The following is a 57671-nucleotide window of genomic DNA, read 5'->3' as shown; positions in this document are numbered from 1 at the left end:
GATGCGTCTCGCGATGCGTCCGTGGCCTGCGTTTTTCTTGGATTCCGAGCAGTCTGCGGAATCCGTTTGCTCTGTCGGCACCTATCCTGTCGGCGTGCGTCGCGCGCCGCGCCTTATGCCTGCTATGCGCTGCGCTCATATTCGTCGCTTCTTCCGTCGATCGCAAGAATGTAGTTGCGCGCCTGTGGCGCGTTGCGAATATGCTTCGTCTCCTGCATGATTTGCATGCAATCGTTGGAGCGGAAATGAAATTCCTGCATGAGCATGCAGATGATTTCGGAAACCAACGATTCGCTTTCGGGGGTGCAGTTCAATGCGAGATCGCATGCGGTGCGAACAGGCGTGGTCACGATGATCGGACCGACTTTGATGGTGTGTTCGTTTGGTGCGAGACGGTTGAAAACGTTGATTTTACGGCCGTAACGTAGCGCTCGATAGTGGGCTTTCGCGATAATGTCGATGGATTCGGGGAAGGTGCCGCCTAGCCAAACCCATGCGGCGGTGCGTGAACATGCCACGGACCGGCTCGGCAGCAATGTCGCGATGATGCAGGACCGCCCGTACAACGTGTCCGAATCGTGGCATGAATAGGCGTTCGCGCTGTCGAGCTTGCACAGCGCGCCGGATGAGGCCAGCAGGTTCAGGCACATCGGGCCCGGAAGGTCATCGTTGCCCAGAAGGGGTGGTGGAGTGTCCATGACGGTACCGTAGCGGATTCGAATTCCGTTGCGCCACCAGCCCCCGAAAATCTGTGGATATGTGGAAAATGATTGTTACGTAATGCAACAATGTGGATAGATCGGCAGATATGCAAATTATGATGCAAACTATTTCAAACGATTGAAATCGATGATCGCACGTCCATCCTCCAATAAAAATCCAACTACCGAAATACATGGAAAATGCGGGATATGGCGCTTTGTATAATCGGGCACCATGAGTCATATTTTGGTGAATGTTGCTTGGCCGTATGCTAACGGCCCCCGTCATATCGGTCACGTCGCCGGATTCGGCGTGCCCTCCGACGTATACGCGCGCTACGAGCGCATGAAGGGCAATGACGTGCTGATGGTGTCTGGCACCGACGAGCACGGCACCCCGATCCTGGTGGAAGCCGACAAGGAAGGCGTCAGCGCACAGGAGCTCGCCAACCGTTACAACCGTGTGATCGCCAAGGATCTGTGCGATCTCGGCCTGAGCTACGACCTGTTCACCCGCACCACCACCGGCAATCACGAGCAGGTGGTGCAGGAACTGTTCAAGCAGTGCCTCGCCAACGGCTACATTTATAAGGGCACCCAGAAGGTCGCCATCTCGCCGTCCACCGGCCGCACCCTGCCTGACCGTTACATCGAAGGCACCTGCCCGATCTGCGGTGCCGACGGTGCCCGCGGCGACCAGTGCGACGCCTGCGGCAACGAACTCGACCCGGACGAGCTCATCAATCCCGTTTCCAAAATCAACGGCGAAACCCCGCGCTTTGAGGAAACCGAACACTTCTTCCTCGACCTGCCGGCGCTCGCCGAAGCCAATCTCGCATGGCTGAAGACCCGCGAAGGCTGGCGTACCAACGTCATCAACTTCTCCATCGGCCTGTTCAAGGAAGTCAAGCCGCGTGCCATCACGCGTGACATCGACTGGGGCATTCCCGTTCCGGTTGCCGGCTGGATCGACAATCCGAACAAGAAGCTGTACGTGTGGTTCGACGCGGTGATCGGCTACTTGTCGGCATCCATCGAATGGGCTCGCCGCAAGGGCGATCCGGAAGCATGGCGCGCATGGTGGAATGATCCGGAAACCCCGGGCTACTACTTCATGGGCAAAGACAACATCACGTTCCACTCCCAGATCTGGCCGTCCGAAATGCTCGGCTACAACGGTCAGGGCTCCAAGGGCGGCGAAACCGGCAAGCTCGGTCCGCTGAACATGCCGGAGCAGGTCGTGGCTTCCGAATTCATGACCATGGAAGGCAAGAAGTTCTCGTCTTCGCGTGGCATCGTCATTTATGTGAAGGACATTCTCGCCCGCTACCCTGTGGACGCCGTGCGCTACTACATTTCCGTGGCCGGTCCGGAAAGCTCCGATTCCGACTTCACGTGGGCTGAGTTCGTGCGTCACAACAACGAGGAGCTCGCCGCTTCCTGGGGCAACCTCGTCAACCGTGTGGCCAATCTGATGAACAAGAACTTCGGTGAGATTCCGGCGCTCGACGAGAACGAAATGACCGACGAGGATCGCGCGTTGCTGAGCGAAACCAAGGCCGCGTTCGACACGGTCGGTTCGCTGATCGAGAACCATCGCCAGAAGAACGCGCTGAGCGAAGCCATGCGCGTGGTCGGCGACATCAACAAGTACATTTCCGCCACCGAACCGTGGAAGATCAAGGACAATCCGGCTCGCCTCGGCACCGTGCTGCACGTTGCCGCCCAGGCCGTGTCCGACGCGAACCACCTGCTGGCCCCGTTCCTGCCGCATTCCGCGCAGAAGGTGTGGGAGGCTCTCGGCGGCACAGGCACGTTCTCGCCGTTGCCGCGCTTGGAAGAGGTCGAGGATCTCGACAAGCCGGGCTTCATGTATCCGATCATTACCGGCGACTACAAGCTGGGCGAAACCGTGCATCCGTGGGCTTCCGAACCGATCGTGGCCGGCACTGCAGTGCCGAAGCCGCATCCGATTTTCGCGAAGATTCCGCCGGAGGCCGTCGAAGAGGAGCTCGCTCGCTTCGATTCGGAGCTGAAGGCTCGTCGTGAGGCCGAGGCGGCCCGTCTTGCCGCCGAAAAGGCCAAGCTGGAAGGCTGATTCGCTGATTCACCTGAGGATTCGGCTTGATTTGGCCTGATTTGCCGCTAAGGTGAGTTGTTCTGATTGCCGGTGCAAGGAATTACGAAGTTCTTGCACCGGCTTTTTATATCTGATTTTGCAAATCCGACTTGTAAATCTAATGCGCAATATTCGACTTTCTGTATACGATTTTACAAATCTATAGTGCAGTCCGGATTGAATCGATTTCAAAATCCGTAACAATCGCTATTTCTCTTCGCCATTCCTCTCGTTACAATGGGGAAGTTGAGGGAAATGCGATGCTGCAGGGAGGCTCTTATGTTGGACGTCAAGCGAGTGCTGAAAGCCGCGCCTACGAAAATGCGTTCCCAAGAGCCGCTGCAGCAGTTGTGGACGCCCTGGGGCGAACAGATCGCCGGCGAATGGTTGTCTTCCAACGACGCCCACAAGGCGTTCTGCCCTGCAAAAGACGGCGAACGCAAACTGGAAAACGGCCGCACGCCAATCCTGAACGAGCATCCGCGCCCAACCATGGTGCGCGGCAATCACACCATGCTCAACGGATTCTGGGATTACGCGATCGTGTCCATTCCCGAAAGCGGCAACGGTTCGAAATGGCGCAAATCCGCGGCTGTGCTCACCCGTGACGAAGCGGTGCAGGCAGTGAAGGAAGCGGCCATCCCCGAAACGTTCGACGGCAAGATTTTGGTGCCGTTCTCCCCGGAATCCGCGCTTTCCGGCGTGCATCAGACGATTTACCCAGACAATATGATCTGGTATCGCACGGTGGTGCATCCCGTGACGCTTGGGGGAGGGGAAGCGGTTCGGCAGATCGGCGATGCGAACCGCTTGGTTCTGCATTTCGAAGCGGTCGATTACGTGTGCGCCTGCTTTATCAACGGGCAGTTTGCAGGGATGCATGTCGGGGGATATTTGCCGTTTGACGTCGATATTTCGGCATTCGTCGATCCCGATGATGCTTTCGAGATTGCGTTGTGCGTGTACGATCCGAACGATTCGGGCACGCAAATGCGCGGCAAGCAGAAAATCGAGCGCGAGGGGATTTGGTACACCGCGCAAAGCGGCATTTGGCAGAGCGTGTGGATGGAGATCGTGCCGGAAGCGTACGTGCAGACGCTTACGCTGAAGGGCGCCGCCGACGGCAGATTGTTTATTCGCGCGGAAATCGGCGGAGACAAGCCGAATGCCAAACTGCATATCGTCGTAGCCGATCCCGCGGACGGCACGATCGTCGCGGACGAACTGCTGCCGGCTGGCATGCGCAAGGTGCGCACGGAAATCGCAACGCGGGCCGAACACTTGTGGTCGCCAAACGATCCGTATTTGTATGACGTGACGGCGACGCTGGAATTTGGTGCGGCGAAATCGCAGGGAAAGCAGGAAAAGCTGCAGCAGGAATCGCAGGAAATTCAAGAGAAACCCGCGAAATCGCAGGAAAAGCAAGATATTGTGCGCTCGTATTGCGCGTTCCGCACGGTTGAGATTAAGCCTGATTTGAAGGGTGTCGCGCGCTTCCATCTCAATGGCAAGCCGGTGTTCCTCAAGGGTGTGCTCGACCAGGGCTATTGGCCGGACGGCCTGCTGACCGCGCCGAGTGATGAAGCGCTGGTGCATGACATAACCGCCATGAAGGAATCCGGCTTTACTATGCTGCGCAAGCATATCAAAATCGAGTCGGCGCGCTGGTACTACCATTGTGACCGCCTCGGCATGCTGGTATGGCAGGACGCGGTGTCGGGTGGCGGCGAATACAACGCGTGGGTCACCAACCGCAAGCCGACGCTCATGCGTGCCACATGGAACAAGTACCGCGACGACACGGCGAAGCATTTCGCGGCGCTCGGTGCCGACGATTCGACGTACCGCCGCGACTGGTCGCGCACCTGCGATGCCATGGTGCACATGCTTGCCGGCCACCCGTCGATCGTCACGTGGGTGCTGTTCAACGAAGGGTGGGGGCAGTTCGACGCGTGCGATGCGGCGGAACGCATTCATGCGCTTGACCCGACGCGCCCGATCGACGCCACGAGTGGCTGGTACGACCAGCGTTGCGGCGATTTTCACAGCGTGCACAACTACTTCCGTCCGCTGGAAATCTACCCGGATAAGGGGCCATTGCGTGGGTATGTGGCCGAATATGAAAAGCGGCATAAGCGGCGTCGTCGTGCCGCGCATTACGCGGTGTTGCCGGTTGCGCAGCATGGCGTTCGTGCGTTCGTGATTTCGGAATTCGGAGGATTGGCGCAGTTGGTTGCCGATCATGCTGCGGTTTCGCGCGCGTACGGCTACGGTGAATACGATTCGATTGAGGATTGGCGCACTGCCGTCCGTTCCGTGCTTGATTCGGCGGAATCGTTGGAATCACGCGGATTGGCGGGCTACGTGTATACGCAGGTTTCCGACGTCGAAGAAGAGCTCAACGGCCTCATGACCTACGATCGCCGCCTCAACAAATTCGCGCAATGATTCGCCGAGATTGAGTGCGGTCATGGCTGTCATGGAAGCGTTCTGCTTCTTGCGTTTCGGTGGCGCGTTCGGTACGTTGGGAACGGCGGCTATTATGGCGCCATCACAGCGAGCCACGGCGGAACGGAGCGAGGAGATGTGCGTTGCGTTTGCATTGGCCGCATTAACCGAGGGGGGTCTTGTGACCATGAATCATGTTCCGGAAGCGCCGCAGTCCGCAAGCGGCGATTATGCGTGGTTGGGAGCCGAGCCGGGTTCCGTAGCCGATCAGCTGTATATGTCGGCGGCCGACGAATGGAATCAGGCAATCAATTCGCGTTTTGTGAATGAATTGCTGGATGATACACTTCCAGAATCGATTTTGAAGTCTTATTTAATTCAGGATTTCAAGTTCTTTAATCAGGGCATCATGGCACATGCGATTGAACTTGCGCCGCGTCAGGAAACCAAAGATATGCTGGCGAAACAATCGCAATGGTTTGCTGACAATGAAGCAACATATTTTACCGGATTCCTTAAGGAATACGGAATTACTGACGAAGAATACAATAATTCCGAGCAGACTCCGGCAAATCGTGAATATTGCGAATATCTGACCAAGCTGGTTCAGGGAACTTGGGAAGAACTCATTACTGCGCTGTGCTGCATGGAATGGATTTATCTTGCCTGGGCCAAGCGCACCATCGACGCTGGCGTCGTTCAGCAGATTCCGGCGCACAAGGGTTGGGTTGATTTGCATGAGGGCGATTATTTCCGCGCCTGGACGGGCCGCCTGATCGCGCTCGTCAACGAGTATGCGTCGGTGGATGGCTCGGAGGCCGACGTGTTCCGCACCATCGTGCATCTCGAGCGTCGCTTCTTTGAGGATTCCTATCCGCAGCGGTGAGCGGTGAGCATGATATGAGGCAATGAGCGCCAATGCAAATTGGCGGTAACGCGGTAACGCAATAACGCAAGCAGGGGGAGATCCGCAGAATACGCGGATCCCCCCTGTAATTGTTGGGGCAACCGGCATGCCCCAACGTGTCAGATCAGCTCGATATCCACATCCAAGTGGAGCGGCTTATCGGCTGGAATGTGGTACTGCGGGTGCACCGGGCTCATCCAGGAATCGTCGCCGCCGACGCCCATTTGCGCGGCGAGCACGCGCAGGAACATGTGCTTCGGAGCGGGCAGTTCGTCCTGATGCTGGGCTTCTTCCAACATGAATGCGCTGTACGGCTGCAGGCTGAGCGCGAACGCTGATTCGCCGTGACGGCTCACACGTATGCCATGACCGGCATCATCCGTGATCTCAGCCCAACGCACATCCTCATGGTTGCCGGTTTCCTGCGGCATGAGGTACGGCGCATGATCGTCGTAAGCGTTGGTGTTCCAAATGCCCAGCTTGGCATGCTTGCGGTCGGCGTAGGTTTCGTCGGGTCCGGGGCCGTAGAAGCGCAGGTTGGAGTATTCGACCGGCAGCGTCCATTCCAAACCGAAAGCCGGAATGGTCGGGGCTTCCTGAGTTTCGCCCGGATAGTCGACGCTCAAGTGCAGCTTGCCGGTGGTATCTGCCACATACGTGATGGTGACGTGCGTGCGCTGCGGAGTGGCGAGCTCGTACTCGTATACGGCTTTCAGCGTATCGTCATTGACCTGTTCGATGGTGTTGTTGACGCACTTGGCGTAACGGCCTGCGCCGACCCACTGCGCGCGGTCGTAACCGTGGCCTGCACCGCGATCGTTGTCGGTCAGCGCGCGGAACGTGGTGAGCGTGGGCCTGCGCAGCACGAATTCACGGCCGTCAAGCGTGTACGAAACAATGCCGCCCTGCGTACGCGACAGCAGAATCTCACGACCGGATCCCTGCACGCCAGCATTCCAACGGCCAACGGTCACGATGCCGTCAACAGGCTTCGTCTCGCTGGCAGCAACCGGCTTGGAGCCTGCAACCACGGTCTGGCCGAACGACAGCTCGTAGCCCTTCGACGCCCACTCTTCCGCGGCGGCAAGGCGTTGGCTCACTTCGAGCGTGAGCTCGTTGGCTTGGCCTCGGTAGGCCTCCAACGGCCATTCAATATCGAAGTGCTTGGTTTCGCCAGCCGGCACATCAAAACGCTGTTCGGCCTGCCATACCGGCTCGCCATCCGCAAGCACGCGCGTAACGAACACATAGTCGGCGGTGGAAACGAACAGATTGTCATTCGCGATCTCAACGCCGGTTTCACCCGGCACAATGCGCACGTTGGCATACAGCTGCTTGACGTCTTGCGCCTTTGGCGACGGCGTGCGATCGGCGAACACAATACCGTCTCCGGCAAACTCGTAATCGCTCGGACGATCGCCGAAATCGCCGCCGTAGCAGAGACGTTCATCGCCATCGGGCAAGCGCACAAGAATCGCCTGATCAATGAAATCCCAAATAAATCCGCCCTGATATTGCGGGTAGCGTTCCAGCGCAACATATTCGTCCATATTTCCGACGGAATTGCCCATGGCGTGCATGTATTCGCAGGAAATATACGGCTTCTTCGGATCGGACTTGAGATATTCCTCGATTTCGTCGGCGTGCGCGTACATGCGGCTTTCGATGTCGGTCACGTCGTCATACTTGCGATTGTGGGTCACGCCCTCGTAGTGCACTGGTCGGTTCGGGTCGAGTTCGTGCACGTGGACGCTCATCGCGCGGAACACGTCTCCCGCATACGATTCGTTGCCAAGCGACCAGATGACTACGGAAGCATGGTTGTAGTCGCGCTTCATCATGCTGTTCACACGGTCCACGCACGCGCCCTCCCATTCGGGCTTGCTGCCCGGAACGGCGGAATCCTCGGTGACCACGTCTCCCGGCAGGCACCAGCTGCCGTGCGTTTCAAGATTGGTTTCGTCGATCAGGTAGATGCCGTATTCGTCGCACAGGTCGTACCAGTATTCCTGGTTGGGGTAGTGCGAGGTGCGGATGGCGTTGATGTTGTGCCTCTTGCAGAACGTGATGTCGTCGATCATGTCTTGCCTGGTGATGGCGCGGCCGCGCTTCGCGTCGAATTCGTGGCGGTCGGCGCCCTTGAAGACCACGCGCTTGCCGTTGAGCTTCATGATGCCGTCTTCGATGCGGAAGCGACGGAAGCCGACGCGCTGCGTTGCGGTTTCAACGATCGCGCCATCATGGCCGATCACCACAACTTGCAGTTCGTACAGTGCCGGGCTCTCGGCGCTCCACGGCTTGACGTCCAACGAGCCGGAAACGATGCCGGTTTCGTCGGATGCGGCCAATGCGGTTTCCCACACCACATTGCCACTCAAATCCTTCAGCGTCGCCGACACGGTGGCGGCATTCTTCGCATTGCGCACCGCGAGTAGCGCGTCGAGCGAACCGGTGGCGGTTTCCGGATTCCAATCCGCTTCGACCTTCATATCTTCAATGTGCACATGCGGCTGTGCGGCGAGTTCCACGGAACGGAACAGGCCGTGCAAACGCCAGTAATCCTGATCTTCCAGCCAGGATGCGCTTGCGTATTCGTAGCAGGCGACGGCCACGACGTTGTCGCCGTCGTGCAACGCTTCGGTGATGTCGAATTCGTTCGGGGTGTAGCCGTCTTCGCCGTAGCCGACGAACACGCCGTTGACCCACACGTAGATCGCGGTGGCCATGCCGTGGAACGTGATGCTGACGGTGCCGCCATTTTGACGGGCCGCATCAAGACGCTCGGCGACGGTGAACGTGCGGCGATACAGTGCCACATGGTTGGTTTCGGGAACGTTCGGCTCCTGCGGATTCTCATGGCCGTCCCACGGGTACTGAATATTCACGTACTTATGGTTCATGTATCCCGCGTTCTGCAGGTGGGAGGGCACGTCGATGCGGCCGAAAGCGGAATCGTCGAAATCCTCGGCTGCGAACGGCTCTTCCTCAAGATCGATGTCGGAGGCCTGCACCATTTCCACGCGCCATTCGCCGTCGAGGCTTTGCTTCAAATCGCTCGGCTCGCCGATCGCGGGAATGTGAGAAAAGGTTACGTGATTGGAATGTGCCGGCGTGCGATTCACTGCGAACACCGTGGGGTCGGTGAGCCACGCGGCGGATGCGGTGGTGATCTTATCTGCCATGATTTCCTCGTTTCCGAAACATAACTTCGTTGTTGATGTAGGTTTAGTTGGTGTGTACTTTTGTGTACTCAGAGTAATAAACTCTTTTACTAGCATGGTAAACGTTGTTTACTTAAATTGCAAATCTGCGTGTTGCTTTATTTGCAACTGAATTTACTTATATGGCGATAGGTGACGGCAAATGGCGGTAGTAATCATGATTGCAGATGTCAGTATTTGATAATCGTAAGAACTGCGATTGCGACACGCCGTTTGGGGGCTTTGTTTACTAAGGAATTTTACTTTTGATAGTAAACAACGTATACTCAATTTTCGAGGTCAACGGGTGATCTCATCAAAATCTTCTAAGGAGAAGAGATAATGAGCAATACGACCACTACTGCGAACGGCACGGCTCGTTGCGGAAAGCTCGGCCAGCGCGTAGCGTACGCGTGCGGCAACCTTGGCCAGTCCGCGTTCTATAACGCACTGAGCACCTACTTCGTCGTCTATGTGACGAGCTCCTTGTTCGCTGGTGTCGATAAAGGCGTCGCCACCAAGCTGATCGGCATCATCACCGGCCTGGTCGTGGTGATCCGTATCGCGGAGATCTTCATCGACCCGCTGCTGGGCAACATCATCGACAACACCACCACCAAGTGGGGCCGTTTCCGCCCATGGCAGTTCCTCGCCGGCGCGATTTCGTCCGTGCTGATCGTGCTAGTGTACACCGGCCTGTTCGGCTTGGTGAACGTGAACACCACGTGGTTCATCGTACTGTTCGTCATCACCTTCGTCGTGCTCGACGTGTTCTACTCGCTGCGTGACATTTCCTACTGGGGTATGATCCCTGCATTGAGTTCCGACTCCCACGAGCGCTCCACCTACACCGCACTCGGCTCCTTCACCGGCTCCATCGGCTACAACGGCATCACCGTCGTGGTCATCCCGATCGTCACCTACTTCAGCTGGGTGTTCACCGGCAAGTACGTCGAAAGCCAGTCCGGCTGGACCTGCTTCGGTATTATCGTCGGCCTGCTCGGCCTCTTGACCGCATGGACCGTTGCCTTCGGCACCAAGGAGAACGAGAGCGCCCTGCGCTCCAAGGCCCAGAAGAACGGCAACCCGATCGAAGCCTTCAAGGCCATCTTCCAGAACGACCAGCTGCTGTGGGTTGCCTTGAGCTACCTGCTGTACGCCATCGCCAACGTGGCCACCACCGGCGTGCTGATCTTCCTGTTCAAGTTCATCCTCGACAACCAGGCCGCATACTCCCTCACCGGCGTGATCGCACTGGTCGCAGGCTTGGTTATGGCTCCGCTGTACCCGATCCTGAACAAGCGCATTCCGCGCCGTTACCTGTACATCGGTGGCATGATCTCCATGATCGCCGGCTATGTGATGCTCGGCATCTTCTCCGACAACATCATCATGGTGTTCGTGGCTCTGGTGCTTTTCTACGTGCCGGGTACCCTCATTCAGATGACCGCCATCCTGTCGCTGACCGACTCCATCGAATACGGCCAGCTCAAGAACGGCAAGCGCAACGAGGCCGTCACCCTGTCCGTCCGCCCGATGCTCGACAAGATCGGTGGCGCCATGTCCAACGGCATCGTCGGCATCATCGCCGTGGCCGCTGGCATGACCGGCAATGCGACCGCAGCCGACATGACCGCATCCAACATCCACATCTTCAAGATCTGCGCCTTCTACATTCCGCTCGTGCTCATCATCCTGAGCCTGATCGTGTTTCTGTTCAAGGTGAAGATCACTGAGAAGATGCACGATGAGATCGTCAAGGAGCTCGAAGTGAAGCTCGCCAACGGTGAGATCGAAGCCGACGACGCTCAGACCGTGGAAGCCGTCGAGGCGGTTGCCGTGGCTGAAACCGCTGGAACTGCTGGAACCGCGACTCCGGCGGGCCAACCTGAATCCCGATAACTGAAATTCCCCTTCCTTTCCGACAACCAGGGCCGCCTGAAGCACTCCATCCGCTGCAGGCGGCCTTTCATTCTTTTCGTCTCCATGCCTCTCATCCCGTCCGGGTTTCTCCACTCACTGGAACAATCTGGACGATAAAAGGCCTGTCAGCGGGAGGATTCCTCCGCTCACTGGAGGTTTTTGGACAGTACGGGGGTATTTTGCGGTCCGGATTCTTCCAGCGACTGGAGGAATATGGATGCTTGGAGAGTTGCAGACGGGGCGATTCTTCCGGTGGCTGGAGGTTTTTGGACGTTAGCAGGTCTGTTAGCGGGTAGCTTCCTCCACCGACTGGAGGTTTTTGGACGTTAGCAGGTCTGTTAGCGGGTAGCTTCCTCCACCGACTGGAGGTTTTTGGACGTTAGCAGGTCTGTTAGCGGGTAGCTTCCTCCACCGACTGGAGGTTTTTGGACGTTAGCAGGTCTGTTAGCGGGTAGCTTCCTCCACCGACTGGAGGTTTTGGGTCGCGCTAAGGCGTCCGGAGCTATGCTTCGCCGATGAGGGAGCCGCGTTCGTGGATCGTCGGTACCAGTGTGCGGATCACGATGGTGGCCTGTCCGCGCAGGGTGAGATCCTCGCCTTGCCTGCAACGGTGAATTTGCGGCGCCTCCTGATAATCCGTGGTCACGGTGCGGCTGATTTCGTTTTCCATCGCGTCGATGAATTGAGTATTGACGATTTCCGGCGCACCATATACCGAAATGTCGCGCAGATCCAACAATCCTGCCGGTATGGCCATGACGCGCCCGAGCAACGCGCCCGCTTCGGTGAGAATATGCGTACGCGCGGCGGGATCCTGCGAGATGCGTTGCTGCAACCTGTCACCGGAAACGAATGATTCGAGACATCCCTGTTTGCCGCATTCGCAGATTGGCCCGTTCGGGTCGACCACCACGTGTGCGATTTCTCCGGCAGTGAAGGAACTTCCTTCGATGATGACGTCGTTGAGGCATAATGCCGCGCCGACGCCCCGCCCGATGGAGATGAGCATGGAATTGGGGGAGCAGTCGCCGAAGAATCGTTCCGCCACAAGTGCCGCATTGGTGTCGTTGCCTACGATCACGGGCACTCCGGTGGCGTTTTCCACTTCGGTTTTCAGCGGCAGTTCGCTCCACCCCAAGTGCACGGATTTGCGCACCACGCCGTTGGGTTCCACAATGCCGGTCACCGCGATGCCGATGCCAAGGGTCGGCAGTGGCGTTGAGCTGATGAGCTGCCTGCAGAGGTCGATCACGTCATTGACGCTGCAGCCATGGTCGACGGGAAGCTCGGTGCGGTCCACGATTCTGCCGGAAAGATCCGCCAGCGCTCCTTTGACGAGCATCGGATTCGACAGGTCGACGGAGACGATTCGCCAGAAATCGGTGTCGATGGCGAGCACTTGTGAACGTTTACCGCGCCCTTCGCGATTGTCGGGGCCGAGTTCGCGCAGAATGCGATTGTCGACCATTTCGCCGGTCACTTCGCTGGTGGTGAAGCGCGAAAGTCCGATGAGTTTGCCGATATTGGCTCGCGACATTTGCGTTGCGGGGAAAAGCTGCTCGAATGCGGCGGTGATATTGCTGATTCGAATGTCGGAAGGTGATGCCTTTGCTTGGGTACCGCTCACGATGTCCTCGCTTTCTTGTGTGGAGCCGATACATATTGTAGTTTGTGGCGATACAAGTGCGTTATGTAATTTTTATTGGCAATAAAGAGTACTAAACAAGAGTATACGGCATTTTTCCTCGAATTGCGATTGCTTTATGATTGTCACTAAATGGCGGAATTTCAGCTTTTTTGTGGAATAGCAATCGCGTGCCGGATTTAAATGTAAGGAAACTTGACAAAAAAGGATTACGTAGGTATGCTGTGACTATCCGGTGCAAGGAGGTGCCGGAATAATCTCACGAAGGAGAGAGATATGCGATCCCACACTCAGCGTTTGATGGTTTGCGCAGCTTCTTTCGCGGCTCTGTGCATGGGTCTTGCAGGATGCGGTTCCAATACGGCCAGCACCGGCGGGGATTCCGGGGAGGTCGTCAACCTCACGTACATGCACCGTCTTCCGGATTCCGAAGGCATGACCTTGGTCAAAGACATTGTTGCCAAGTGGAACAAGGATCATCCGAACATTCAGGTCAAGGCCACCAAGTTCGATGGTGCCGCACAAGATATGATCAAGAAGCTGGAAACCGACGTCAAGGCCGGCAATGCTCCGGATCTTGCACAGGTCGGCTACGCCGAAGTGCCTGAGGTGTTCACCAAGGGCTTGCTCGAAGACGTGACCGAAGAGGCCGCGAAGTACAAGAGCGACTTCGCCGAAGGCCCATATTCCATGATGCAGGTTGATGGCAAGACCTACGGCCTGCCGCAAGATACCGGCCCGCTTGTGTACTTCTACAACCAGAAGGCTTTCGATGAGCTGGGCATCAAGGTTCCCAAAACCAAGGATGAGCTGATCGAAGCGGCAAAGACCGCGGCCGCGTCCGGCAAGTACATCATGGATTACGAAGCCGATGAGGCCGGCAACATCTTCGCAGGTTTGGCAAATGCTTCCGACCCGTGGTACACCGTCAAGAACGACGCTTGGGTGGTCAACACCAACGGCAGCGGTTCGCAGGCTTTTGCTGAAACCTTCCAGGAACTGATCGACAACAAGGCCACGCTGACCAACCCGCGTTGGGTGCCGTCGTTCGACGCATCCCTGCAGGATGGCACGCTGATCGGCAACATCGGCGCCGCTTGGGAGGCTCCGCTATTCAAGGACTCCGCAGGAGACACCGGCAAGGGTGACTGGCGTGTCACCCAGATCGGTGACTGGTTCGGCAATGGCACCAGCACCGGTCCTGACGGTGGTTCCGGCGTCGCAGTGCTCAAGGGTTGTGAGCACAAGGCCGAAGCCATGGAATTCCTCGACTGGTTCAACACTCAGGTTGAGGATCTGACCTCCCAAGGTCTGATTGTGGCCGCCAGCACCGAAACCGCGAAGACCCCTGAATCCTGGAACGAATTCTACGGCGGCCAAGACGTGATGAAGGAATTCGCTACTGCCAACGACAACATGGTCGCATTCAACTACATGCCGGGCTACTCCGCGGTCTCCGCAGCTATGCAGGAAGCCGCCGACAAGGCAGCCGACGGTTCCGGCAAGGTGGCGGACGTGTTCCCTGTGGCACAGCAGACCTCCATCGACACCCTCAAGAACTACGGCCTGTCCGTAGCGAAGTGATCGACGTATGGAACCAGGGATCACCCGCTCTGATTCCATAACCCCTCCAACGACGGTGTGGAGCCAACGCAACACACGGCTCCACACCGTTCCTTATGAAAATATTCCTTGTGAATATTCCCTATGAATCGATCTAGCTGATTCGACGGAGCGGCTGAAACCGGCACTCCTCTCCCGTGATGACGATTTGGATACGGCGATTCGAACTGTGAAAGATGCCATCAACGATGAATGGCATCCGATGCGAAAGATAGGTACATCATGACTGCAACAACGCATGCGGCGAAACCAAAGCGCACTGATGCGCAACGCCGCGAGAATCGAACAGGATGGGCGTTCATGGCGCCATTCGGCATACTGTTCGCCATCGTATTCATCATTCCGATTTTCTATGCCATCTATTCCAGTTTCTTCCGTCAGGTCACCGAGGGCGGCGGCGCGTACGGCGGCGGCGAATTGGTGAATAAATTCGTAGGATTCCAGAATTTCGAGTACGTGCTTACGTCCGGCAATTTCTGGTCCGGTGTGGGCAGGGTGCTGATTTACACCCTCATTCAGGTGCCGCTGATGATCATCATCGCATTGGCTTTGGCGATGGTCATCGATTCGTTCGTGGTCAAGCACATCACGGGTTTCCGTCTCGGCTACTTCCTGCCGTACGCCATTCCAGGTGTGGTCGCATCCATCATTTGGGTGTACCTGTATAACGGTCAGATTTCGCCGATCGTCAAAGGTCTTGCGGCCATCGGAATAAACGTTGATTTCTTCAGCAAGAACGTTGTGCTCGCTTCCATGGCAAACATCACCACATGGACGTTCACCGGCTACAACATGCTGATTTTCTTGGCCGCACTGCAGGCGATTCCGCACGAACTGTACGAAGCCGCACGCATTGATGGCGCAAGTGGATGGCAGATCTCCATGCGCATCAAACTGCCGAACGTGCGTTCCGCGGCGCTGCTGTCCATGTTGCTGTCCATCGTCGGCACAATCCAGCTATTCAACGAACCGCAGATCATGCAGACCGCCGATCCGGGCATCTCCAAAACCTATACGCCAATGATGATGGCCATGAACACATCCCAAGGCACACTGACTCCGGGCGGCGACGGACCCGCATCGGCGGTCGCCATCGTCATGGCACTGATCGCAGGCATTCTCGCCATGATCTACGCACTGGTCGAGAGGAAGGCGAACGAACAATGAGCAACGCAGTCGCAACAAGAAAAGACGAACGCGCCCGCAGAAAAGCGGAACGCATGATGGAAAAGCAACGCGAAGCGGCCGAACACGATCTGCCGCGCTCCATGCGCCCATCGCCGATCACCAAAACCATTACCGTGATCGTGCTCGTCGTAGCGCTGATCTACTTCCTCTTCCCAATCTATTGGGCCATCATCGCATCCACCAAAACACCATCGCAGCTGACCAGCAGCAACGGATTGTGGTTCGCCGTCGGACTTGACCAGATTCCCGACGCCATCGCAACCAACTATTCGAAGCTTATGGGGTGGACCCGTGGCCAATTCTGGCGTTGGGTGCTGAATTCCCTGATCTACTCCGGGGTTTCCGCACTGATCGGCACCATCATTTCGGTGATGGCAGGCTATGCCACCGCAAAATTCAACTTCCGTGGCAAGGCCATCGCCATCGGCGTGGTCATGGGATGCATGCTGATGCCGGTCGCACTGCTCACCATTCCGCAGTACTCCATCTTCCACGCACTGCACCTGACCAACACCATGCTGGCGATCATCATCCCGTGCTGCGTTTCGCCATTCGGCTTCTTCCTCGGACGCGTGTACGCGCAAACCTCCGTACCGAACGAACTGCTGGAAGCGGCCCGCATCGACGGCGCCGGTGAAGCGAGAATCTTCTTCACCATCGTGCTCCGACTGCTCGCCCCAGCCATGGTGACCATCTTCCTGTTCCTCTTCGTGGGAACGTGGAACAACTTCCTGCTGCCGTTGATGATGGTTTCCTCCGACACCCTCAAGCCGGTCACGCTCGGCCTGTATGGCATGGTATCGCTCGCAACCTTCAACGATCGTGGATCGCTGATGATGGGCGCACTGCTCGGCGTACTGCCGGTGATCGTGCTCTTCCTCGGCTTGCAGCGCTACTGGCAGGCCGGCCTCGCGGCAGGCGCAGTCAAGGGTTGACGGGCATCCATCCAACTCCATGCGTGGCATGCAAACGCCACGCATGGAGTTGGATCAACAGAACAACCGTAATCCGGGCCCCACTATTTCAGGCAGGTACATGCAATGAACGCAAGACTGCACCATAACGGCCGTTCGCAAGGATGCGTCGGCATCGACATCGGCGGAACGAAAATCGAAGGCGTGCTGCTCGACGCAACAGACCGCGTCATCGACGTCTGCCGTATGCCATCGCACTCCGGTGAAAGCAATGTCGTAACCGACATCGTGCGCGTCGCCCGCATACTGTCCAACGAAGCGCTGCCCATCGGCATTGGCATTCCAGGGCAGGTGAACTGCGCGACCGGGCAAGTGAGCAACGTCGTCAATCTTGATATTGAAACGTTGGAACTTGGCGAACGCGTCAGCGCAATCATGCACGCTCCGGTGCACGTGGAAAACGATGTGAACGCGGCTGCGGTCGGAGCCGCGGAATTCGTGGAACAAGTCGACGGCAACGCAACCGTCGTATTCCTCAACTTCGGCACGGGACTGGCCGCAGGACTCGTGCGCGGCGGGCAAGCCGAACACGGGTACAGCGGATCCATCGGCGAAATCGGGCACCTACCCATCGACCCCAACGGATTCGAATGCCCATGCGGGCAGCGTGGATGCTTGGAAACCGTGGCATCCGGCGGGGCCGTGGCAAAACTTTGGCCCTCCGCAAACCCGCCCATGCCTGATCTCATCCGCAAAGCGCGGCAAGGAGACGGGCATGCCAACGACGTGCTCGCCATGGTGGCCCACGCCATGGGCGACACCATCCAAATCGTCGCGCAAGCCTACGATCCGCAACGCATCATCATTGGCGGAGGCATGGCGAAAACCGGTGACGCACTCATCGAAGTCATCCAAGCCGAACTGAGCCGCAGAGCCGAAGGATGCCGATTCCTGACCACACTCGACATCGCATCGAACATCAGAATCGCAGCCATGGACCAACCAATCGGCGCAATCGGCGCGGCGCTCGCGGCAAAACGAGCGCAACCGCAATCGTGAATGCGTGATACTTCAGGCAGACTGGAACAAGCGCAACAATTCCGGAAATCCAGATCCGGCAATCCCGGCAATCCCGGCAATCCGAGAATCACAATCGAGAATTGAAATCGATAATCGACAATCGAAAGGCGAATCGATGGCAAGCGAGAACACCCGCAAATGGGCGATCATTCCCGAACCGAACAGCATGACGGTCGGCGAAGGCACGGTGCTGTTGCCCTATGCGGGGCGCGTGAACGAATCCATTGCGATTGGCGATGGCGATTTCCTGCTTGCGCATCAGCTTGTTGCCGACATACGTTCCGCGACAGGCACTGATTGGGATATTGCGACGGGCGATATGTGGTCGGGCTTCATCAGATTGCGTATTGCGGATTCGCGGGATTTCGATTCGCAGGATGGCGGTACCGCCGGCGCATACACGCTGACTATCAACACTGACGGCATTACGATTACCGGTTGCGATTTCGAGGGTGTGCGCAACGGCGTGCAGACCCTGCGTCAACTCATACGGCAAAACGGTGCCGTACTGCCGGAACTGCAGATTGCAGATGCCCCCGCATGCCAAATCAGGGGATATTATTTGGACGCGACGCGCGGCCGCGTGCCAACGCTCGCATGGCTCAAACAGTGGGCCGACAAACTCTGCCTCTACAAATACAACCAATTGCAGCTGTACATCGAGCATACGTTCGCATTCGACGGTATGAGCGAAACATGGCGCGGATCAAGCCCGCTCACGCCGGCAGACACACTCGAATTCGACCAATACTGCGCGAACCTTGGCATCGAACTCGTGCCGTCAGTCTCCACATTCGGACACCAATATGTGGCGATGCGCACGCAGGAACTGCGCGAACTCGGCGAATTCCCCGAAGACGCAGACCGGCCGTTCAGCTTCATCGAACGCATGAGGCACCACACGCTCAACGTCGCCGACGATCGAGCCTTCGCATTCTCTGCGCAACTGGTCGACTCGTATCTGCAACTTTTCCGTTCGAAGCGATTCAACATCTGCGCCGACGAAACCTTCGACCTCGGCAAAGGCAAGTCGAAGCAGGAAGCGCAACGCGTGGGCGTCGCAGCGCTGTACGCAACATATGTGGGCAAACTCTGCGAACACCTGTCCCAGCAAGGCCGCGAACCCATGTTCTGGGGAGACATCGCCATCGAAATGCCGGAAATCCTCGAAACCCTGCCGAACAATGTCACCCTGCTGAACTGGCAGTACGAACCGGAAGCGACCGACGAAAAAATCCAACTCGTGGCGCAAGCCGGAGCCAAACAAATCGTATGCCCGGCCGTATGGGGGTGGAATGCGCTGCTGCCGCGCATCGACGATGCGTGGAACAACATCGCACGCATCGCGCGCTACGGCATCGACTGCGGTGCGGAAGGCATGCTCGTCACCGATTGGGGCGATTTTGGGCATGTCAACGATCCGCGCATGGCCGTGCCCGGCATGATATTCGGTGCGCAATATGCGTGGAATCCTGCCGGAGATACTGCCGAAAATGATTTGCTTGAGCGTATTTCGCGCGTCGAATATGGCGATTGCAGCGCACGATTCGTTGCATTGCTTCGTAACGCTTCCGCGCAAGCCGTATTCACTTGGCGTGAGCTTGTGGAATATCTCGAATTGGATGACGGCACGGGAAACTGCAATACCGATGTTGCGCAAACCATTCCCTGCCTGGCCGATCGCTTGGTTGATCATTTATCTGACTGTGGAAACGCAATGACTGTGCGTGAAGCACGCAATCGCATGATGCGCAATATGGCAACGACAATCGAACGAATTCCGCAAGCCAATCGTGCATTGCAACAATGCATGGTCGACATCGCGCCGATTGCGGCACATATGGGAAATCCGGGCATTACTGCTGCCGTACGCATCGCCATGGAAGGGCAGCTGCTGCTCAATCGAGTGGGATTCGCGCTCGCCGAAGCACATGACGTGCGTGATGCGCATGACGCTGGCGATTGGCGGCCTTCCGATTATCGTGCGCTGGCGCGCGAGCTCGAATGCTGGTGCGAGGCCTATGCGAAGGAATGGAACGCGACAAGCCAACCGTCGGAACTGCATCGCATTCAGGAAACCGTGTGGAAAGCAGCCGACGAGCTTCGCCGAATCAGCAAATAAATCATCAAACAAATCCTCAAGAAATCAGCAAAACGAAAAACGTCAATCCAATGCCAATGAAAGGAACATCATGACCGAAGTCATCATCGTGAAAAACGAGCGCGAAGCAGGCGATATTTACGGCCGTTCAGTCGCCGATCTCATCAAAACCAAGCCGAATGCGGTGCTGGGACTGGCAACCGGATCCAGTCCGCTCGCCGCATACCAGTCGCTCGCACGCATTGTGCACAGCGAGCATATTGACGTATCGCAGGTGCGTGGTTTCGCATTGGACGAATATTTGGGATTGCCGCTTGATCACCCGCAGTCATATCATTCCACCATTCACCGCACGGTCGTGGAACCGCTTGGACTGAACCCTGATTTGGTGCACGTGCCTGGTGACGTGCTCGACGGGGCGCCGCTGAGCGACGGCGAACGCATTGCGGCTGCCGGCCCTGCCTACGATAAGGCAATCGAAGAGGCCGGTGGCATAGATGTGCAGATTCTGGGCATTGGCACGGATGGGCATGTGGGCTTCAATGAGCCGGGATCGTCGCTTGCTTCCGGCACGCGCGTCAAAACGTTGGTTGAGCAGACGCGCATCGATAACGCCCGATTCTTTGACGACGACATCGACAAGGTGCCTACGCATTGCATCACGCAGGGTATCGGCACGATTCTCAAAGCCCGCCACTTGGTGCTGCTTGCCTTCGGTTCGGGCAAGGCCGAGGCTGTGGCCGAAACGGTGGAGGGCGGTGTGAGTGCGTTCTGCCCGGCGTCCGCGCTGCAAATGCATCCGCACGCCACCATCATTGTGGACGAGGAGGCCGCGAGCCGCCTGCGTCACAAGGACTACTACCGTTACGCCTACGCCCACAAGCCCGCCTGGCAGCGCATCTGATTGCTGCTCCGCAGTCGGTGTCCGCTAGCGTCCGGATTCTTCCACTCGCTGGAACATTCTGGACGTTTTTCGGCCTTCCAGCGGGAGGATTCCTCCACTCGCTGGAAGGTTTTGGGCAGTACGGGGGTGTTTGGCAGTCCAGATTCCTCCACTGACTGGAGGAATTGGGACTCTGAGGTGGCTGTTAGCGGGAGGATTTCTCCACTGACTGGAAGGATTGGGTTGCTGATGGGCTTGTCAGCGGGGTAATTCTTCCACTGAATGGAAGAATTGGATGCTAATTGAGGAATATGGCTGGGAGTGAATTGGAAGGTATGAAGATGGAACAGTCTCGTGAGCGGTTTGCGAATGAGGTGGACGTTGCGTTAGCGCAGTCGGCCCGTCCGTTTGCGATTCATAATGCGCGCAAAGTCGATGCGCGAGGTGTTGCGGAACATTATTGGCTGGTTTCCGATGGTAGCGCGATTATTGCGACTGGGAATCGGGACGCTGATTTTGCTGCGGCTTGCGCAAGCGTCGGTTTGGATGCCGATGCTGATTCCGATTCGGTCAGTTCGGCTGATTCCGGCAATGCCATGACCGGTTCGGCCGGTTCCGTAACCGACGCTGCAGGTCGCATGATGACTCCCGGTTATGTCGACATTCATGCGCACGGTTCGTGGGGCAGTTCCTTCGATGATGGCGTGCAGGGCATACGTTTGGCTCGCGCGGGTCACATGATGCACGGCACCACCCGCCAAGTGCTCAGTTTGATCACCAATCCGCTTGACGTGATGTGCGCCAATCTCGAAACCGTGCACGGCATGATGAGCGCCCGCCCTGACATTCTCGGCGCGCATCTGGAAGGACCGTTCCTTGCGCTGTCTCGCAAGGGTGCGCATGATCCGGAATGTTTGAAGGATCCGGTTCCCGAATATGTTGATCGGCTTTTGCAAGCGGCAGGCGGCTGTCTGCGTCAGATCACCATCGCCCCCGAATTGCCGCACGGCATTGATGCGATTCGTCGCTTCGCGGCGGCCGGAGTGGTTCCTGCGGTAGGACATTGCGATGCCGATTATGCGACCGCTCGCAAGGGTTTCGACGCGGGCGCGGGCATTATGACGCACATGTTCAATGCGATGAATGGCTTGCATCATCGCGAGCCTGGTCCAATTCCGGCTGCTGTTGAGGATCCACGCGTCACTATCGAGTTGATCAATGATGGTTTTCATGTGCAGAATCCGATGGTGCGTTTGGGATTTGGTTTCGCACCGCATCGCACGGCATTCGTGACTGATGCCATGGCTGCTACCGACTGCCCGGACGGTCATTATCTGCTGGGTGCGTTGGATGTGGATGTGATCGATGGTCACGCTCGGCTCGTGTCGAATGGTGCGATTGCCGGTTCCACGCTGACGTTGGAAAAGGCTGTTCAGCGTGCGGTGCTCGAATTGGGATTCACGCCCGCCGACGCGGTGGAGGCCGCCACGTTGACTCCGGCCAAAGCATTCGGTTTCGACCGCGCGAACCCGGTCACCAAGCAACCTCTCGGTCTGCTTGCTCCCGGCTACGCTGCCGACGTGCTTCTGCTCGATCCCGTCACCTGGTCCGTCACCCACGTCTGGTGTGACGTTCGCCCTCTCCGCTAAGGTGAGATTACTGAAGCGAGATTACTGAAGCACAATTGCAGGGCCGGCTCCGCAATAGGATGCCGGCCCTTGCCGTATCTCAAGTTTTTATATTTAGTCTTGCGGGGTGAAGCTGTCGCGTGCGACGAGACTGGTGGAGATTCGCATATGCTGGCTGATTTTGCGGTCGGCGGTCAGCGCTTCGGCAAGCATAAGCACCGCGGCTTTCGCAAGCTCGTCCTGGCTAATGTCGTACGACGACAATGCGGGAGACGTGTATTTTGCGATCTCCTGATTGTTGATGCTGATCACTTTGATATCTCGCGGCACCATCACATTTTCGGTGGCAAATGCCTGCAGCACGCCAACCGCCAACGGATCGGCTGCGACGATTACCGCGTCGGGCAGATCGTCCGCATGATCCTGCACCAACTGACGCCCCTGCAAACGGCCGTTTTCCACAGTGAACGGGCCGTCCGCATACACCAATCCTTGCGCATCCAATCCCAAGCGCAACGCCCAATTGCGGAATGCGAACGTACGAATATCTTCCGGATATTCATGCTTGCCCATAATGTTGCCCAAGCCGCCAATGAAGCCGATCCGAGAGCAACCCGACCCCATAAGCGCGTCGATCGCATCCAATATGGTTTGTTCCAAATCCGGCTGTACCGAATCGAACAATGCCGGCGCAGGATTGATGTCGATGAATACGCCGTGGGGGAGCTTCTTATGCAAGCGGTGAAGCGTCTTGTGATTTAGTGGGGACGGGCCGATCGAAATAAATCCCGCGTATTTATCGGCATCGGCGATCAGCGAATCCACGTCCTCGTGCATGGTCACGTTCATACGCTGCTCTTCGGCATGCTTGACGAGCACTTCGCGCAGCTCGTCGAAATACGCGTCCTGCAAGCCCTTGTCGGGTACGACATTGTCGAGAATCGCAACATCCTGCGGAATGGTGATGCGCTGGTATTGCGGTACGTTCTTGTATCCCATTTCCAGACTGGCGTTTAGAATCTTCTCGCGGGTGGAATCCTTCACCGAAAAAGTGGGATCGTCCTTCAAAACCCTGGAAACAGTGGCTTGGGAGAAACCTACCCGTTTCGCTATCTCTCTGATAGTGGCCATGTGAATCCTCCTCAAAGCCATCGTTGGCTAAACACGTTTACTAATTAATTTAGCACACATGCTCCCATCTCGCCATATTTCCTCCAAGCGTTTCACGAGATGAAGCAATCGTGCGACAAACGAGACTCCTCTTTACTCAGCTTGCCTCGGGGTGGCTTCGGGCAATGAAGTGCCCATGGTTTCGAGGCGCATGAGGAACTCGTTGGCGCTCATGGCGTTGCTCAACAGCGTGCCCTCGGCGAGCGTGCCTCCGATGGAACGGATGAACTCAACCTGGTCCAGGGACTCCACGCCATCGAACACCACATGGAACGCATCGTTATCGCGCGAAATCTCGAGCGTGCGCTGCATGATCTGCTTTGCGCGAGGCGTACGGAAATCGCGAACCACCGTCTTGTCGAATCGTGCGAAATCCAATGGCAGATGCGCGAACGCGGCAACCTCCGAATACGTGGTGCCAGCATTGGTCAAACCCAACTCGACGTTCGGCAAAGCGGCAAGAGCGGCAACCTCATCATCAACTTCATCATGCACCACATGAATGGCATGCGATCCCAACTGCAGGCCGAAACGCAGCTGTGGCTGCTCATGAGTCAACTGCTCCAAGCGCTCGTGGAAGATGGACGCGCCTAATTCCGAACCATTCATGCAAATGTCCACAATATCCAATTCGGGTGCCACCTTGCGGAATGCGGTCATGTCTTTCACGCAGGTTTCCAGCACGTCGAGCGTCAGCTGCACGCTCATGTTGAGACGATGCGCTTCAGCCGTTACGAAATACGGTGCCAGCGTACGGCCCTTCGCGTCATGCACGCGCACAATCGTATCCAGCGAAGTGATACGTTTCGTATTCACATCGAAAATCGGCTGGTAGAGCACGGAAATCGTATTGTCTTCGATCGCATGGCGAAGCACGTCGGAAGCGTTGAAATAGTCTCCCGAACCATTCTGCGCGGCGAGCGTGGACGTCATGCCGTCGACCACGGGCAGATTGGAGCTCTCCGACTCGTAGATGTGCGCGCTCGCATCGGCGAGGAGCACGGAGAAGCCGTCTGTCGCATTCGAGAACGAAATGCTGCTCGATACGTCCACGGAAACCTCGCCTTCTTCGGTGTATACCGGCATGACGGCAAGATTGCGCATGCGCGTGGCCAACTCCTCCACATCGCTGGTTGACGTCACATCGGTTACGATCATGGCGAATTCCGCGCCGTTCACGCGCGAAAGCGTGGCGTTTCCCGGCAGCAGCTGGCTTAAACGCATGCCCACGGATCGCAGCACGGCATTGCCGATTTTGCGTCCATAATGTTCGTTGACGGTGCGCAAATGCTCCACGCCGAAATACACCACGGCAACCAGATTATGCACATTCTCGGTCTGCAGACTCTTCAAATGTCCGATGAACGCACGATACGTGAGTGCGCCGGTCAGCGTATCCGTTTCCGATTCGGTGCGTAGCAGCGTCACTTCCTTGTTCACGCGTAACGATTCGGTAAGCACTTCGCCGCAGGTGAGCAATATCGTCTCGTCGGTCGACATGAACGGACGATTCCAAATACTGCGTTCCATCGCGAGATAATACTGTCGCGAGCCGGTGGAAATAGGCGCGGAATAGCGGTAGGAATACCCTCTTTTATCAAGATTGTTTGCATTGCTGATGAAACAGCGCATGCGGGTGAGGCCACGATTGATGCGTCTTACGACGGTCTCTTCCGGCACTTGATTCGGCAACGGCAGCGCGTCGCTCACATTCGCTATGCATTTCAACGCACTTCGGGATCGCGTGAGCCGGCTCATCGTATCGACCGTCATCAGCAACAGCGAGTAGGCGATCAGTGCCAGCATGAACACGGAAAGCACGGTGGCAGTATCCGAGCCAATATTGGCGAACTCCAGAATTTCAGGAATCCACACAATCGCCATCAAATCAGCCAAAGCCATGGCAAGAATGTGAGACAGCGAATACTCGCGCATGGCTTTACGAATCGGAATTTGTACAAAAAAGAACGTTACAATATCACAAATCAATCGAATAATCGGCACTGCAACAGTCATAATCAGTAATGGCAGCAACCAATGCTGGAATTGATAAGGATTAATCGCAGCATTGACGGAATTCTGGCTGATGATAATTGACAGTACGTGAGAAGTGTTCGCAAATAATATTTTGATCAGTGGGATTGGCGCAAGCGTGGTTCCGGCGCGAAGAATGCCGATTTTCAGACTGCGTGCGGTGATGATCGACGTGATGATGGTAACGATGATCAGGAACATGGCCACGTCGGGAAAATAGCCGGTTATCAGCAGTATGACGGTCAACGGTGGCAGCACGGTGTGTTCGGCGGCAACGCGATACGACGAACGCTTTTTGTGGTAGATCAGGCACAGCAGAAAGCACAGCGACCATATGCAGATGCGCGCAGGGTCTTCCATAAGTTGCTGCACGCCTTCCTGTGCATGGAATGCGATTGCGGCCGCAATGCACAACGCATAGATGATGGCCAGAATGGTGAGTCTGGCTGGTTTTCTGATGCCGTCTTTTGGCTGGCTGCCGGTGGCTGCCTGATGCTTTGATTGCTTCGATGTCATGATTGCCTGATTTCGTTCCCCTGTTGCGTGCCACTTTTACTGAAAAGTAGCGACTGCCTTGTGTTCCTGCCTTGTATTGTGTCTGTGGTTGCGTCTCGCTGCGGCAAGCGTTTATAACACCGGTCCGATGATGCGCCACGGTGCGTTCGTGCCTTCCTCGGCGCTGTCCGGCTGCTCGTTTTCGTTGTTGCCCAACGATTCGTAGATATTGCCGTTCCAGATCACCTTGTCGCCTTGCTTGTACAGTACTCCCGGTTCCCACGTGGGGTAGGCCTGCTGCGAGGAATTCCAGCTGGCATTGTCGAAGTCGACGAGCGTGCCCGGCGTGCCTCGGAATCCTGACCCCAATGTGGTGGCGAATTCGCCGTCCGTCTGTTTCATGCCGCTGCAGAACGTTTTGAGCGTGTTGGTGTTCGTATAGTTTTCGCCGCATTGCTGGTCGCGGTTCAGCGACCACATGCTTAAGTGGCCCAGGCTTGTTTCCAGTGCGAACGTGTTGATTTCGCGCGCATTGTCGAGCGTGAAATACTCGTTTTTGGTATCGTTCTGGCCGATGAGCACGGTGGCTCCCAACAGCTCCCAGATCTGATGGTCGCTGAAGAGTTTGCCGCGACTGTACAGCAACGTTTTGTATTGCGCGTGGGCCGCGTTCAGCGAACTTTTGATCAGCGTGGATTGCGTGATCGACGTGGACGCCACGTTGAAATCCATGGTCATGAGATTTACGGTGGATAGCGTCACGCCGGCATCCAGAAACGCGTTCACGGTTTGCATTCCTTGCGTTGTAAGACCTTTCGCGTCGGCTGGAAGCGTCAAACTGATGATCAGATCGTGACTGGTATCGTCTTTCCCTTTGTTTTTGGCTTTTCGTTGGCGATGAGTTTTGCCACGGCTTGCGCTCGCCGGGTTGCGGTTTCGCTGTACCCGTCGAGATTCGAGTTTTCGATGTCGAAGTCGAGCGAGGTGATGTGATAGCGGTCGATCACCTGCTGGTATGCGTCGGCAAGGGAATCGACGTCGGAACATGCGCTGGCAAGTTCGGTGCCGTTCTGCCCGCCGAAGCTGACGGTTACCGTGCGATCGGTTTTGTAGGTTTGCGCGATACGGCTGTCGAGATCGAGCGTGGAGGCCGCTTCGTCGAGCGTGTAGTAGCCGCCCCAGCTTGGCTGGCAGCCGTCGCCGGCGGTGACGAATCCGAGAATCACATTCCGGTAGACGTTGCCTACCTTGGATTCGAACTCGTATGAGGGTGTTGCGGTCACGTCCACATAGCCGCCGAACCAAGGTTCCGGCAATTTCTTAGCCGCCGTTCGCGTGAACGTGATCCACGACCATGTGCCGGCCGCGACGAGCGCGATGCACAGTATCGCTATGAACAGTCGGAGGAAGGAAAATCGTCTTCCTGGAAACAGGGGTTTCATCATTCCCTTTCGAAATCGTCAGGTCACCAATGCTGATGGGGACATTGGGGCGTCTAGCAGGCTGTGTCCCGCTGGGCTTCAGTGCATATGCGGGGGATTTTACGGGGGATTAAGCTTTCCTCTCGTGCGCTGTTTTTCTTATATCTCGCTTACAGTTAGGGAGTGTAGTCTGTGGCTAGTACGACGATTTCAACAGTGATGTATGGTTTATGCAGGTGAGGCAGCGCTGATAAGGCAAAGGGGTATATGGTGGCAAAAATAGGGGATTTTGACGGCGATGACCGCAGGCACCAGTGGGGTGCTGAAACCTCCACGCAACCGCTTGCGATCATGCATGCCAAGCCTTCGCCAACGCGCGTTGTGCGTGGTTACGTTGCCATCATCTGCACGGTTGTTTCATGGCTGATCTACATGATCACGATGATTCTGTCGTTGTTCGTCAACAATCCTTCACTCACGTTACGTTTCGTGGTTGAAGGCGTGCTGTACATGACGATTGTGACCACGCTGATTTTCAGCGCGCTCGTCTACTTGACCACACGGCAAGGGGCGCTATACCGTTTCATCCGGCATGAACGCGTGCCTCGGGCGATGCTCGACGACCATTTCGCACACAACTACGATAAGGGAATCACAGTGCTGATTCCTTCGTACGTGGAACAGCCGAAAGTCGTCGAAAAAACGATCTGGTCGGCGGCATTGCAGGAATTTCCCGACCTTGCAGTCGTACTCCTAATCGACGATCCTCCGCATCCTAACAATGACGAAGCGCGAGCGATTCTCAAAGCAAGCCGCGAACTCATGCCGAAAGTATTGGCCGAATTGGCGGCACCTGCGGAACGTTTCACCAAAGCGCGCGACGAAACCGTTGCGGCGCTCGCCGATCAGATGGACGCAAGGCGTAGTGTGGTCGCACGCTGTGCGGAAGACTATCGTGCGGCCGCGCAATGGTTGGAGCATAAGGCCGACACATGGCTGGTCGAAGATCATACCGACGATTTCTTCTGCGACCAGGTATTGCGCGGTCTTGCACGCGACCTGCGTTTGACGGAACAGGCGTTGAACGAATCGATCACCCTGCAGCAGCATGTCGACGCGAATCGCATTCTGCAACTGTACGAACGTTTGGTACGCATTTTCACCGCAAAAGGATGGTCGTTCGAACGCAAGCTGTATGCGTCGACCTCCCGTGAAGGCAACAAAGCCATGAATCTGAATTCGTTCATCGGATTGATGGGGCACTCGCTCAAGCGCGTGGAAACGTCGGACGGGGTGATTCTGCGTGACGTGCGCGAGGGAGAATCTCCCGATTTCGTGATGCGCAATTCCGAATACGTGCTGACGTTGGACGCCGATTCCATGCTGTTGCGCGACTACTGCCTGCGCTTGGTGTACCAGATGGAACAGCCCGGCAATGAGCGCGTGGCCGTGATCCAAACCCCGTATTCCTCGTATCGTGGCGCGCCGACGCGAATCGAACGCATCGCGGCCGCCACCACCGACATTCAGCACATGCTGCATCAGGGCATGACCTACTATGACGCCACGTTCTGGGTAGGTGCGAACGCGGTGATCCGCAAGGCCGCGCTCGACGATATCTGCGTGGTGTCGACTGAGGGCACGCGCACGGTGAAAACGTATATTCAGGATCGCACGGTGATCGAAGACACCGAATCCAGTATCGATTTGGGTTATTTCGGCTGGCATTTGGTCAACTATCCGGAGCGGTTGAGCTATAGTGCCACCCCGCCTGATTTCGGTTCGTTGGTGGTGCAGCGGCGGCGTTGGGCGAATGGCGGTCTGCTGATCATCGGCAAATTCTTCCGTATTGTGCACGCGCGGCATCAGCAGGGCAATGATGTGAAGCTGGGTGAGTGGGCGCTGCGCGTGAACTATATGGCGTCCATCGCATGGTCGAGTTTCGGCCTGATGTTCCTCTTGGCATATCCGTTCGACCAGCGGTTGCTGAGCCCGTGGGTGGTGCTCGCGTCGCTGCCGTATTTTGCCACCATGTCGAGCGATTTGAAACGCAACGGGTATAAACGTTCCGATATTTTCCGTATTTACGGCTTCAACATCGTGCTGTTGACGGTGAATCTTTCCGGTACGCTCAAGTCGATTCAGCAGGGCATGACGAACACGAAGATTCCGTTCGCGCGTACGCCGAAAGTCAATAATCGTACCGCTTCTCCGGCATTGTATGTGACGATGCCGTGGGTGATCATCATTTACTCGTGCATGGTGTTCTACGCCGATACGCTTTCGCACAATTGGGGCAACGCGGTGTTCGCCGGCTTCAATGCGATCGTGACGTTCTGGGCGTTGACCGCGTATATCGGCATCTGGCATTCCGTGCAAGACATGGTGGTTGGTCTGGTCCGTTGGTTCTTCGTGCCGATCAAGGAGCCTCAGCAGGAGGCGGCCCGCAAGAAGGCCTCTTGGCGTGACGCCCTCTACTTCGGCGACCGCCAAATGATCTACGAGTCCCGCCCGCTATAGCGTGCTCCCCGTGTCGGTCTGCACTTTCTTCGGGTTTTTGAAAGGACTGTCGTACGATTTCAAAAATCTGACCGCGCGATTCCGAAATAAAGGTAAATTTTCCAATCGTGCGGTCAGCAAATCAAAATCGTGCGACAGGGCTAGAAATCGTATGACGGGAATCGGGATAGTGCGGTTAATAAACCGAAATCGTGCGACGAAATTGCAAAATCGTCAGTCGGGGTTTAAAAAGCCGTGTAGCAGAAAATCTTGTCACGTGTTTGAGTCGAATCTCCGTGAGGCACTGTTGTGGGTGCCGTAAAGTATAAGGAAAAGGGGCGCCGATGATTCAACGTAATAACGATTGGAGCGCTATGCAGCAAAGCTTATATCACGATATGCAGGTCGATTCGTCGGGTGCGTTCGCCGCGCGCAGTCCGCTGGACTCGCTGGCGGTTGCGGCACCAGGGCGCACACGTTGCGTGAACGCCGAGAATCCCACGGGCGGCAAGGGCGCTGCGGCCACTGCAGCCAGTGCACTTGGCCCGTCGCGCAAGGGCAGTCCGTGCATCCAGACCGTGAAAGCGGGGGAGAGCGTCACACTGATGGACGTGGACGGTCCGGGCGTGATCCGCCATATTTGGATGACCGTCACCGACCGAACCTCCCCGACCGGTCCGAACGTGCTTCGCAACCTGATCCTGGAATTCTATTGGGATGGCGAGGAAACCCCGTCCGTGCAATGCCCGGTCGGCGACTTCTTCTGCTGCGGCCACGCGCAGGCCTGCCGAGTCAATTCGATGCCGGTGGTGGTCGTGCCCAATCGCGGTTTCAACTGCTACTTCTCCATGCCGTTCGAACATGCGCGCATCGTGCTCCGCAACGATCACAATGAAGACGTTCCCGCGTTCTTCTACCAGATCGACTACACCGAATACGATGCGCTTCCGGCCGGCACCATGCGTTTTCATGCGCAGTGGCGTCGCGAGCGCGTCACCGAACTGGCCCGCGACTATGTGGTGCTCGACGGCGTGCATGGTCGTGGCGCGTATATCGGCACGTATCTGGCGCTCACCGCGTTGGAAAGCCGCTGGTGGGGCGAGGGTGAAGTCAAGATGTACATCGATGGGGACGACCAGTATCCCACGTGGTGCAGCACCGGTGCCGAGGATTATTTCGGTGGCGCGTGGAGTTTCGCCGATTTCGACGAGCATGGGCGTATGCATGAGCAGACGTTCTGTGCGCCGTACGTCGGTTTCCCGTTCTATTCGCAGCGTCTCGCCTCGCATCGCGAGAGCGCGTATTGGGATGTGAATACGCCGGTGACCCGCGGATTGTATCGCTGGCACATTCCCGATCCGATTTATTTCGAACATGATTTGCGTGTGGAATGGCAGCAGATCGGTACTGAGGAGGGCGGCAATTTCGAGCGTCAGGACGACGTCGCTTCCGTCGCGTACTGGTATCAGCTCGAGCCGCATACACCGTTCGATCCGATTGGCGATCGTCGCTTCCGTCAGCCCCGCTGATTTTTGCCCCCAAGCTTACGATTTTCGGCCTATCCGGTCGGTTCGGGGGTGTTGTGCTGTCTGCGCGACTTGCGTTCTGCGTCTGCACAACCCGGGTTTTAACCCGATTTTATGGGTTGTGCAGATGCAGGGTGCGGGTTGCGCAGGCGGGAAACGTGACTAGATGGGGTTAGATGTCACGGCGTCTGCTGCGCTGATTATCGTGCGAACGTTCTGCGCATCCAAGAGACAGCCAGCTGCGGCCAGATCTGGATACTCGGTTCAATGCCGTTGACGCCCTGCCATGCGGTTTCCGCAGTGCCCAACGACAGTCCATGCCCGCCTTGCGGGAATAGGTGCGCTTCGATGCTGACTCCGGCTTTCTTGCAAGCGTCGATCAGCATCAGTGTGTTTTCGTATGGCACGGTTTCGTCGGGAACGGTATGCCATGCGAAAACCGGCGGTGTTTTGGCGTCGATATGACGTTCGATCGACACGGATTCAAGCGCTTGTGAATCGTTGCGGCGTTCACCAAGCAGCGAATCGAAACTGCCGCGATGGGCGAGCGGGCCAGACGTGATCACCGGATAGGCGAGCATCAAACCATTCGGACGCACCGCATCCGGATCGTAACCATGAGCGACAAGAACATCGTCGCTGGTGGAGGTGGCGAGATTCGCAGCAAGATGACCACCTGCGGAAAAGCCAATCACGGCAATCGCATCCGGATCGACATGCCACTCGGCGGCATGCTCACGAATCATCGTCATCGCATCGGCAGCTTCCAACAGCGCAACTGGAAAAACGGAAGGCTTCACCGAATATCGCAGCACAAAAGCGTTGAAACCGGCCGCAAGAAACTGCATCGCAATCGGCTCCGCCTCACGATCCGACGTCATTTCGTAACCGCCGCCCGGAATCACAAGCACAGACGGACGCACACGGTCGGGAACGACTTCTTCGCTGTTATCAAGGCAATATCCGACGAATTTCGCTGCGCTGCCGTCGATGCCGGAGATTTCATATTCGAAATGTTTCATATATCCATCATAGGTGGAACACGGCGCACGTTATGCAGGAACTATTTGGTCCCGCTATTTTTCGTACCTTGTGATCCGTGGACGCAAATTGTGCAGTCGGGAGAGTGTGTCCTACTCGAGCAGCCAGTCGAGGATGTTGCGGTGTCGAATGTCTTGGTAGTCGCCGAGCCCGATGGTATCCAAGGTGAGCTGTGTGACGTAGAGGAGACCTCCATATGTGAGATACCGGTCGAACAGCGCATTGTCATTTGCTGTCGGTTGCAATGCATTTCGGTATTCCGAGAAAGACAACGGCAGCATCTTGAGCTCGACATATCGTCCGGTGAAATGGATGATTTTGCGTTTTTTCAGAATCGTCCAGTGAAATGGATGATTTTTGCGGAGTGGGTGAGTGATATAGACGTGCGATTGGGCAAATCGGAAGTAATGTTGCGATCATTCGACGGAATTCACGAATGTGTATGGCCGCTCACATGTCTGATACATTTTTCTCAGCTAATTGGCAGGAACACGTATCATTCCTCCAAGACTCGGGCGCTTATATAGAACATGTCAGCAGTTACGGCGGCTGGCGAGGTTCCTGAAGAACCCCATAACTGAACCCTTCTTCTCTCTTCTCTCTCAGCCGGCGGCCCTTCTCTCCGCCGGCTTTCTTCTTTTCTGAACACGATGCATGCGATTCGTGCGATTCGCGATTTATGTTTCGCGATTTTGCCGAAAAGAGTTGCAAGACAAACGGCCGACCATGCGTGAGTAATGCATGGTCGGCCGTTTGTGATGCTGGTGATTATGCGTGGTCGCGTGCAGGCATTCGTGATTCAGCAGCGCTCGTACGAGAACCTGCGCAGGCGTTCGAAGCATTCCACGCTTTCGTCAAGCCATGGCATGCCGATCACGAACACGTGGCCGAGCGTTTCGTGGCGGCGTGGCTTCGGGTCGAACAGTTCGAAATCGGCTCCCTTGCGGGCCAGTGCGGCAGCAAGCGCCAGATTGTCGGCCTCGAGGAAATCGTCGCCGCAGGTCACGATGAACAGTGGCGGCAGGTTGACGTTGAACGCCAGGCCTTCGGCGGTGAGGAACTTCGGGTCGGCGGCTTCGATGCCGTCGAAGAATTCGACGCCCAGCATCTGTTCGAGTCCGGTGCGGCGATTCGGATCGTAGCCTACGGTCAGTTCGCTTCCCATGGTTTCCAACGATGCGGAACTGTAGGCACCGCACACCGGAGCGGCACCGGCGAAACCAATGCCCGAAGGCTCATCCACGCCGAATGCGGCCGCGGCTTCGGCATTGTTTTCAATCGCCAACGTCAGCATGGTCAACGCGCCGCCTGCCGAATCGCCGGTGAGGAACACGGCGTTCGGATTAACCGGATAATCAGTCAAATGCGCCTTGATCCAACGCAATGCCGCCTGAACGTCCGCCAGCTGACCCCTCAAATCGGTTTGCGGGGCCGGTCGGTAGTTCAGTGAGAATACGGCGAAGCCCGTTTCGGCCAGATGCACGTTGAAGTTGCGGTTCAATTCCTTATATCCGTAAGTGAAACCGCCGCCGTGTATATCGATGTACACCGGCAGCGTATGCCCGCAGCGCAGCACCGCATCGTGCGGTAGATACAGGTCGAGCAAATGCCCTCTGCACTGTCCGGCTTCCGTATCGTAGCCACCGTCAGGCAGGTATGGAATATCTTCGATCACGTCGATTGTGTCAGGCGTGTGCCACAGTTCGGAACGCGGGGTGTCAACCGCGATCGCGCCGAAACGCATGTCGAGAATGCCGCGGACGCGCTCTTCGGAAAGGCCTTCGAGATCGCCGTCGGTTTCCGTCCAACGTTCCGCATGGTCGATCATCTCACGGGTGATGCCATATTTTGCCGCGTATTGTGCGCTGAGTTCCTCAATGGTCTGTGTGCTCGTCATCGACGCCGTCCTTTCATGATGTTCATGCGATTGCGGCCGTTCCGTCATCGGAATGCCGCACCTCGATATATCGTACCGGTTCGATATAGAAAGCGCTACTGCGATCACCCATATTCCTTTACGTCCAGAGCGAATTTATGTAACGGTACATGCGTTGATTTTATTGCGATTGCGACACGCCGAAATCACTCACGTTGCATCAAAAAACGGTTCGCATAGAATAAGTCGCGTTTGCGAATCCGAACAGGGGTTTCGACCGAGAGAGACGGCAACGGGACGCTCGACAAACGACGGACGTGAATCGTAACGGCAACGAATGGCCGTAAAAGCAACGCAAAAACGCAAAACCAACCCACGAAAACCCAGACAACCAGCAAACAATCCGAAGGAACGCTACGTATGTACGTCGATCCGAATCGTAATACAGAAGCAGGCAACCTTAAATGGATCCTGCCATACTGCAAACCCGACCTGCCACGAGTGGCCGGCGCGATAGTGCTGTTCTGCGTCAACAACACCATGGCGCTCATCATTCCGCTATTGTCAGGCCTCATCGTGGACCGTGTCATCGTGCAAGGCCAAGTCGACGAACTGACGCGACTGTGCATCATGATGATCGTGTTCACCATCGTGCGCGTCGCCTCGCGCTACGGCTACCAAATGTGGATGGAACGCTTCGGGCAGAACTCCGTATTCCGTCTCGTCAGCGACGAATACGAGAAACTGCACGAACTCGACTTCACCTATTTCAACCACACGCGTACCGGCGACATCATGAGCCGCATGACCTCCGACACCGATGCCATACGCCACGCGCTGAGCTGGGTGAGCTACCAGGTGCTTGACTGCGTGGTCATGTTCATTGGCGCGCTCGCCATGATGTTCACCATCGACTGGCGGCTCGCGCTCGCGCTCGCATGCGTCACGCCGTTCATTTTCATCCTTACGCGCGGACTCTCCACGCACGCAAGACCACTGTTCTTCGCCATCCGCAACTCGCTTGCCGAAATGAACTCAATGGTCGAAGAAAACATCGAAGGCAACCGCGTGGTCAAAGCGTTCGTGCGCGAACCGTATGAAACCGAAAAATTCGACAAACACAACGACGATTACATGCAACGCAACATGGACCAGGCCTACAACAGCCGCAAATACATGCCATGGCTCGACGGTCTCGGCTTCTCACTGCAGCTGATCACGCTTGGATTCGGCGGATTCCTGGTCATCACCGGGCGCATGACCCTCGGCAATCTCGTGGCGTTCAACTCCTACCTGTGGATGATCGACGGGCCGGTACGCCAATCCGGATGGCTGATCAACGACTGGCAGCGATTCAACGCATCCTGCATCAAAATCCGCAAACTGCTCACCGCTCAGTCACGTATTACGGAAAAGCCGGAAAATACGGAAAAACCGGGAGACAGCGCCGACGCGAATCACGCCAGCACAGCGGCTGCAACCGCTGCAACAACCAACACAACCCGCATCGCAGGCAGCATCGACTTCCAGCATGTCAGCTTCGCCTTCCCCGACGAACCAGACACCCTCGTGCTCGAAGACGTCGACTTCCATGTTCCGGCAGGCGCCAAACTCGGCATTCTCGGCGAAACCGGCGCGGGCAAATCCACCCTCGTCAACCTCATCTCCCGCTTCTACGACCCCACCGAAGGCCATGTGCTCATCGACGGCGTCGACGCGCGAGACTGGCCGCTCGCCACACTGCGCTCGCAAGTGTGCGTCGTGGCGCAAGACACGTTCCTGTTCTCCGACACCATCGGCGGCAACATCAGCTTCGGCGCAGGCGAACAACGCGAATACGACGAACAGTACATTCGCCGCATGGCCACCATCGCCGGCGCGGACGGCTTCATCCGCAGCATGCCGGAAGGCTACGATACCGTGGTCGGAGAGCGTGGCGTCGGCCTTTCCGGCGGCCAAAAACAGCGCCTGAGCCTCGCACGCGCGCTCGCCGACAATCCGTCGATCCTCATCATGGACGATACGACCAGCGCCGTCGACATGGAAACGGAAGCGGAAATCCAGCGCCATCTGCGCGAACTGGACGAACAGAAAACCATCGTCACCATCGCACACCGTATTTCATCGGTGAAAGATTCCGATCTGATCCTCGTGCTTGAGCATGGCCGCATTGTGGAGCGCGGCACGCATGACGAACTGGTGGCCGCGCACGGCCGATATTGGGAGATCTACTACAGGCAGCTCGGCTTGCAGGCGGGTCGTTCGCAAGGTTTCGAAGCGTAGGCGCGGGAAAGCAGGAAAGGGGGAAAACCCATGGCAAAACGTAACACATACCGCGAAGATGAAGAGCTGGAAGAACAGATCAACCTGCATGATATTCTGCGCATCGGCGTCTATGTAAAGCCGTATATGTCACGAATCATACGCATTCTTGCCGTCGTCGTCATGATGAGCTGCATTGCGGTAGTCGTGCCATATTTGACGAAAATCATGATTGACAGCGCGATTCCTTCGAAAAATCTCACCTTACTTGGTGAATTAACGGGGTTGATGGCCGTACTTATTGTGATGTATGAGTTTGGATTGCGTTATCGTACCGTCGAAATTACTCGCGTCGGTCAGCTCATGTTGAAAGACATGCGCCGCGATATTTTCACGCATATTCAGACGCTGCCGTTCAGCTATTTCGATTCGCGTCCGCACGGCAAAATCCTGATTCGCGTGGTCAATTATGTGAACACGCTTTCCGACACGTTGAGTTCCGGCCTGATCAATGTGATTTCCGACGTATTCACCTTCCTGATCACGCTGGTGGTCATGTTCGTGGTCGATTGGCGGCTTGCGCTGTTCAGCCTGGTGCTCTTCCCGTTCCTGATCGCGTGGGTGCTGGTATTGCAGCATTTCCAGCGCCGCGCGTATCAGATGTTGTCGAACAAGCAGAGCAATCTCAACGCGTTCATTCACGAGTCGATCACCGGCGTGAAAACCACGCAGACCTTCGCCCAGGAGGCGGCGCAGTTCAAAACCTTCCAAGAGCAGCAAGACGACGTGCGCACCTCGTGGATGAAGGCCGTGCATATCCAGTTCCTCATGTGGCCGGGCATTCAAACCATTTCCGTCATGACGATCGCATTCATCTACTATGTGGGCGTCACGGGCTTCGGCGCGGTGAACGTTTCCACCGGCGTGCTGATCGCGTTCGTTGGCTATGCGAATAATTTCTGGAATCCGGTGATCAGCATCGGCAATTTCTACAATCAGCTGATCACTTGTTCCGCATATCTTGAGCGTATTTTCGAAACGCTTGACGTGCAGCCGGAGATTCGTAACGCGCCTGACGCGACTGAACTGCCGCAAATCGAAGGACGCGTCGATTTCAACGATGTAGTTTTCCGTTACGAGCCTGACGGTCGCAATATTCTCAATCTGGTTGATCTGCATGTTGAGCCAGGCAGCACCGTTGCGTTGGTTGGTCCGACCGGTGCCGGCAAAACCACGATTATCAATCTGCTGTCGCGTTTTTACGACGTTGCAGAAGGTTCGGTCACAATTGATGGTCATGATGTGCGTTCTGTCACATTGGAATCGTTGCGTCGGCAGATGGGCGTCATGCTGCAGGATACGTTCATTTTCTCCGGCAATGTGCGCGAGAACATCCGTTACGGCAAGTTGGATGCGACCGATGCTGAGATCGAAGCGGCCGCGAAGGCGGTGCATGCGCACGAGTTCATTATGGATTTGCCGAACGGATACGACACGGTGGTGGAGGAGCGCGGTTCCACGCTTTCCGCTGGTCAACGTCAGCTGATTGCATTCGCCCGCGTGCTGCTGGCCGATCCGCGCATTCTGATTCTCGACGAGGCCACGTCGAATATCGATACGCGTACCGAAGAGGCACTTCAGGCCGGATTGAACCACCTGCTGAAGGGACGCACGAGCTTCATCATCGCGCACCGACTGTCCACCATAGAGAACGCGGACATGATCTGCTACATCGATCATGGGCAGATCATGGAGCAAGGCAACCACGCCGAGCTGCTCGCCAAGCGTGGCGCCTACTATCGCCTCTACGACTCCCAATACGCCATGATCAAGGTCTAAATGGGCTGATTAGGGCTTGGACTGATTGGCTTGAAATCAGCCTTCCTGCTAGCCGCTTGTCGTTTTTCGGCCGGCGGCTAGCCGCAAATTATCAGGTACGAGGCGGAAGATAGGGAAGTCAGAAAGCAACGCATGTTGCTGCGCATGAAGATGACGCGTGAATGCGTCGATGAAACAACGCGGGAAGGTTTGGTATGGCAGTAGAGAAGCCAGTTCTCACCCAGGAGCAGCAAGATGCGGTCGCAGCGCTCGCATCCACCAACGTGTATGCGAAGCAATCGAAATTCAAAACCTTCCGCGAGCTGCCGCCGAAAGACAAGTGGCCGTACTTCAAGCAGAACTTTCTGACCGATGTGCTGATCATTATCGCAGTGGTCGGCTTGGTACTTGCTTTCGTCATCTCGTATGTGACCAAAGGTCCCGAGGCCGAGCTGAGTCTTGAAGGTGTCGATATGGCGGAATATTCCGAACAGATTGATGCGTTGGGCGCTGATTTTGTGAAGACGCAAGGTATTGAAGACGAGCGTCTCGTGCGGACGGATGCCTCCATTGCGATTAGCGAGAATGCCGCGCAAGATGGTTCCGCATCGTTGACGGCTCGCGTTTCGGCAGGTCAGATCAACATGATTGTTGCCGAAGCCGATATTTTCGCCGAAGTCAATGATCGCGGCGACATCACCAAACCCGCGGAAGTGATGAGTGCCGCCGATCTTGAGCAGGTCAAGGATGCGCTGGTCGACGCCAAAGGCAATCCGGTTTCCGATGTGAACGACGCTGTCGGATTCGACTTGTCCCATTCGAAAACATGGACTTCCATGAAGGGACTGCCGAAAGAAGGGGTTATTCTCGGATTCAGCAATATCACGGAATCCAAGGATATGCCGATTCAATTCGTGGAATATCTGCAATTCGAGTAGGTATTTGCTGGTCTTCGAACGGTCATTTCAGTTGCTGAATATTTGCTGAATGTGCGTAGACACGCACATCGCGGTTGCCCCGTTTTCCGCTTAAGCTAGTGAGGGTACGTCAAACGATGCACGTCAACGGATAGGCGGCATTCGGAATTCGAAGGAGATGGCAATGGAGAACGGCAATATGACTCCCCTTGTTCCTCGGCAGGATGGGCGCCTTGAATGGGGCAATGGTGTGGTCTCCATGCTGTTTGACATTGCCGCCGATTCCCCCGTTCGCCTCTGCAACGTTGTAGGGCGCAACATGGTTCCGATCGATGGTCGCTTGTCTGACGATGGAAAGCCAGTGGTTGAAAAGGATCCGCGTCCGATTGTTGAGGTGTGTGCCGCCAATACCGGTTCGCAAGACAACCGACTGACGCTGATTGCCACAGTTGCCGGCAGCCAATTGCGATTCGTTTCCGCGCTTGCTTCCGAGCCTGAACCAGGTTCCGCCGATCCGTTCCGTTTGGAGATCACGCAGTTCGCGCCGTATGCCGATCTTGAACCGAAAGGTCGTGAATTCGAGCCGACGGCAAGCGAACGTGACGCAGCCGATTCCGCCGCGAATTCCGCGTCCGAGGCGGTTTCCGCCGATTCCAATGCAGGCTTGGTGGTCACTTCCGTATTCGAGGCGTTCCCGAATCTTTCCGCAGTGCGCACCTACACGCGTCTGCAGTCCGCCAAGCAACTGCCGATTGAAGCGGTGTCGTCGTTGAATCTGACCGTTCCGATGCGCGTCAACTGCGGCAAGGTGCATCGTTCGAATATTTTCTGGGGCGATGCCGCTTGGGCTGTGGAAAACGATTGGCGTGTTCGTCCGCTGCGTGACACTCAGGTGCGTAACCGCAACCAGAAAATCAATCCTGGTCAGTCTAGTTCGCGTTTTGCCATGAGCTCGACTTCTACATGGAGCTCGGGAGAGCATGAGCCGGCCGGCATTCTGCAGGTGGAAGGTTCGGTACGCCGCGCCCGCGATTTTTCCGTAATGTGGCAGATCGAGCATAACGGTCCGTGGGAGTGGGAAGTCGGCGAGGACGATCCCGGTCTGCACGTCACTGCGTTCGGTCCGGAATATAAGGATCATGGTTGGTTCACCAATCTTGGTGAAGGCAATGATTTCGAGTCCGTTCCTGTGTCGTTTGCCATTGCCGCAGGCGATTGGCAGCAGGCTGTTGCCGAAATGACGTTGCAGCGTCGTGCGCTGCGCATTGCCAAGGCTCGTGAGTTGGGGCGCGTCGATCAGTTCGAGCATACGCAGGGTCTTGTGATCTACAACGATTACATGAATACGCTGTTCGGTGACCCTCGTATTGAGAAGGAACTGCCGCTGATTGAAGGTGCGGCAAGCGTTGGCGCGGATGTTTTCTGCATTGACGCCGGCTGGTACGACAGCACCGACGGCGGCTGGTGGGACATGGTCGGCGAATGGCAGGCCTCCACCAACCGTTTCGGCGACGCCGGTCTGCGCGGTCTTGCCGACACGATTCGTGCTCATGGCATGGGCTTGGGACTGTGGCTCGAACCTGAAGTGATCGGCGTGAAATCGCCGCTTGCGAGCATGTTGCCGGATTCCGCGTTCTTCCAGCGTCATGGTGTTCGCGTGTGCGATTCGGGTCGTTATCTGCTTGATTTCCGTTCTCCCGAAGCGCGAGAGCATGTTACGCGTACTGTTGATCGTTTGATTGACGATTTCGGTGCGGTGTTCTTCAAGTTCGACTACAACACCATTCCCGGCGTCGGCACTGATTTGAATGCCGAGTCCGTTGGCGATGGCCTGCTCGAGCATTGCCGCGCATATGTGGATTGGCTTGACGATCTGCGTCGCCGTCATCCGGATGTGATGATCGAAAACTGCGGTTCCGGTGCCATGCGCGCCGATTACGCGCAGTTGTCCCGCTTGGATTTGCAGTCCACTTCCGACCAGTGCGATCCTCTGATTTATGCTGCGATTGCGGCTGGTGCAGGTATGACGATTCTGCCGGAACAGCAGGGTAATTGGGGCTACGCTCAGCAAGAGATGGATGATGAGACTGCTGTGTTCACGCTTGCTACGGGTGTGCTCGGCAGGCTGTATCTGTCTGGTTTCATCGATCGCATGACGGAGCCGCGTCTTTCGCTCGTTCGCGACGCTATCGCCTTACATCGTTGTGTACTTGCCGACCAGCAGCATATGGTGCCGTTCTGGCCGTCCGGACTTCCCGACTTCGACGGCGATTGGCTTGCCGTCGGCTTGCGTCATGTCGAAACGGATATGCGTGACGCGTATGTGTACGGCAAATCCGCTTGGAATGAGCAGGCTGCCGAGCAGAACGATCAGCAACCTCAGCCGGAAGATAAGCCCGACTACATCATCGTGTGGCGTCGCGGCGGCACACCGTCCGTGAACATGCCGTTGGATGCGGATCAAACCATCGAACAGGTGTTCCCGAATCCTGCCGAACCGGACCATGCGCCCAATGCCAAACCGTGGACTATCGAACGCATGGATCCGGAAACGGTTCGCCTGAACGCCGCCACCTCCAAGCAACCCTCCGCCCGCATCTTTGCCATTCGCCGCCGCGACTGATCGGGGCTGAGCCAACCAATCGCTGAAATGCCGTATTTCCGGCTATCGTGCGTTCCACTGCAATCGGGCGCGGAACGCACGATAGCTATATGATCGCGGTCGTGGATTCACGTTCGACCAACTGATATCCGATGGTTGCGCGGCTCGGCGGCAGCACCGTGCCTGCATCATTGGAATTTCCGGCATTGCTGGAATTATCATTCACTTCGCCGCGTTCGATCCGTTCGACAATCATATCGACCGCGAATTTGGCAAGCTGGTCGAGATCCACTTGGATGGTGCTCAGCGAAGGGGTGGCGTAGGTTCCGGAAGTCACGCCGTCGAATCCGATCACCTTCACGTCTTGCGGCACATGGATGCCATAGTCGGCGAGGCCGCGAATCACGCCGAATGCGGCGAAATCATTGGCGCAGCACACTCCGTCGAACGCGATTGCGGGAATCTTGTCGGTCGTTTCGATCGATCTGCCCGTAATCTTGCCGCTTGCATCGTTGAAATCGGCGGTTCCGGCCGTGCCTGTTTCGCGGTCTCCAGCACCCGCGCCGGCTCCGCAGCCCGTCCTTCGCGCCGCCATGATCCGTTCGGCGATCGCGTGCCCGGCGGTAATGCCTTCGTCGGAGCGACCGCCTTCGAACACCATGGTTTCGTCATATGGCAATCCTGCGTCCAGCAACGCCGCGCACGCTCCTCGAAGTCGCAATGCAAATGCGTTCTGCGCATGCGCCAACTCGGCGCGCGGCACGAACGTATGCCCGACAATCGCAATATTCCGGCATCCCTGGGCGATCAGATACTGCATCGCAGCGCGTTCGCCCTCCTCGTTGGGAAAATTCACGGCATCCACGGTTGGCGTTTCCTCGCATGCGTCGAGCAGTACGAGAGGGCGCCCGCCGTTGAGTTTGGCGAGCGGTAGATTCGTGCCCAATCCGGTGGCGTGCAGAATCTCACCGTCGAAGAGCTGCCCTGAGAACGGATTGCTGGTCAGCGCATGTTCGGCCGCGTCCGGCGAATACTGGGTTTGCTCGATGAACGGCGTGAATCCGCGTGAGGTGATCTCGCGGCTCAATGTTTGCGTCAGCTTCGAATAGAACGGCGAATCGAATTCGTTGACGATGATGTGAATAATGTTGCTGCGACCTGATTTGAGCATGCTGGCTGTCAGATTGATGCGATAGTCGAGTTTTTTCGCTGCTGCCAGCACTTTGGTCCGCGTCGATTCCTTGACGCCGGCTTTGCCGTGCAGCGCATTCGATGCGGTCATGGGGGAGACGCCGGCTTCCGCCGCCACGTCGCGCAATGTCGGTTTGCCGTTTGCCATGCACCGCTCCTTACAGCCAAGTTTTTCTGTAACGATATTATATATGATGATTTTCTGGTAATCGTTGAAATTTCAAAGAATCACCGATATCCTATCATGATTGTGATTTCTGAAATATGCTATAAAATATGTAACGGTACATATCTGAAGTTTTCCAAGATGATGAAGTCGAACAAGTAAGTCAAGGATGACGTCAGATACTGTAAACGGCACGCTTTTCTAACGTTGTACAAGGAGAAGGCAATGGCGACTACCGAGGATCTGCCAAAAGCATGGCGACCGCCAATGGGCTGGAACAGCTGGGATTCCTACGGCACCACCGTCACCGATCGGGAGGTCCTGGCCAACGCGCGCTTCATGGCCGACCACCTCAAGGACGCCGGCTGAGACACCCTAGTCATCGATGCGGGTTGGTTCGATCCCAACGCCCATGCGCACGGCTACTCCGACGGCACCCCGCTGTGCATCGATGCGTACGGTCGCCAGATTCCCGATGAGCGGCGCTTCCCCGAGCGCGGCCGGCGGTCGACCGATGACGAAACGCTGCCAGACAGACGTCGAATCGCAACCAATCGCACGTACCGCAACACCATCCAACCCAACAAACAACCAACACCATCCAAGGACACACCATGACCGACAAACTCATCGCAACCCTCAACAAGGCGGGCGTGCGCAACATCAGCACCGACCTGTGGGGCATCTTCTACGAAGACATCAGCTACTCCGGCGACGGCGGACTCAACGCCGACCTCGTACAGAACGGCGCATTCGAATACAATCGCGCCGACTCCTCCGACTGGAGCAACTACAGCTTCTGGCGCAAAATCGTGCCCGCCGGCTCCTTCGCAGCCTTCGACGTGCTCACCGACAATCCGGTAGCCGAAGAAAACCCGCACTATGCGTCCGTCGAAGTCGAACAGGCGCCGGCTTCGCTTGAAAATATCGGCTGGGACGGCATGGTCTTCCGTGCCGGCGAAACCTACGATTTCTCCGCATGGATGCGTATTTCCAGCAATTGCGAAGCTTCTGCACTTCCCGTCACCGTCGCTCTGATTGACGACGATGGAAATGCGATTGCAGAACAAGATATCACCGTCGATTCCAACGATTGGCGTAAGCAAGAGGTTTCGCTGACGGTTTCCGGTGAAAGCAATGCCATCGTTGTACATGAAGGCGCTTTGCGACTCACCTTCACCACGGAAGGTACCGTCGATCTTGATTTCGTTACCCTCGAACCACGCACCACCTACAACGGGCTCAAGCATTTCCGTCCCGATTTGGTCAAGGCGCTCGCCGACCTGCAGCCGCGCTTCATGCGCTTCCCGGGCGGCTGCATCACCCACGGTCTTGGCATGGATAACATGTACCACTGGGATCGCACCATCGGTGATGTTGAGCATCGGCCGCACAATTTCAACCTGTGGGGCTACCACCAGTCGTTCCGTATCGGCTACTACGAATACTTGTGCCTGTGCGAAACCATTGGCGCGAAGCCGCTGCCGGTGCTGCCCGCCGCCGTGAGCTGCCAGAACACCAGTCAGGGCCCGGTGCCGATCGCGCAGAAAGACATGCCGGCATACATCGATGAAGTGCTGCATTTGGTCGAATTCTGCAATGGCGATGCCGCGACCACCGAATGGGGTGCCAAGCGTGCCGCCATGGGTCATCCGGAACCGTTCAACCTTGAATATTTGGGCATCGGCAACGAAGATCTCATCGATGACGTGTTCAGGAACCGCTTCCAGCAGATCTTCGACGCGGTCAAGGCCACCTACCCGGATATTGTTGTGGTTGGCACGGTCGGTCCGGCTCCGAGCGGTCCCGACTACGAGGCTGGTTGGCAGTATGCGCGTGAAGCCGGCGTTCCCATCGTTGACGAGCATTCCTATCAGTCCTCCAGCTGGTGGTTCCACAATCTCGACCACTACGACACCACGGATCGTGAGGGCCCGAAGGTGTACTTGGGCGAGTATGGTTCGTGGAACACGCAGCTGATCAACGGTCTTTCCGAAGCGGCGTTCATGGGTCGCATGGAATTGAACGGCGATGCCGTGGTCATGTCTTCGTATGCGCCGCTGTTTGCCAAGAACGGGCATCACAGCTGGAATCCTGATCTGATCTACTTCGACAACGAACGTACCTACCTGCCGTACAGCTACTGGGTGCAGCAGATGTATGCCACCACCACGTCCGATACCGCATGGCCGGTCGCGGTGGAAGGCAAGACCACGCTGCGTCGCGAACTGCCACCAACCGTTGGCCTGCGCTTGGAAGGTGCCGCTCACGCCGACATCACCAACTTCAGCGTTGACACCGCTGATGGCCGCCATGTCGATCTTGAGGACTGCCATTACGCAGGCAATGGTCCGATGAACACGAGCCTCAACATTGACTCTGACGCCTACACCATCAACGCCACCATCACCTACTATCAGGGTCGTTGGGGCTTGCAGCTGGTCCACGGCGACATCAACGGCAAGAACCACAACATCACCTCCTTCGGTCGTGCTTTCGAAATCAAGGTGGTGCGCGACGGTACCGCCTACAATCTTGACGGCACCGAATGGTCCATGGACGAAGTGTTCCCCGGAACCGTGTGGCAGGTGCGCATCGAAGTGGCCGATCGCGGCGAAAGCATGAAGCTGTATATCGATGGAGAGCTTGTTGCACAGGGTGTTGAGAAGCCGGAAGAGCCCCGCCGTACCGTCACCGTGGCTCGCAATGATGCTGAAGGCGTCACCTACGTGCGTATCGTCAACGCGCTCGACGCTGAAGCCGAGATTGATCTGAACCAAGTGCTTGAAGAGCTTGGTGTTTCCGCGGAATCCCGCGCTTCGGCAACCGCCACCGTGCTCGCCGGAACCGACCCGTACGCCGGTGAAATCGGCAAGGCTTCGCCAACCGTTCCGGTTGAAACCGCAATCGACCTAACCAGCGGCGCCTACACCGCCCCCTCCTGGTCCTTCACCACCCTCACCCTCCATGACTAATCGCGGAAAGCGTTTCAGCGCTACGCCGCAAAACATATGGAGGTGCGTTGGTTAATCCCACTGCCATCGATGAATAACGCGGCTTCCGAAGCAAGACTGCCATCGAGCGTAGGCTGGAGGCATGAGCAAACACCATCGTGACCGCAGCTGGGCGCCAGCACCGCAACCACTTCCCGAGAACGCGCACGTCATCGACAACCACACGCATGTGGCGTCCGTCGTGCCGTTCTCGCGGGCCATGAGCCACGAAGCGCAAGAAAAAGGACAGCCGGAAGTCCCCGTATACAGCGTCGACGAACTGCTGAACCAAGCGCAACAAGTCGGAGTCGAAGGCGTCATCGACTGCGGATGCGAACTGCCGAACCTCATGACGGCCATCGACATGGCACGCGAACACCCCCAAACCGTGCATGCGGCCATCGCCATACACCCCAACGAATCCGTGCTCCACGGTCACCGCGGGGTGCCGGGCCCAGACGGGTTGCCGCTCAAATACAAGCCATGGCACGACACCAGCTTCGAAGACGCCATGGCCGAAGTGCACCGCCTCGCCACCGCCTACCCCAACCAGGTTGTGGCCATCGGCGAGACGGGCATGGACCTCTTCCGCACCGGAGAAGCCGCCAAAGAACTGCAGCGAGAAGCCTTCCGCGCGCACATCGCGCTCGCGAAAGAACTGAACCTGCCCATGCAGATCCATGATCGCGATTCACATAAGGAAGTCATCGAAACGCTGCTGGCGGACGGCGCTCCCGAACGGACCGTGTTCCACAGCTATTCCGGTGATGCCGAAATGGGTGAGATCGCACGTGAAAACGGTTGGTATCTCAGCCTTTCGGGCACATCCAGCTATAAGGGCAACGATGGTATTCGCGAGTCGGCGCGCATTGTCGGATTGAGCCATGTCATGGTCGAAACAGATGCCCCCTACCTAAGTCCGATGCCGTATCGGGGCCGCACCAACGCGCCATACATGATCCCCTACACCCTGCAGTCGTTGACGAATTATCTCGATAAACCGCTGACGGAAGTCGCGCAGGCAACGCGAAAGACCACGCGCGAAGTGTACGGAATCTGAACAAATTCCGAAAATCGACAGGACGGAAACGATTTATCCGAAAATAAGAGAGAGTAAGAGAAAGACAAGAGGTAAAATAGAAAAAAACCCACAGGAAGTTTACTTCGTGCGAGATCAAGAATCGCAAGAAACAATGTGAAGATTTGACAAGACTTCGTAAGGCTCCTAACGTGCCTTTTTGCGTTTATTTTGGGGAGTGGGTTGGAAGGCCCGCCACTTGGAGGTAGCGTTATGGCTAACGAGCCAAACGAGGATGAGCCGCTGTTTCACGCAGCCACATACACGCAGGCGCCGAAGGTTTCGCACAAGGTGCTGACTAAGGAAGAGCGACAGGTGCTGATCAAGCAGCACGAGGAGAAACAGCAGGAGGCCGCCAAACTTGACCAGGTGGCCAGCAAGGGTCCCGTCGGTCGTTGGTGGAGCCGTCTGCAATCCGGTCCAAACAGAATCACGCCCGCCATGGCGATCGTGGCGTTGGGCGTGGTATATGGCGATATCGGCACCTCGCCGCTGTACACCATGCAGACGTTCCTCAACGGGCAGGGCGGACTTGCGCATGCCGACCGCGAAGCCGTGCTTGGCGTGCTTTCGTTGGTGTTCTGGTCAATCACGCTTATTACCACCGTCAAATACGTGCTGATTGCCATGCGTATCGACAACAAGGGCGAAGGCGGCATTTTCGCGCTGTACTCGTTGGTTCGAAAGTACGGTGCATGGCTTGCGATTCCTGCCATGCTCGGCGGCGCCGCGTTCCTCGCCGATTCCGTACTCACCCCGGCTGTGTCCATCAGCTCGGCAGTGGAAGGCTTGGAGACGCTACCAGCTTTTGAAAAACTTTTCACTGAAAACAAGCAGCTGACCCTGATGATCACCGCGGCCATCATTCTGATGCTGTTCTCTGTGCAGTCGCGTGGCACCGAGCGTATCGGCAAGGCGTTCGGTTCGGTCGTGCTTGTCTGGTTCTCGTTCCTGGCGGTTGTCGGCTTGGCGAACCTCAGTCAGTATTGGAGCGTGTTCGCGGCGCTCAACCCCGTGTACGGTGTCAGATTCCTGTTCAGCAGCCATAATGCCGCCGGGCTTGCCATCATGGGTACGGTGTTCCTGTCAACCACCGGTGCCGAAGCGCTTTATTCCGACATGGGTCATGTTGGCCGTGGCAACATCTATTTCACGTGGCCGTTCATCAAAATCGCGCTTGTGCTCTGTTATTTCGGCCAAGGCGCATGGATGCTCAATCATTGGGATGATTCGGCTTACATCCGCACGCACGGTTTGAACCCGTTCTTCGAAATGATGACGCCCAGCGTGCGTTACGTGGCCGTCGTGCTTTCCGTGGTCGCGGGCGTTATCGCATCGCAGGCGTTGATCACCGGCGCGTTCACGATGGTGTCTGAAGCCACCCATCTGAACTGGATGCCGCATCTTCAGGTCCGTTACCCGGCCCGTACCCGCGGCCAGCTGTACATTCCTGTGGTCAATGCGGTGCTTTGCGTTTCCACGCTGTTGGTTTTGGCGCTATTCCGTGATTCCGAGCATATTTCCGCGGCGTATGGTCTGGCGTTGACCATCACCATGATCACTACCACCATTCTGCTTGCCGTCTACATCTGGCATTCGGGGCGTCGTATCGGAGCGGTCGTATTCACCGTGCTGTTCCTTGCGATCCAATTCATGTTCTTCTTCGCTTCCATGGCGAAGTTCCTGCATGGTGGTTGGTTCACGATGCTGCTTACCTTCGCGATTCTGCTGGTTATGTACACGTGGAACGAAGGCACGAAGCTGGAACGTGCGCAGCGTCGCCATATGCAGCCCGCCGAATGCCTACCGGTGCTGAAGCGGTTGCATGATGACGATACGATTCCGTATTTTGCCGACAATATCGTCTATCTCACGTCGGATCCGGAGACGAAGCGTATCGATACCGATATCTTCTTCTCGATTTTCGCCGACCATCCAAAACGTGCCCGCGCTTGGTGGGCGGTTTCCGTCGAGACTGCCGATGAGCCGTTCACCCGCGAGTATTCGGTTGAGAATTTCGGTACGGATTATATGTTCCGTGTTCGCATTCGGCTTGGTTTCAAGGTTTCTCAGTCGATTCCAGCTTACATTCATCAGATCATGAACGATTTGTCGAAGTCGGGGGATCTGCCGAGGCAGGAAAGCCGCTATCCGAAGCTTGATGCTGATCCGAATATCGGTCCGATTCGATATGTGCTGATACACAAGGCGCTTATGCCTGAGTCGAAGGTGTCGCAGCGTGGCGCGATTTCTTTGGAAGTCAAGTATGCGATTCGTCATTTTGCGGGATCTCCGGTCAAATGGTTCGGCCTTGCGCCTTACAATCCGCTGATTGAGATACAGCCGCTGTTCCTCGCGACTCAGCGTCCTCCGCGGCTAAAGCGTGTGTGAAACAAGCCGTGAAACGGGCTGCGTGATGATGGCGATCGTATCTGCCATCGTCGCGCAGCCCGTTTTCGTAGGGCATTTTGTAGGTTTTTGCATGGTCTTATCTCGAAGAATCGTTGGAATCACGCTGTTTTTCGCACGCTATAAGCAATGTCGATAGCCATATGCGCGCGTTGCATTACAAGCCCTGTAGAGTAATCAACCATGTGCAGATTACTTGGATTCGCGGCAGCCGGAAGCAACACCAGTCTCAATGGCGTGCTCGGCATGCAGGCCGTACGCGATTTCCGGAATCTGAGCGAAATCCACAACGATGGCTGGGGCTCCGCGCTGGTCACCGTGCCGAGCGAGTCGCCGTACCTGCGTGACGGTGGCGCTCCCACCCCGGAAACCGGCACCGCCGTCTACAAGAACACGATCGCAGCCCGACATGATCCGATTTTCGACGAGCTTGCGAACACTCCGGCTCGTGGAGGCCTGTGGCACCTGCGTTTGGCCAGCTCGAACCTGCCGCTGATTCTCGAAAACCAGCAGCCGTTCTACGCCAACGGATTGAGCTTCATCCACAATGGCGATATTTCCGACGATCAGGGTCGCAACATCATCACCAACCGCGCGTTCCCGGTCGATCCCAACATCGTGCAGTCCACTGGCGGCCGTTCCGATTCCGCCATTTTCTTCGCAGTGATCCTGCAGTACATCGGTTTTGGTTTCGCACTCGACGAGGCGGTCGCGCAGGCGGTGCGCGAACTGCGCAAAAGCTATCCGAAGTCCAGCTACAACTGCATGATCCAGAGCCAAGACCAATTCATCGCTCTGTGCGCGGCCGGTCGTGAGGTCACGTCCAAGCGCATTGTGGAAATCTATGACCAGTACGGCCGTGGCGACCAGGCGCATGACTATCGTGTGATGCGCTATCGTACGCTCGGTGAATCCGAAGCGGATCAGGCTGCAGGCCAGCCGAAGGGCGTGGTTGTGGCCAGCTCCGGTTTCGATCAGTGTGCCGAAGATGGCTGGACTCGTTTGGAAAACAATCAGATGATCGTTGCTTCCAACCGTACCGGCGCATTCCGTGTGCGTTCCATCTGAAATCCGTAATCTGAAATCCGTATTTCGGAATTTTTCGGCTGAAACTTTCATCGGGGATTTCCAGTTTTTTTTTCGACCGGATTCAGCATGCGGCAATCGTCATACAGCGCCTAAGATAGGCGGTATGACAACCGGATATATTCCTACACTCGCCCAAGTTGACGAACTGCATCGAAAAATCGCGCAATCGCAAGCCGCATACGATTTGATTCACGGACATTGCGTAGTCGTCGCCGACATCGCACGTCGCATGGCACGCAGGCAGAATGCACTGTTCACCCGCCGCTGCACACTACCGGACGATGCCCCTGAAAAAGCGGGCGATTTCGGCCTTAGGCTTACGCAAGACGGCAATGGAAGCGAATCGTTCGGTATGCTTCGCATCCCCTCCATTCCATCATCGGACGGGCTTACGGGTGGGACCGTTCCGCCGAGGCTGATCGACGAGCATCTGGTGGTGATCGGTGGTCTGCTGCATGATATCGGCACGTATTTTCTGCTCAAGCAAGACGGTTCCGACGGTGGACCGCTGAAATTCGACGGTCCGAATTACGTGCGGCATGGGCTTAAAGGCTACGAATATTTGTTGAATGAGGGTGTTGACGAGTCTATCGCGCAGTTCGCGCGCAACCACACCGGTGTGGGACTCACCAAAGAAGCGGTGGAATCGCAAGGATTGCCATTGCCTCCGGCTGACTATGTGCCCATGAATCTTGAGCAGGAAGTGGTGATGGTGGCCGACAAGTACAACAGCAAGTCGATTCCGCCGAAGTTCCTGACGGCCGAAGCCTATGCGCGCAAGGCGGCCCGTTTCGGCGAAAGTAACAGGCGCGAATGGCTGCGGCTGCTCGAACGATACGGCGTGCTTGACGTCACGCCGCTCGCCGAGCAGTACCACATGCGTATCGTCGAGTAGGGCAGACCGTTTCCAGAACACGCAAGCCCTTTGGAATTTGGCTAAAACCAGAATTCCAAAGGGCTTACCTATGGGCGCACGAAAGAGTCTATGTTCGTGCGCCCGTTGCAGTAGGCGGCTAGTCGAGTTCCACGCTGTGCTCCATCGCATCGGCGATCTCCGGATTGGTGGTCACCACGATGATGGCGCGCCTGCGATCGGCATCGCGCTTGAACTTCTTCAACAGATCCAACACCACGGCCGCATCGTCGGCATCCAATCCAGCGGTCGGCTCGTCGGCGATGATCACTTCAGCCTCGCAGCTCAGCGCACGAGCGATGGCCACGCGGCGCTGGTTCAGTTCGCTTACTTCGCCGACTGCCAGGCCGGACGTCACTTCGGCGAAGCCCACGCGCTTGAGCAGTTCGCGGGCGATCACAGGCTTCGGCTTGAGGAAGTTGCGGTTCGACGCATCCATGGCGTACAGTACATTGCTTTCCGCGTCGAGGTCGGGGCGGAAAGCGAAACGTTGCGGAATGAATCCGATGCGGTGTCCCAACATTTCGACCGGTTCGACGTCGCTCAGGTTGGTGCTTTTGTGCATCACGTTGCCGCGGTCCGTGCGTACCATGCCGACCATGGTGGCCAGCAACGCCTGATGCTGTTCGCGATCCTCCGCGTCCACGAGCACCGCATGCGTGGCGCCCGCATGGAACGACAGCGATAGGTCGTCGAGAATATTGCGGCCGGTCTTGCGATTGATCACGGTCACATGATCGAGTGCGAACGTCGGATTCGCTTTGAAGAAAAACGCATCCTTCTTGCGATGATGCTTGATTTCGCGGTCGAGCTGTGAGGAGACGCTGGTTGCGGAATCGGCTTTCACCATTTCATGTGATTCCAGCACGGTCGGTTCGTCGGAAGAACGCAAGGCAAGCGTTTCCCTCACCTGATTCGCATTGTTGGCGACCACATCCGAACCATCCGCAGTATCAGCAGCAGTTGCAGCGTCATCTGCAACTTCAGTGGTATCTGCATTATCTGCAGATACCACAGCATCGCCGTCGGCAGCTACTGCAGTATCGCCATCGTTTACATCGTCGGAAATTTCCGCGCCGTCAGTTGCGGCAATTTCGATATCTGCATTGTCATCGTCGTATACCACCGCAAAATCGATGGATTCAATGGAATCAGCGGAAGATGCGTCAGCTGCAATATCGTCAGTCGCAACATCATCGACGGTCTCGTTTGATGCGGTCTCGGCAGTCTCGTCGACCACGGTCTCGTCGAGGTTCTCGTTCTTATCATTCATGTTGTCGCTCATGCCTTCACCTCCGAGCGTTCCTCAAACAGTTGGTTCAGGTTGAAGCAGGCCACGCGCGCGAATGCCACGATGCCAAGCACCAGGCATGCGCCCAAGCCGTACCAGATCACGTTCCACACCGAAGCGGACGTCATCGACACAGGCTGCCCGCCGGCCCATGCGGTGCCGATCGGCTTCGCCAACAGCGCGCCCGCAACCAAACCGACAATCCAACCCGGAACCGTCATCATGAACGTTTCCAGCATGAACTGCCATCCCAAACGGCCCTTGGTCACACCTGTGATCATCGCCATGCCGATCTCATCGCGGCGGCCGCCAATCGCAGCACATGCAATCAATGCCAGCAAAGCGATGCCACCGACAATCGTCACGGCAATCAGCATGATGCGCGCTGCCGAAGCGGCGGAATCAAGCGGCTCGATCGACTTCTTGTAAGCGGTAAGCGACGGCGAGGTGATCTCGTACGTCTTCGTGTCCAACTTGGCCTTCTTCACCAAGCGCACGAACGTGTTGTAGGTGGAAGGATTCGCCAGCGAGAAGATGATATTCAGATTCGGAATGGCCCATCCCGTGGCCTCCGTCGTGTCAAGCCCGTTCTTGGCGAAGTTGATATACGTCGTGTAGATCACGTTCTCACGATTGTCCTTTGCGTATTTCGCGTCGGATCCGTTGCCTTCCGGCACGTCGCTGTCGTATTCGTAAATGCCGCGCACGGTGAACGTGTATGTGTCGGAAGCCTTCGACGGATTGCCGACCGTCACTTTGTCGCCGACCTTGAGATTGTTCTTATCGGCCAGCGCCTGCGAAATGAGTACGCCGTCGCTCTGCGTCTTATAGCTCAGATGCTTGCCTTTGACTACCTTGTAGTAGCCGTAGTCGTTGATTTTCGCGGCATCCAACGTGTAGAACGCCTGCAGGGTCAGGTTGCCGCCGGTCTTGTCTTCGCTGGTGTCGTTTTTCGCGGCGATCGCCTGCAACGACTTGCTTTCGCGCACCGGCACCGATGTTGCCAACGTGTAATTGAAGGTCACGTTGTTGCTCTGTGCGGCCGTTGCATACGTGCTGTACTTTTCCCACGTCAAATACTTGTCGGTATAGCTGGAATCGGCACCGTCGCGCTTGGCTTGTGTTTGCGCGTTCGGCCGAATCACCGCCGTGGCTTTTTGCGACTGGTATGTTTCATTATTGGCGGTGTCGTCGGCTCGAATCACTGCCAAGTCCACGGCAGCCGAGAAAGACACCAGTAGTGCGAGTAGGGCGATCAGCGCGGTGCGCCATTTGACGCGACCAAGCGCCGCCCATGCGTTCTTGAGAACGAACATGCGGTACTTCTCCAGTTCTCTGTTATAGCGCGCCGGCGCATGCCGACGTCAGCGTTGGCCGGGACGCGCGCTCCGCAGCAAGGCAGGCCCGTAGCGCATGATGCGTCCCGTGCAATCATCTTGGGCTTCCAACGTGATTGTTTTCTTGCGCAACACTGTTATACCCCTGCATGAAGTCTGAATGATTCCTGAAAAGTGATTCCAGAGAATAAGCGTTGAGCATGGTTGCGGCACTCGCTACGATGGAATCGATGACTTCCGAACAGATTACGAATACCGGTTCCGTGTCGGGCGATTGTGGCTCGGCTCAGGCTCGTGCGCGAACTCATGTGCAGGCTTATGTGCAGACTCAGGCTCGGCAGAATGGCTCGGCCAAGGATGGTTCGGCTACGAATGGTCCAGCCAGGAATGATTCAGCCAAGGGCGGTCCGTCCGGGCAGAAACATGGCCTGCAGCGGTGCCACGCGATGCTGCGTCCTGCATCGCGTCACGCGTTATTGCCGTGGCTTACGTCGATTATCGGCGTCGCGTCCGCACTATGCCTGGTGATTGCGTGGTTCCCCTCCACGGTGTGGAATACGCCGATCGTCAGCAGCGATGCCCCCGCGCATTACTATTTCATTCACCGTCTGCTTGACGAGGGATTGGGGGCGGCTCTGCATTTGTGGCCGCATGATTCGTTTTATCCGCCGTTGTTTCACATCTGTGCTTACCTTGTGATTAAGATCGCGGCGCTGTTCGGCGTGCAATGTTCGATCTACGCGGCATTCAATATCACGTGGATCATTGCTTCGGGCGTGATTTTCCCTGCCGGAATGCTGGTATTATGCAGGTATTTCCTGCAACGTTGGAATCGCGGTAATCCAATTTCCAATCCAATTTCACGTATTTCTCAAGCATCGTCTACGCCTGAATCGTCGTCCGTATCTGAATCGTCGAATGTTTCAAATCAGCAGGTATCGTCAGCTGTGAATCGGCAATATAACGTCACTTTCGACGCTACTTTCGTTCTGCAGAATCTGATTGGACTGTTCGTGCCCGTGCTTGCCGTCAGCTCGGTGTGCCACCCGTACGGACTGCTGAATGCCGGTCCGCTGATCGCATTCGGTTTCGCCACGTCGCTGCTGCCGTTCCTCATCGCCGCCACATTGCGCTTGTTCGATGCGATCGCCGCGCGCGAGCATATAGCAAAATGGCTTGCGATCGCTGCTGTCGCAGGCGTGGTTTGCCTCGTTGCGCACCCGCGTATCGCATTCACGTATGCTCTGATTTTGGTGCCGTTCATTGTGCTGCGCTTGCCGTGGAAGCTGATTCTTGGCGCGTTCATTGCCATGTGCGTCGGTGCGGTGGCGTTTGTGGCGTTGATGCTGACGTCGTTCAAATCGGACCGTTGGGCGAATCCCGATTCCTGGTTCCATAGCCATCAGCCGTCCAAGAATTTGTGGGAGTCGATTTCGTTCTGTCTCACGGATGGGCTTGACGGTTTTCCTGCGATTCTGTTCGCACTGTTGCTGATTGCGGGAACTGCGGCCGCTTTCGTTTGCGCTTCCCGCCGCGCGGCTGCGCGTGCTTCGGATTCGTTTTCGTCGGCTGCTTCCACTGTGGTTCCCGTGGCTTCTGCTGATGTCGATGTTGATGCTTCGACTTCTGATATTGCGGTTTCCGCCGCTGATTCCCCGGTTTCCGTTTCCTGTCCGCCACCTGCGTCGCACTCCAACGCCACTGATGCCGCGTCCGCGTCGTCCGAATCATCTCGACTTCGTCGCAACGATCGCCTGCGTGACGTGATTGCGTTGACGGCCGCATTCCTGCTGGTCGCGCTGGTGTATGTGTGCACGGTCACGCTGGTCGGCGCGTTGCCGAATATCATCAGCGCTCCGTGGTATCGCGATGAAAACCGTATTATGACCATGCTTCCGCTGGTCACGCTGCCGCTGCTTGTCATTGGAATCAACGCTCTTGCCGAATGCGTTTCCGCGTGCGCCGCATCCGCTTCTTTCGCTCCTTCTGCATCGTCCTTTTCCACGAAGAATAGTGCTTCTTCCGTTCCTTCCCTTTCTTCTGCGTCTGCTGTTTCTTCCGTGAAGAACGCTTCTTTCGCTTCCAATTGGATCGTCCTAATCGCCGTATTCCTTGTGATTGCGATACTTGCGGTTTCCGCGCAGATCGTATGCCCATCGCGTTCCGCGGCTCGCGACACGATCATCGCGCATTCCAGTCTGAACCAAAGCGACCCCAACGAGCAGCTCACCGAGCAAAAGATCGCTGTGCTGCGCAAGGTCACGAAACGTACGGGCACCCAGGCCACCATCATTTCCGATCCGTTGAACGGTTCGATGTATGCGGAGACGCTGTTCAACGCGAACATGCTGTATCCGATCATCAATGCGCGCACCGATGTGCCATCCGCTCCGTTCGGCAAAGTGGAGACCGCGTTTGCTTCCGGCGATGCGCAGCAGGTGCTCGGCACGGTATGTCCGCTGACCGACGCTCCGGAATACTTCCTTACGATGGGCGACCAGGCGCAGAGTCTGCAGTCATTCCCGTATCGCGCCCAGTACGATTCCTTCCACAATGAGGAATTGATTGATACGTATGTGGATGGCGGCACGTTGGTGAAGGTTGCCGATTATTCGCAATACGGCCAGGGTTGGGCCCTCTACCGTTTCGGTTGCACCGATTAATCGATTTTTGGCTGCGCTGCCTTGTTCTGCCGTCGCTTGCACGCGCATATGCAAAACCGCACTTTCGATCAGTTGAGATCTGAATGTGTTCAGGACAACGATCGGCGGTGCGGTTTCGTTTATCTGCTTTCTTCTGTTTCTCCTATTTCAGCTTTCGGCTGGGAGGTTTTCTCGGATGGGTTGGCTTGGGGGATGGGCCGTAAACGGATAGTGTGGTTGCGACACGCCCGGATGTTGGTTTGCGGTGAGGTGTTTCAGGGTTTTCCGACGGTCTTTCGCTACGCGATGGCGTCCGCAGCCCGTTTTCCCGTGTTTTCGACACGCCGACGCTTTCCAGTGTTTGCAAGGGTTCGCGTCTTGTCTTGTCATGCCCGATTTGCGTGGAATGGGATTGTGCTGTAGGTTTATCTCTTGCTGCCGCTCGGCGAGTGGTTCCCCGGTTGGGGTGCCTCGAGGCGGGTGAGTGGTGGTGGTTTGAGAACTCAAGAGCGTATTTGTACTACTTCTTTATAGTCAATGA

The 57671-nt window shown here is 56.6% G+C and carries 38 protein-coding genes; 24 read left to right on the top strand and 14 right to left on the bottom strand.

Translation table 11 applies throughout. The features are described from left to right. Positions 1-122: 122 nt before the first annotated feature. The gene (locus KSY55_RS08175; RefSeq protein ID WP_004223501.1) at positions 123-698 is read right to left on the bottom strand and encodes a hypothetical protein; all 576 of its coding nucleotides are present in this window, start codon (positions 696-698) and stop codon (positions 123-125) included. Positions 699-936: 238 nt separating this feature from the next. Here KSY55_RS08175 and metG point away from each other — a divergent pair, with 238 nt between their 5' ends. From metG to KSY55_RS08160, 3 genes are all read left to right on the top strand, one after another. Beyond that, on the top strand, positions 937-2799 hold the full coding sequence (gene metG / locus KSY55_RS08170; RefSeq protein ID WP_117612443.1) for a methionine--tRNA ligase: 1863 nt from the start codon (positions 937-939) through the stop codon (positions 2797-2799). Between the two features lie 300 nt (positions 2800-3099). Continuing rightward, positions 3100-5268 (top strand): glycoside hydrolase family 2 protein, encoded by a 2169-nt coding sequence (locus KSY55_RS08165; RefSeq protein ID WP_217749673.1) that lies wholly within the window; start codon positions 3100-3102, stop codon positions 5266-5268. 22 nt (positions 5269-5290) lie between these two features. Further along, a complete protein-coding gene (locus KSY55_RS08160; protein WP_226587080.1) occupies positions 5291-6154 on the top strand; it encodes a TenA family protein in 864 nt (287 codons plus the stop codon). A 140-nt stretch (positions 6155-6294) separates the two neighbouring features. Here the strand turns inward: KSY55_RS08160 and KSY55_RS08155 are convergent, their stop codons facing one another. Beyond that, positions 6295-9357 carry a glycoside hydrolase family 2 TIM barrel-domain containing protein gene (locus KSY55_RS08155; protein ID WP_217749674.1) on the bottom strand — a complete coding sequence of 1021 codons (3063 nt, stop codon included), beginning with the start codon at positions 9355-9357 and terminating at the stop codon, positions 6295-6297. Positions 9358-9717: 360 nt separating this feature from the next. Between KSY55_RS08155 and KSY55_RS08150 the strand changes: the two genes are divergently transcribed. Beyond that, on the top strand, positions 9718-11277 hold the full coding sequence (locus KSY55_RS08150) for a glycoside-pentoside-hexuronide (GPH):cation symporter (protein WP_004223483.1): 1560 nt from the start codon (positions 9718-9720) through the stop codon (positions 11275-11277). A gap of 523 nt (positions 11278-11800) precedes the next feature. On the opposite strand, the gene KSY55_RS08145 is transcribed toward KSY55_RS08150, so the two are convergent. After that, positions 11801-12925, bottom strand: a complete 1125-nt coding sequence (locus KSY55_RS08145) for an ROK family protein (RefSeq protein ID WP_004223481.1) — start codon at positions 12923-12925, stop codon at positions 11801-11803. 294 nt (positions 12926-13219) lie between these two features. On the opposite strand from KSY55_RS08145, the gene KSY55_RS08140 reads away from it, so the two are divergent. The 7 genes from KSY55_RS08140 (at position 13220) to KSY55_RS08110 (ending at position 22381) form a co-directional block, all read left to right on the top strand. Continuing rightward, on the top strand, positions 13220-14527 hold the full coding sequence (locus tag KSY55_RS08140) for an ABC transporter substrate-binding protein (protein ID WP_033524410.1): 1308 nt from the start codon (positions 13220-13222) through the stop codon (positions 14525-14527). A gap of 261 nt (positions 14528-14788) precedes the next feature. After that, entirely contained in the window at positions 14789-15733 is a 945-nt protein-coding gene (locus KSY55_RS08135) for a carbohydrate ABC transporter permease (protein ID WP_065438289.1), read from the top strand. After that, on the top strand, positions 15730-16689 hold the full coding sequence (locus KSY55_RS08130; protein ID WP_065438274.1) for a carbohydrate ABC transporter permease: 960 nt from the start codon (positions 15730-15732) through the stop codon (positions 16687-16689). The genes KSY55_RS08135 and KSY55_RS08130 overlap by 4 nt, the downstream gene beginning before the upstream one ends. A gap of 105 nt (positions 16690-16794) precedes the next feature. Beyond that, positions 16795-17727 carry an ROK family protein gene (locus tag KSY55_RS08125; RefSeq protein WP_004223476.1) on the top strand — a complete coding sequence of 311 codons (933 nt, stop codon included), beginning with the start codon at positions 16795-16797 and terminating at the stop codon, positions 17725-17727. Between the two features lie 136 nt (positions 17728-17863). Continuing rightward, positions 17864-19870: a glycoside hydrolase family 20 zincin-like fold domain-containing protein gene (locus KSY55_RS08120; RefSeq protein WP_217749675.1), complete on the top strand. Its 2007-nt coding sequence runs from the start codon at positions 17864-17866 to the stop codon at positions 19868-19870. A 70-nt stretch (positions 19871-19940) separates the two neighbouring features. Further along, positions 19941-20753: a glucosamine-6-phosphate deaminase gene (gene nagB / locus KSY55_RS08115; RefSeq protein WP_034880391.1), complete on the top strand. Its 813-nt coding sequence runs from the start codon at positions 19941-19943 to the stop codon at positions 20751-20753. A gap of 320 nt (positions 20754-21073) precedes the next feature. Continuing rightward, positions 21074-22381: an N-acetylglucosamine-6-phosphate deacetylase gene (locus KSY55_RS08110; protein ID WP_217749685.1), complete on the top strand. Its 1308-nt coding sequence runs from the start codon at positions 21074-21076 to the stop codon at positions 22379-22381. A gap of 93 nt (positions 22382-22474) precedes the next feature. On the opposite strand, the gene KSY55_RS08105 is transcribed toward KSY55_RS08110, so the two are convergent. The 4 genes from KSY55_RS08105 to KSY55_RS09150 all read right to left on the bottom strand — a co-directional run bounded on the left by KSY55_RS08105 (position 22475) and on the right by KSY55_RS09150 (position 27504). Continuing rightward, positions 22475-23491: a LacI family DNA-binding transcriptional regulator gene (locus KSY55_RS08105; protein ID WP_022244644.1), complete on the bottom strand. Its 1017-nt coding sequence runs from the start codon at positions 23489-23491 to the stop codon at positions 22475-22477. Between the two features lie 132 nt (positions 23492-23623). After that, positions 23624-26080 (bottom strand): EAL domain-containing protein, encoded by a 2457-nt coding sequence (locus KSY55_RS08100; RefSeq protein ID WP_217749676.1) that lies wholly within the window; start codon positions 26078-26080, stop codon positions 23624-23626. Positions 26081-26191: 111 nt separating this feature from the next. Then, positions 26192-26845: a hypothetical protein gene (locus KSY55_RS09155; protein WP_254881892.1), complete on the bottom strand. Its 654-nt coding sequence runs from the start codon at positions 26843-26845 to the stop codon at positions 26192-26194. 59 nt (positions 26846-26904) lie between these two features. Next, the gene (locus tag KSY55_RS09150) at positions 26905-27504 is read right to left on the bottom strand and encodes a hypothetical protein (RefSeq protein WP_254881891.1); all 600 of its coding nucleotides are present in this window, start codon (positions 27502-27504) and stop codon (positions 26905-26907) included. A 243-nt stretch (positions 27505-27747) separates the two neighbouring features. Between KSY55_RS09150 and KSY55_RS08090 the strand changes: the two genes are divergently transcribed. Further along, positions 27748-30000 carry a glycosyltransferase family 2 protein gene (locus KSY55_RS08090; RefSeq protein ID WP_004223466.1) on the top strand — a complete coding sequence of 751 codons (2253 nt, stop codon included), beginning with the start codon at positions 27748-27750 and terminating at the stop codon, positions 29998-30000. A 377-nt stretch (positions 30001-30377) separates the two neighbouring features. Then, positions 30378-31508, top strand: coding sequence for a glycoside hydrolase family 172 protein (locus KSY55_RS08085; RefSeq protein WP_117750481.1), 1131 nt, complete (start codon positions 30378-30380; stop codon positions 31506-31508). A 197-nt stretch (positions 31509-31705) separates the two neighbouring features. Here KSY55_RS08085 and KSY55_RS08080 read toward each other — a convergent pair whose 3' ends face one another. The 3 genes from KSY55_RS08080 to KSY55_RS08070 form a co-directional block, all read right to left on the bottom strand. Next, a complete protein-coding gene (locus KSY55_RS08080; protein WP_022244687.1) occupies positions 31706-32527 on the bottom strand; it encodes an alpha/beta hydrolase in 822 nt (273 codons plus the stop codon). 111 nt (positions 32528-32638) lie between these two features. Continuing rightward, positions 32639-32791, bottom strand: a complete 153-nt coding sequence (locus tag KSY55_RS08075; protein WP_153881456.1) for a hypothetical protein — start codon at positions 32789-32791, stop codon at positions 32639-32641. 554 nt (positions 32792-33345) lie between these two features. Then, entirely contained in the window at positions 33346-34443 is a 1098-nt protein-coding gene (locus tag KSY55_RS08070; protein WP_004223447.1) for an alpha/beta hydrolase, read from the bottom strand. Positions 34444-34842: 399 nt separating this feature from the next. Here KSY55_RS08070 and KSY55_RS08065 point away from each other — a divergent pair, with 399 nt between their 5' ends. The 4 genes from KSY55_RS08065 (at position 34843) to KSY55_RS08050 (ending at position 42042) form a co-directional block, all read left to right on the top strand. Further along, entirely contained in the window at positions 34843-36705 is a 1863-nt protein-coding gene (locus KSY55_RS08065; protein WP_004223442.1) for an ABC transporter ATP-binding protein, read from the top strand. 30 nt (positions 36706-36735) lie between these two features. Further along, positions 36736-38523, top strand: a complete 1788-nt coding sequence (locus KSY55_RS08060; RefSeq protein ID WP_217749677.1) for an ABC transporter ATP-binding protein — start codon at positions 36736-36738, stop codon at positions 38521-38523. A 194-nt stretch (positions 38524-38717) separates the two neighbouring features. Further along, the gene (locus KSY55_RS08055) at positions 38718-39440 is read left to right on the top strand and encodes a hypothetical protein (RefSeq protein WP_217749678.1); all 723 of its coding nucleotides are present in this window, start codon (positions 38718-38720) and stop codon (positions 39438-39440) included. A gap of 163 nt (positions 39441-39603) precedes the next feature. Further along, positions 39604-42042, top strand: coding sequence for a glycoside hydrolase family 36 protein (locus tag KSY55_RS08050; RefSeq protein ID WP_217749686.1), 2439 nt, complete (start codon positions 39604-39606; stop codon positions 42040-42042). Between the two features lie 85 nt (positions 42043-42127). Here KSY55_RS08050 and KSY55_RS08045 read toward each other — a convergent pair whose 3' ends face one another. After that, on the bottom strand, positions 42128-43360 hold the full coding sequence (locus KSY55_RS08045; RefSeq protein ID WP_126016625.1) for a LacI family DNA-binding transcriptional regulator: 1233 nt from the start codon (positions 43358-43360) through the stop codon (positions 42128-42130). 243 nt (positions 43361-43603) lie between these two features. Here KSY55_RS08045 and KSY55_RS09145 point away from each other — a divergent pair, with 243 nt between their 5' ends. Further along, entirely contained in the window at positions 43604-43747 is a 144-nt protein-coding gene (locus tag KSY55_RS09145; RefSeq protein ID WP_022245600.1) for a hypothetical protein, read from the top strand. Positions 43748-43753: 6 nt separating this feature from the next. On the opposite strand, the gene KSY55_RS09140 is transcribed toward KSY55_RS09145, so the two are convergent. Then, on the bottom strand, positions 43754-43969 hold the full coding sequence (locus KSY55_RS09140) for a hypothetical protein (RefSeq protein WP_254881890.1): 216 nt from the start codon (positions 43967-43969) through the stop codon (positions 43754-43756). A gap of 23 nt (positions 43970-43992) precedes the next feature. Between KSY55_RS09140 and KSY55_RS08035 the strand changes: the two genes are divergently transcribed. The 5 genes from KSY55_RS08035 (at position 43993) to KSY55_RS08015 (ending at position 51842) form a co-directional block, all read left to right on the top strand. Then, positions 43993-46353, top strand: a complete 2361-nt coding sequence (locus KSY55_RS08035; protein ID WP_004223420.1) for an alpha-L-arabinofuranosidase C-terminal domain-containing protein — start codon at positions 43993-43995, stop codon at positions 46351-46353. A gap of 121 nt (positions 46354-46474) precedes the next feature. Beyond that, the gene (locus tag KSY55_RS08030; RefSeq protein WP_217749679.1) at positions 46475-47431 is read left to right on the top strand and encodes a TatD family hydrolase; all 957 of its coding nucleotides are present in this window, start codon (positions 46475-46477) and stop codon (positions 47429-47431) included. A gap of 231 nt (positions 47432-47662) precedes the next feature. Continuing rightward, complete coding sequence (locus KSY55_RS08025) at positions 47663-49840, top strand: KUP/HAK/KT family potassium transporter (protein ID WP_004223414.1); 2178 nt, start codon at positions 47663-47665, stop codon at positions 49838-49840. 201 nt (positions 49841-50041) lie between these two features. Then, entirely contained in the window at positions 50042-50926 is an 885-nt protein-coding gene (locus KSY55_RS08020; RefSeq protein WP_004223410.1) for a class II glutamine amidotransferase, read from the top strand. Positions 50927-51050: 124 nt separating this feature from the next. After that, on the top strand, positions 51051-51842 hold the full coding sequence (locus KSY55_RS08015; RefSeq protein WP_004223407.1) for an HD domain-containing protein: 792 nt from the start codon (positions 51051-51053) through the stop codon (positions 51840-51842). A 118-nt stretch (positions 51843-51960) separates the two neighbouring features. On the opposite strand, the gene KSY55_RS08010 is transcribed toward KSY55_RS08015, so the two are convergent. Beyond that, complete coding sequence (locus tag KSY55_RS08010) at positions 51961-53145, bottom strand: ATP-binding cassette domain-containing protein (protein WP_217749680.1); 1185 nt, start codon at positions 53143-53145, stop codon at positions 51961-51963. Then, complete coding sequence (locus KSY55_RS08005; RefSeq protein ID WP_117612427.1) at positions 53142-54467, bottom strand: ABC transporter permease; 1326 nt, start codon at positions 54465-54467, stop codon at positions 53142-53144. The genes KSY55_RS08010 and KSY55_RS08005 overlap by 4 nt, the downstream gene beginning before the upstream one ends. A 251-nt stretch (positions 54468-54718) precedes the next feature. On the opposite strand from KSY55_RS08005, the gene KSY55_RS08000 reads away from it, so the two are divergent. Further along, positions 54719-57151, top strand: a complete 2433-nt coding sequence (locus tag KSY55_RS08000) for a DUF6541 family protein (RefSeq protein WP_254881889.1) — start codon at positions 54719-54721, stop codon at positions 57149-57151. Positions 57152-57671: the final 520 nt, after the last annotated feature.

Source organism: Bifidobacterium sp. MSK.13.1, assembly GCF_019131435.1.
GTDB lineage: Bacteria > Actinomycetota > Actinomycetes > Actinomycetales > Bifidobacteriaceae > Bifidobacterium > Bifidobacterium pseudocatenulatum.
This window is presented reverse-complemented; position numbering and strand designations above follow the sequence as displayed.

Excerpts from the sequence above, each read along its gene's own strand:
- KSY55_RS08085 (WP_117750481.1), top strand. The coding sequence starts at position 30,378 with ATGCAGGTCGATTCGTCGGGTGCGTTCGCCGCGCGCAGTCCGCTGGAC.
- KSY55_RS08030 (WP_217749679.1), top strand. The coding sequence starts at position 46,475 with ATGAGCAAACACCATCGTGACCGCAGCTGGGCGCCAGCACCGCAACCA.
- KSY55_RS08055 (WP_217749678.1), top strand. The coding sequence starts at position 38,718 with ATGGCAGTAGAGAAGCCAGTTCTCACCCAGGAGCAGCAAGATGCGGTC.
- KSY55_RS08160 (WP_226587080.1), top strand. The coding sequence starts at position 5,291 with ATGGCTGTCATGGAAGCGTTCTGCTTCTTGCGTTTCGGTGGCGCGTTC.
- KSY55_RS08120 (WP_217749675.1), top strand. The coding sequence starts at position 17,864 with ATGGCAAGCGAGAACACCCGCAAATGGGCGATCATTCCCGAACCGAAC.
- KSY55_RS08015 (WP_004223407.1), top strand. The coding sequence starts at position 51,051 with ATGACAACCGGATATATTCCTACACTCGCCCAAGTTGACGAACTGCAT.
- KSY55_RS08110 (WP_217749685.1), top strand. The coding sequence starts at position 21,074 with ATGGAACAGTCTCGTGAGCGGTTTGCGAATGAGGTGGACGTTGCGTTA.
- KSY55_RS08155 (WP_217749674.1), bottom strand. The coding sequence starts at position 9,357 with ATGGCAGATAAGATCACCACCGCATCCGCCGCGTGGCTCACCGACCCC.
- KSY55_RS08060 (WP_217749677.1), top strand. The coding sequence starts at position 36,736 with ATGGCAAAACGTAACACATACCGCGAAGATGAAGAGCTGGAAGAACAG.
- KSY55_RS08050 (WP_217749686.1), top strand. The coding sequence starts at position 39,604 with ATGGAGAACGGCAATATGACTCCCCTTGTTCCTCGGCAGGATGGGCGC.
- KSY55_RS08090 (WP_004223466.1), top strand. The coding sequence starts at position 27,748 with ATGGTGGCAAAAATAGGGGATTTTGACGGCGATGACCGCAGGCACCAG.
- KSY55_RS08020 (WP_004223410.1), top strand. The coding sequence starts at position 50,042 with ATGTGCAGATTACTTGGATTCGCGGCAGCCGGAAGCAACACCAGTCTC.
- KSY55_RS08065 (WP_004223442.1), top strand. The coding sequence starts at position 34,843 with ATGTACGTCGATCCGAATCGTAATACAGAAGCAGGCAACCTTAAATGG.
- KSY55_RS09150 (WP_254881891.1), bottom strand. The coding sequence starts at position 27,504 with ATGATGAAACCCCTGTTTCCAGGAAGACGATTTTCCTTCCTCCGACTG.
- nagB (WP_034880391.1), top strand. The coding sequence starts at position 19,941 with ATGACCGAAGTCATCATCGTGAAAAACGAGCGCGAAGCAGGCGATATT.
- KSY55_RS08000 (WP_254881889.1), top strand. The coding sequence starts at position 54,719 with ATGACTTCCGAACAGATTACGAATACCGGTTCCGTGTCGGGCGATTGT.
- KSY55_RS08070 (WP_004223447.1), bottom strand. The coding sequence starts at position 34,443 with ATGACGAGCACACAGACCATTGAGGAACTCAGCGCACAATACGCGGCA.
- KSY55_RS08010 (WP_217749680.1), bottom strand. The coding sequence starts at position 53,145 with ATGAGCGACAACATGAATGATAAGAACGAGAACCTCGACGAGACCGTG.
- KSY55_RS09145 (WP_022245600.1), top strand. The coding sequence starts at position 43,604 with ATGGCGACTACCGAGGATCTGCCAAAAGCATGGCGACCGCCAATGGGC.
- KSY55_RS08165 (WP_217749673.1), top strand. The coding sequence starts at position 3,100 with ATGTTGGACGTCAAGCGAGTGCTGAAAGCCGCGCCTACGAAAATGCGT.
- KSY55_RS08080 (WP_022244687.1), bottom strand. The coding sequence starts at position 32,527 with ATGAAACATTTCGAATATGAAATCTCCGGCATCGACGGCAGCGCAGCG.
- KSY55_RS08105 (WP_022244644.1), bottom strand. The coding sequence starts at position 23,491 with ATGGCCACTATCAGAGAGATAGCGAAACGGGTAGGTTTCTCCCAAGCC.
- KSY55_RS08130 (WP_065438274.1), top strand. The coding sequence starts at position 15,730 with ATGAGCAACGCAGTCGCAACAAGAAAAGACGAACGCGCCCGCAGAAAA.
- KSY55_RS08045 (WP_126016625.1), bottom strand. The coding sequence starts at position 43,360 with ATGGCAAACGGCAAACCGACATTGCGCGACGTGGCGGCGGAAGCCGGC.
- KSY55_RS08135 (WP_065438289.1), top strand. The coding sequence starts at position 14,789 with ATGACTGCAACAACGCATGCGGCGAAACCAAAGCGCACTGATGCGCAA.
- KSY55_RS08140 (WP_033524410.1), top strand. The coding sequence starts at position 13,220 with ATGCGATCCCACACTCAGCGTTTGATGGTTTGCGCAGCTTCTTTCGCG.
- KSY55_RS08035 (WP_004223420.1), top strand. The coding sequence starts at position 43,993 with ATGACCGACAAACTCATCGCAACCCTCAACAAGGCGGGCGTGCGCAAC.
- KSY55_RS08025 (WP_004223414.1), top strand. The coding sequence starts at position 47,663 with ATGGCTAACGAGCCAAACGAGGATGAGCCGCTGTTTCACGCAGCCACA.
- KSY55_RS08125 (WP_004223476.1), top strand. The coding sequence starts at position 16,795 with ATGAACGCAAGACTGCACCATAACGGCCGTTCGCAAGGATGCGTCGGC.
- KSY55_RS08150 (WP_004223483.1), top strand. The coding sequence starts at position 9,718 with ATGAGCAATACGACCACTACTGCGAACGGCACGGCTCGTTGCGGAAAG.
- KSY55_RS08005 (WP_117612427.1), bottom strand. The coding sequence starts at position 54,467 with ATGTTCGTTCTCAAGAACGCATGGGCGGCGCTTGGTCGCGTCAAATGG.
- KSY55_RS08175 (WP_004223501.1), bottom strand. The coding sequence starts at position 698 with ATGGACACTCCACCACCCCTTCTGGGCAACGATGACCTTCCGGGCCCG.
- KSY55_RS08100 (WP_217749676.1), bottom strand. The coding sequence starts at position 26,080 with ATGACATCGAAGCAATCAAAGCATCAGGCAGCCACCGGCAGCCAGCCA.
- metG (WP_117612443.1), top strand. The coding sequence starts at position 937 with ATGAGTCATATTTTGGTGAATGTTGCTTGGCCGTATGCTAACGGCCCC.